A 54406-nucleotide genomic window follows, 5' to 3' on the forward strand; every position below is an offset into this window, starting at 1 on the left:
GAATTCTGTACTGGCGCCTCGTGCTTTGTGGTTTGAGGGAGGCCGCGGTCAGCCGCGGTCAGCGGCCCGCTCTGCCATGTCGATGACATTGGCCAGGAGCATGGCGCGGGTCATGGGGCCCACTCCCCCGGGGTTCGGTGAGTACCAGGAGGCCTTCGCCTGGGCTTCCTGCGAAACATCGCCGACGACCTTCGACTTGCCTGTCTCCGGGTCTTCTTCGCGGGACACACCGACGTCCACGAGAACGGCTCCGTCTTTCACAGCGTCACCGGCGACGATGTCTTTCACCCCGGCTGCCGCAACAATGACGTCAGCCTGCTGCAGCAGTTCGGGGAGGTTCTTCGTGCCGGTGTGAGTGAGCGTGACGGTGGCGTTGACATCGCGGCGAGTCAGCAGCAGACCAATGGGACGGCCCACTGTTACACCGCGGCCCAGAACAACCACGTGCTTGCCGTTCAAGTCCACGCCGTGACGCTCCAGAAGCTCAACGATGCCGCGCGGGGTGCACGGCAGCGGCGAAGTCACGTCTTCACGCACCCGCAAGACCAGGCGCCCCAGGTTCGTGGGGTGCAGACCATCAGCGTCCTTGTCCGGGTCGACCAGTTCGAGCACACGGTTGGTGTCGATGCCGTCCGGCAGGGGCAGCTGCACGATGAAACCCGTACATTCTGGGTTGTTGTTGAGCCTGGTGACCGCGTCTTCGATCTCCTGCTGAGTGGCGGTCGCTGGGAGATCTTCGCGGATCGACGCGATTCCAACCTCAGCGCAGTCGCGGTGCTTGCCGGCGACATACCACTGCGACCCTGGGTCTTCGCCGACGAGCAGTGTGCCCAGTCCCGGGGTGACGCCCCGGTCCTTCAGGGCCTGCGCCCGCACGGCGAGTTCCTGTTTGATTGCAGTGGCTGTCGCTTTGCCGTCAAGCTTCTGTGGCATCAGTACTGTTCCAGTCCTTCGTAGAGCGGGAAGTCCTTCGTGACCTTAGCAACACGCTCACGCAGCGCTGCAAGGTCCGCACCGGGCTTGAGCGTTTCGGCGATGATGTCGGCAACCTCGGTGAAGGCTGCAGCGTCAAGACCGCGGGTGGCAAGGGCGGGGGTGCCGATGCGCAGACCAGAGGTCACCATGGGCGGACGCGGGTCAAACGGAACAGCGTTGCGGTTGACGGTGATGCCCACCTGGTGCAGAAGGTCTTCACCCTGTTTGCCGTCGATTTCGCTGTTGCGCAGGTCAACGAGCACCAGGTGAACGTCAGTGCCGCCGGACAGGACCGAAACACCGGCTTCAGCAACATCGTCGCGAAGCAGACGCTCAGCGAGGATCTGTGCGCCTTCGATGGTGCGCTTCTGGCGGTCCTTGAATTCGTCTTCTGCTGCCAGCTTGAACGCGACAGCCTTGCCCGCGATCACGTGCATGAGCGGACCGCCCTGCTGACCGGGGAAAACAGCCGAGTTGATCTTCTTGTTGAGCTCTTCCGAGTTCGTCAGGATGAAGCCCGAACGGGGACCGCCGAGGGTCTTGTGGACCGTCGAAGACACAACGTCGGCGTACTCAACCGGGTTGGGGTGCAGACCAGCTGCGACAAGACCAGCAAAGTGCGCCATGTCGACCCACAGGTAAGCGCCGACTTCGTCAGCGATTTCGCGGAAGGCCTTGAAGTCCAGCTGACGCGGGTAGGCCGACCAGCCGGCCACGATGACCTTCGGCTTGTGCTCAAGAGCGCGTTCACGGACCTGATCCATGTCCACGCGGTTGGTTTCAGGGTCAACCTCGTAGGACGACACGTTGTACAGACGTCCCGAGAAGTTGATCTTCATGCCGTGCGTCAGGTGACCGCCGTGAGCCAAGTCGAGGCCCAGCAGACCGTCACCGGCACGCGCCAGTGCGTGCATGACGGCGGCATTGGCGGAAGCACCGGAGTGCGGCTGGACGTTTGCGTACTTCGCGCCGAAGAGCGACTTTGCTCGTTCGATCGCGAGGTTCTCTGCGACGTCAACGTATTCACAGCCGCCGTAGTAGCGGCGACCCGGGTAGCCTTCGGCGTACTTGTTCGTCAGCACCGAGCCCTGAGCCTGCAGCACAGCGCGGGGAACAAAGTTCTCCGACGCAATCATTTCCAGGTAGTCCTGCTGGCGGCCGAGCTCCTGGTCAAGCACCTTGGCGATTTCGGGATCAATGTCCGCGATGCTCTGCGACAGAGGCGTGTTCGACATCCACGTTCCTTTCCTTCAGACAGCCGTTGTGCGGTCTGAGCGGGCACAACGGCCTCATTGTCTCACGGGTCACACGTTCACACTTCCGCCGACACATAGCGGACGGGATGGATGCTGTGGGTGTAGGCGGGGCAGCGGAAGGTGGGGGTGCTGAGGAGGGGCGCTCCACCTCGTATGCCCTCCCCAGGTTCGTGCACGAGGTGCCGCTCCCCTTGGCGGCAGAACCCCACCTCGGGAGCCCCTCCACACACCCAGACTCCCGTTAGCCGGAATCTTCGCCTTAGCAGTGGCGGCTAAACCGCAGATTCCTTGCTGAAGCGTGCCTCCCTGCGGCTAAAGCGTGGATTTGTCGCTAAAGCGTGGACCCCGGCTAAGGGGTGGATTCGCTGCAAACGGGTGTGTGGGGCTGCGAAGGCAGAAACACGAAAGGCGCCGCAGAACCACGTTCTGCGGCGCCTTCGTTTCAGGCTTCAGAGAAGCTCAGATCAGGCTTCGTCCTTTTCAGCATCTGCTTCAGCATCTGCGTCATCGGCGGCTTCCTGGGCTTCGTCTTCCTGCGGGCCGGATTCGACATCCGGTGCAGCTTCGACTTCTTCAGCCGGAGCTTCGGCCTTTTCGTCAGCCGAGGCGGCGGCTGCGCCTTCTGCTTCCTTCACCACGGCCTGCTTGGGCGAGTAAGCCTCAAGAACCAGTTCGATGACAGCCATGGGGGCGTTGTCACCGGGGCGGGTGCCGATCTTGGTGATGCGGGTGTAACCACCCGGGCGTTCAGCAACAGCAGGTGCGATCGAGGTGAACAGCTCGTGCACAATGCCCTTGTCGCTGATCGAACGCAGGACGCGACGACGCGAAGCGAGGTCACCCTTCTTGGCGAAGGTGATCAGACGCTCGGCGTGCGGGCGCAGGCGCTTGGCCTTGGTTTCGGTGGTCTTCACCGACTTGTTTTCAAAGAGCTGGGCTGCAAGGTTGTTCAGCATTGCCCGCTCGTGCGCCGGGGAACCGCCGAGGCGGTTGCCCTTGGTAGGCGTAGGCATGGGTTTTCTCCTTGGAAATTCTTAGAACTGTTCGTCCTCGACGAACGAAAGGTCGTCAGCGGGCTCGGAAAGCGAGGCGGCGCTGTCCTTAAGGCTCAGGCCGAGCTCGTCGAGCTTCTGCTTGACTTCTTCGATCGACTTCGAGCCGAAGTTGCGGATGTCCATCAGGTCGGCTTCGCTGCGGCTGACGAGCTCGCCGACGGTGTGGATGCCTTCGCGCTTCAGGCAGTTGTAGGAACGAACCGTGAGGTCGAGGCTTTCAATGGCCAGTGCCAGGTCAGCAGCCATGGCTGCGTCAACCGGCGAAGGGCCGATCTCAATGCCTTCCGATTCCACGTTGAGTTCACGGGCCAGGCCGAAGAGCTCAACAAGCGTCGTACCGGCCGAAGCCAGTGCGTCGCGCGGAGAGATCGAAGGCTTGGTCTCGACGTCGACGACCAGGCGGTCGAAGTCGGTGCGCTGTTCAACACGAGTGGCTTCGACCTTGTAGGTCACGCGCAGAACGGGCGAGTAGATGGAGTCAACCGGGATACGGCCGATCTCAGCATCTGCGTTCTTGTTCTGAGCAGCCGACACGTAGCCGCGACCGCGTTCGATCGTCAGCTCCATGTCGAGCGAGCCTTCTTCGTTCAGCGTGGCGATGAAGAGGTCCGGGTTGTGGATCTCAACACCTGCCGGTGCGCTGATGTCAGCGGCCGTGACATCGCCGGGGCCCTGCTTGCGCAGGTAGGCGACGACGGGTTCGTCGAATTCCGAGGAGACGACAAGCGACTTCAGGTTGAGGATGAACTCGGTGACGTCTTCCTTGACTCCGGGAACCGTGGTGAACTCGTGCAGCACACCGTCAATGCGGATGCTGGTGACGGCGGCACCGGGGATGGAGGACAGAAGGGTACGACGCAGCGAGTTGCCGAGGGTGTAGCCGAAGCCAGGCTCCAGGGGCTCGATGACGAACCGGGAGCGCAGATCGGAGACAACCTCTTCAGTGAGCGTGGGACGCTGTGCAATGAGCACGTGGGCTTCCTTTCAGCGAACATCCGCTATATGACGTTCGCGCTTAAAGAGTTCTGGACTCGTTACGCTGTGCCGACTCAGCCGCGGCGGCGCTTGGGCGGACGGCAGCCGTTGTGCGGGTGCGGGGTGACGTCCTGAATGGTGCCCAGCTCAAGGCCGGTGGCCTGGAGCGAGCGGATAGCGGTTTCGCGACCGGAACCGGGGCCCTTGACGAAAACGTCAACCTTCTTCAGGCCGTGTTCCTGTGCGCGGCGCGCAGCGGATTCAGCAGCCATCTGAGCGGCGTACGGGGTCGACTTGCGCGAACCCTTGAATCCGACCTCACCAGAAGAAGCCCAGGAGACCACGGCGCCGGTGGGGTCCGTGATGGAAACGATGGTGTTGTTGAACGTCGACTTGATGTGAGCCTGGCCGTTGACCAGGTTCTTCCTATCGCGACGACGGGGCTTGCGAGCAGCAGCTCGTGACTTGGGTGGCATCTAAATCTCCTACTCGAACGCTTACTTCTTCTTGCCTGCAACGGTGCGCTTCGGACCCTTGCGCGTACGCGCGTTGGTCTTGGTGCGCTGACCGCGGACGGGCAGGCCGCGGCGGTGACGAACACCCTGGTAGCTGCCGATTTCAACCTTGCGGCGGATGTCGGCTGCAACCTCGCGGCGCAGATCGCCTTCAACCTTGAAGGTGCCTTCGATGTAGTCGCGCAGCTGCACGAGCTGATCGTCGGTCAGGTCCTTAACGCGGATGTCCGGGCTGATGCCGGTTTCCGTGAGGGTCTGGCTCGCACGAGTGCGGCCCACACCAAAAATGTATGTCAGGGCGACTTCCACGCGCTTTTCGCGCGGGAGGTCAACTCCGGCTAAACGTGCCATGTGTTTACTCCATGTAGATATTCGAAGGTTCTTGCTCAGGCATGTCCGGATGTCTTTTCGGACCCGGTCCCCGGCCCTCGAACCGGGGGTGTCGTCCTCGCCGTGCAGGAGTTCCTGCCAGCGAGGGGGCGATGCCTGCTTGGGTGTGGACTCGCCTGCCCTTTACGGGAAGCGAACCCATCGATCTGCGTTAGCTGATCAGCCCTGGCGCTGCTTGTGACGCGGGTTCGAGCAGATCACCATGACCACCGAGTTGCGGCGGATGACCTTGCAGCTGTCGCAGATCTTTTTGACGCTTGGCTTAACTTTCATCGCTATTCCTTCTTGTCACCACAAAGCCCCTCGGGGCCAGCCCAAGGGGTGGTCGCGGTGAGTGTCAAAAGATCCTTACTTGTAGCGGTAGACAATCCGTCCGCGAGAAAGGTCGTAGGGAGACAGCTCCACTACAACACGGTCTTCGGGAAGGATGCGGATGTAGTGCTGGCGCATCTTTCCGGAGATGTGCGCAAGCACAAGGTGGCCGTTGGTCAGCTCAACGCGGAACATCGCGTTGGGCAGAGCCTCGACGACCGTACCCTCGATCTCAATGACCCCTTCTTTTTTGGCCATATCGTTCGCTTACCCCTGCTCCCCGCGGAATCCCGCGGATTGAGTGTCTTATCCGTACAGCTCGTGGTTGCGAAAATTCGGTTTCCTGCACTCACTGCCGCCCGTCATCCACAGCGGGATTCTGCGCTAGAGTGAGCGCGTTATGGGAGCCGAAATGCCGACAGCCCACAAGCCAATTGTCTATCCTACAGCGAATATGCTTGACTTTCCAACTGATGTGACGCAGTGCGCAGATATTCGGCAAGGTCCGCTGGGCACCTGTTGGCTTATTGCGCCGCTCATTGCGGCCGAGGTGGCAGCTCCCGGATTCTGCGACCGCACGGTCGTGCACAGGACTGCAACTCGCGCTGTTGTCGACGCGGGAACAGCTCCCATCACCACAAACATTCCCGCACACGCGCGCGACCGCAGCGGTTCGCGTGCCGGGAAAGTCAACAGCACAACACTTGTCGAGGCTGCAGCGCAGACAGTTCTCGGCTCACGCCTTGAAGGTCACCTGCCGTTCAGGGGATTTCAGTTTCTTTTCGGTTCGCCGGGTATTGCGATACCCGCACTTCCCGGCCTGGCCGAGTTCGCACTTCGCGCCGCCGCCCGTGGACTTAAGAGCGGACGCCCCGTCGTCGCCGCAACCCTGCCTAAGCGCAGCAGCTTCGACCTGAGTGACACACGAGACGGCATACCCGTGCGGATCACACCGAACCACGTGTACGCGGTCGTCGGCCACACTTCCGGCGAGCGCAGCAACACCGACCACTCCCCCAGGCTGCTTCTGCGCAACCCCGTGCTGACCGGACGCACCGACATCGACACCGACGCCCTTCAACTGAGCGCACACCAGCTGACTGAAGCAACCATGACGGTCTTCATCGGCCCGAAGCTGCGACAGCCCGGGTTACCCACAAACCCAAACCGCGCTGACAGAACATGGTGAGCTCCACCTCGTCAGCCAACAAAAAGCGCTCGCGGGTCCCGAACAATCGGGGCCCGCGAGCGCTTTCAGACCAGCGTCAGCCGATCACATCTGCTCAGTGACGACCTTTGCGGCGGCCGTTGACAGCCATAGCCGAACCCGCGGCCAGCAAGAGAGCCGCAGCGGCGAGGATTCCCGCAACATCAGCACCCGTGCGCGGCAGAGGCTTGCTTTCGCCCTCTGCATTGTCGTTCGGGGTCTTACCGCCCTTGTCACCAGGCTTGTCATCGGGCTTGTCGCCGCCCGTGTCACCGGGCTTGTCTTTGCCCTCAGTTGAACCGCCCGCTTCCGGGCCGTCCTTCCGCGGCTTGTCCTTCGACAGGATCTCGAGCCCTGCGCTCCCCACTTTCTTGCCCTGAGCATCGACGATCGCAACTTCAACAGTCGAACCGGCCTTCAGGCCCTCGGGCACCGAGAACACGCCAGCGAAGTTGCCGCCGTTGTCAGTGGTGAACGCGTAGGTCTTGTCGCCGATCTTCAGGACATAGTCAGTTTCCGAATCAAGGTGCGTCACCTTGAAGCCGACTTCGCTGCCAACATGCGCTTTCGAGGTGGACAGGGTGAAGCCGTCGGTGCGGAACGTCTGCATCTTGCACTTGTTCGGCAGGTTCACCGTCTTGCCGTTGTGGTCCTTCGCGGTGTCCGGCTTGTCCAGCTTCTCGCCGAAGTCGCCGTCACGGGGAACCCGTCCCTTGCTGAGGAACGTGTTCACGGTGTCAGACACGCATCCGCCAGCAGCCTGGTAGGAGGTGTGGTCGTTGCCGGCCACGCTCAGCAGCGAACCGTCAATGAGCTCAGCCATCTTGACACCCGCTGCGTAGGGCGTTGCAGGGTCGTGCGAGGTGGACACCACGAGGATGTTCGGAACCTTCGTCAGCTGCTTGGACTTGGGCAGCGTGCCCTTGAACTTCCAGAAGTCACACGTGTCATAGCCGGCCGGCGAAACGCTCGCGCGCTGGAACGGCGCTGCCGCGTCGTAGGCTTCCGCGAATTTGCGGACCTGAGCGAGCTTGGCTTCGTCCTTCGGCTCATGTGCACTGTTGGAGTCGGTGCAGCGAATGTTCGTAAAAGCCGCACCGGACGGGTCGTAGTGGCCTGATTCGTCGCGGCCGTCGTACATGTCAGCGAGAATCAGAAGCTGACCTGCTGACTTACCCGCTTTGAGCTCATTCAGCGCGTAGTTCAGACGCGGCCACAGCGAAGTGCTGTAGAGGGCCTGGAATTCACCGAGGCGCCCAACTGAGAACGTGATGCGACGCTGATCGTCCGGGTTGCCGGTGGGCAGACCCTTGCCCCCGTCAGCCGTTTCAAGCGTCTGGAGCAGCTTCGCGTTGTTGTCGCTGAGAACCTTCGGGTCGTCGCTTTCACCGAGCGCACACGTGAACTTCTGGTCGGCAAGCGGGGTTTCGCCGAACGCATCCGGCCACAGTTCACCGTAGGTCTTGCCCTCGCGGCCCTTCGCGGCACAGTCCTTAGCGAACTGTTCGAAGGTGTCCTGGAAGCCAGCACCCTGGTTGACGGTGTCCTTCTGGTCCTCCGTCAGTCCATCAAGGTCGATCTTTTCGCTGGCCTTGGCTGTTTTGCCGGTACCCGCACCTGCCTTGTCACCTGCACCAGTGCTGTTTTCCTGGGCCACAGTGTCCCCAAGGTCTGCGAAGCGGTCCGAGCGGGCGTTGATGGCCTTCAGCGCTTTGACTGCTTCGGCGTCACCCGGGTCGACAACACCGTCGAGGACAAGCTTGCCCACGCTGTCGCCGTACTTCTGCGCGTAGCGGTAGCCCAGCGATGTTCCGTACGACCAGCCGACGTAGTTGAGCTTCTCATCGCCGACAACAGAGCGCAGGATGTCCATGTCACCGACCGCATCCCACGTGCCCAGGTGCTTGATCAGGTCCTTCCGACCCTCAGCATCAAGACCGAACAGCTTGCCCGTGTTCTCGAAGCACGCATCAGCGTACTTCTTGGTGTCGGTGTTGAAGACTTCTTCCGCTTTGTCCCGGCCGTCTTTCCACGGGTTGAGGTCACGGGATGCGTCCTGCTGCTGATCAGTTGCACATTCGGAAAACGGCATGGAGGCACCGACACCGCGCGGGTCGAAGCCGATCATGTCGAAGTCCTCAGCCAGTTCAGGCTGGTCCCATGCCTGCCAGGTGGCAAACATCATGCCCGAACCACCGGGACCGCCGGGGTTGTACAGAACGGAGCCTTTGGGCTTGCTGTTCGGAGTGAACTTGACCCCGCCGCCTTCGGCTTCTTCAAGCTTGCCGGCTTTGACGCGCTGCACCGCAATGGCGATATTGCCCTTTTCTGGGTTCTTCGCATCAATCGGGGCGATCATGTACCCGCATTCGGCTGGCCGACCGATCTCCTCGGAGTAGTCCGGCAGGCCCATCGCTGCACAGTTGTCTGCCGACCAGTCGATCTTCTGGCTGTAGTAGCTCTCAAGCCCTGCCGGCACTTTGCCCGCCGACTTGCCGCCCGCGGTCGGGGCCGGCACCTGGTAGTGCCCCTCCCCCTTTTTGAACAGCTTCTTTGCCAGTCCCGGGTAGTACTCGTCGGCCGGCTTTTCTTCGGCTTCGTCGCCTGCCTCGGGTTCGGCAGGGTTTTCGCCGTCGGCCGAGGTGCCGCTCGGGTTTCCGCCGTCGGCCGAGGTGTCGTCCGGGTCACCGCTGGGATCATCAGCAGGTTCTGCGTCCGCGGCGGTGCCAGTCTCTTCCGCCGGCTCTTCAGCTGGAGTGCTGCCAGGCTCAGCATTCTGCGATTCCTGCGTCGACTCTGACGCAGGTTCACTAGAAGTGCTTGCCGCTGCGGGAGCACCGATTCCGAGGGTCAGGGCTGTTGCTGCTGCCGCGGCGAAAACAGAGTTCGCGGGGCGCGTTCTCAAAGATTTCAAATGTGTCACAGAACACAAAATTATATGGACACAGGTGAGAGTCAAGGTTTATGGAGCAAAAAGTCAGAAAAATCACGAGGTGGGTGTTCAGAAATCTGAACACCCACCTCGTGAGTCAGCTTTGCTCAGTCCAGCGGAACCGGCTCGACGCCGTAGCGCGCCAGACGCTCCCTGCCGCCGTCCGGGGCGGTGAGCACCCAAATGCCCTTGGCGTGGCGGGCAACCGTGTGCTCCCAATGGGATGCTCGGGAACCATCAGCGGTGACGACAGTCCATTCGTCATCAAGCGTGCGGCTATCAGCGCCGCCGGTGGTGAGCATCGGCTCAATGCAGATGGCCATACCCGGCTTGATCTTCGGACCGCGCTTCTTCACCGCGTAGTTGAGCACTTCCGGTTCCATGTGCATCTGCGAACCGATGCCGTGACCCGTGAAGTCTTCGATCAGCCCGCCTTCGAGTTCAGGTGCGTTTTCCAACACCCAGCCCTCAATGGCCGCACCGATTTCGTCGATGTGCTTGGCACGCGAAAAAGCCGCGATACCCGCCCACATGGACTCTTCCGTCGCATCAGACACCCGAAGGTCCTGCTTGCGCGCAGCTTCGCGTCCGCCCACAAAAACAGTGATAGCGGAATCGCCGTGCCAGCCGTCAACGATCGCACCTCCGTCAATCGACACCATGTCGCCCTCTTTGAGGACGATGTCGTCAGACGGGATTCCGTGAACGATGACGTCATTGACCGAAACGCACAGCGTGGCTGGATAGCCCATGTAGCCCAAGAAGTTCGACGTTGCGCCGTGCTCCTCAATAACCCGGGCTCCAGCGGCATCGACGTCTTCCGTCGTAGCGCCGGGCACGCAGGCGGCCGCAGCTGCTTCCAAAGCAGCACGGGTGACCAGACCCGCACGACGCATTGTGCGTATCTGGTCGTCCGTCTTCAATTCGATCTTAGGACCGAACATCAGCCTTCAAGTGCTTTCATAATCCGCTCGGTGATGGCATCGATTTCCCCGAGGCCGTCCACCTGACGCAGCAGACCGCGGCGACGGTAGATGTCAGTCAACGGCTGAGTCTGCTCTTCGTACACATCCATACGGTGGCGGATGACATCTTCAGTGTCGTCCGAACGGCCCTCAGTCTGGGCGCGAGCCAGCAGGCGGCCGACAATCTCATCGGTGTCAGCGGTCAGTTCGACAACAGCATCCAGGCTGTGGCCAGCAGCTTCCAGCATCTTGTCGAGCTCATTCACCTGAGCCTCAGTGCGGGGGTAGCCGTCGAGGAGGAAGCCCTCCTTGGCATCGTCCTGCTGCAGACGGTCGGCAACCATCGAGTTGGTGACCTCGTCCGGTACGTATTCGCCAGCGTCCATGTAGCGCTTAGCCTTCTTGCCCAGTTCGGTTTCGCCCTTCACGTTCGCACGGAAGATATCTCCGGTCGAAATAGCGGGGATCGACAGCGTGGAGCTGAGCTTGGCGGCCTGCGTGCCCTTGCCGGCACCGGGAGGGCCGATGAGGATGATGCGCTTTGTCATGTGCGTCCTTCCGATTTGTTCCTAATCGAATGCTACCTAAGCGCACAGACCCGAACCCCAACCGGTCTGGTCAGGATTCGGGTCTGCGCACTGGTCAAAGGTGTAAGTGAGCTTTCCCGCTTATCAGCGCAGGAGGCCTTCGTAGTGGCGCTGCTGCATCTGCGAATCGATCTGCTTGACCGTTTCGAGACCGACACCCACCACAATGAGGATCGAAGTACCGCCGAACGGGAAGTCCTGGTTCGCATCGACAAGCACCAGGGCGATCAGCGGGATCATGGCCACAAACGCGAGGTACAGCGAACCGGGAGCCGTGATGCGGTTCAGAACGAAGCGCAGGTAGTCCTCGGTGGGCTTGCCGGCACGAATACCCGGAATGAATCCGCCGTACTTCTTCATGTTGTCGGCAACCTCTTCCGGGTTGAACGTAATCGCAACGTAGAAGAAAGCGAAGAAGATGGTCAGACCGGCATAAATGGCCATGTAAATCGGGTGGTCGCCGCGGGCCAAGTACGTGTTGATCCACTGCACCCAACCGGACTCGGGGTTGCCGAACTGGGAAATGAGCTGCGGCAGGTACAGAATCGAGCTGGCGAAGATCACCGGGATAACACCGGCCTGGTTGACCTTGATCGGAATGTAGGTGGAGGTTCCTCCGAACATACGGCGACCAACCATGCGCTTGGCGTACTGCACAGGGATGCGACGCTGCGACTGCTCAACGAAGACAACCAGAGCGACAACCAGCAGGCCGACCAGGCAGACGATCGCGAAGATATCCGGACCCTTGGACTTCAGAATCGAACCGAAAGCAGTCGGGAAGCCAGCAGCAACAGAAGTAAAGATCAGCAGCGACATGCCGTTGCCGACCCCGCGCTCTGTGATCTGCTCACCGAGCCACATGATGAGCGCGGTACCGGCGGTCAGGGTCAGAACGATGATCAGCTGAGCCCACCATTCGTCACGGACGATGATGTTCTCACAGCCTTCGACGTTGCCGAAAAGAGCACCCGTGCGAACAGTCGTGACAAGAGTCGTAGCGTTCAGGACCGCCAGACCGATAGTCATGTAGCGGGTGTACTGCGTCAGCTTGGCCTGACCGGAAGCGCCTTCCTTGTGCAGAGCCTCAAAACGCGGAATCACAACGCGCAGAAGCTGCGTGATAATCGACGCCGTGATGTAGGGCATGATGCCCAGCGCAAAGATCGACAGCTTCAGCAGCGCACCACCGGAGAACAGGTTGATCATTCCGAACGCACCCGAATTCAGCTGCGGATTCGACACACACTGCTGAACGTTCGCGTAGTCAATGCCCGGCGCAGGAATAAAGCTGCCCAAGCGGAAGAGCACGATGATGCCCAAAGTGAAGAGGAGTTTGTTCCTCAGATCCGGGGTCCGGAAGGCTCTACCGATAGCGCCGAACAAACGTCCTCCTGAGATAAGGAACCTCCGAGCCGGAAATTTCAGGCACGACGATTCCGCAGACAGATACCGCAGGTACTTTACTCGGGTCCACCAAGCCAAGCAAACCCGAGTCTGACATACCAGGCGACCGACACCTCGTCACCCCTGCCCCACACAAAAACAGACGAGGCGGAGGTCAAGTTGACCTCCGCCTCGTCAGCGAAATCAGACAGCCTCAGCTGTCGTCAATCAGGCTTCAGTAGCGGTACCGCCGGCAGCCTTGATCTTTTCGATCGCAGAACCGGAGAACTTCTGAGCCGTAATGTTGATCTTCACGGTAAGTTCGCCCTCACCAAGAACCTTGACGGGCTGCTTGGCGCGAACAGCGCCCTTCTCCACCAGATCGGCAACGGTGATGTCGCCGCCTTCCGGGAACAGAGTCTGCAGCTTGTCCAGGTTGACGACCGCGTAGGTCACCTTGTTCGGGTTCTTGAAACCGCGGAGCTTCGGCAGACGCATGTGCAGCGGCGTCTGGCCACCCTCAAAGCCGTGGGGAACCTGGTAACGGGCCTGCGTGCCCTTGGTTCCGCGGCCTGCGGTCTTACCGCCCTTACCTGCTTCACCGCGACCGTAGCGCTGCTTGGCGGTCTTTTCACCCTTAGCGGGGCGCAGGTGGTGAAGCTTGAGTGCGCGTTCTTCAGCCATGTCAGTCCACCTCTTCGCACTTGACCAGGTGGCGCACAGCGTTGACCATGCCGCGAACCTCAGGACGGTCTTCGCGAATCACCGAGTGGTGCAGACGCTTGAGACCCAGGGTGCGAATGGTTTCACGGTGCTGTGGCTTGCCACCGATTGTCGACTTGATCTGCGTAATCTTCAGCTTCTTAGCCATCAGGCGCTAGCCCCGCTTTCTGCTGCGCGCAGAAGAGCGTGCGGAGCAACTTCGTCAACAGGAAGTCCACGGCGAGCCGCGACTTCCTCCGGACGCTCCAGGCCCTTCAGCGCTGCGATGGTGGCGTGCACGATGTTGATGGCGTTAGCCGAACCCAGCGACTTCGAAAGAATGTCGTGGATGCCAGCGCAGTCGAGGACGGCGCGGACCGGACCACCGGCGATAACACCGGTACCAGCCGAAGCCGGACGCAGCAGGACAATGCCGGCAGCGTCTTCACCCTGCACCGGGTGCGGAATGGTCTTCTCGATGCGGGGAACGCGGAAGAAGTTCTTCTTCGCTTCCTCAACACCCTTGGCAATAGCCGCGGGAACTTCCTTGGCCTTGCCGTAGCCCATGCCGACCATGCCATCGCCATCGCCCACAACGACCAGGGCGGTGAAGGAGAAACGGCGTCCACCCTTCACAACCTTGGACACGCGGTTGATGGTGACAACGTGCTCAATGAACTGGTTCTTGTCTTCGCGCTCACCGCGTCCACCGCGGCGACCGCCCTGGCCGCGACCACGACCGCGACCGCGATCGGGGTTCTGCTGCTCAGTCTGGTTTGTCTTCTCTTCGTTGCTCACAGCGCCAGACCTCCTTCACGTGCGCCCTCTGCGATTGCGGCCACACGGCCGTGGTAGGCGTTGCCGCCGCGGTCAAAGACGACAGCCTCAACACCGACAGCCTTCGCGCGTTCGGCGATCAGTTCGCCGACCTTGCGGGCCTTTGCGGTCTTGTCGCCGTCGAACGAACGCAGCTCGGTTTCCATGGTGGAAGCCGAAGCAACGGTCTTGCCGGCTTCGTCGTCGATAACCTGGACGAACACGTGGCGCGACGAACGGGTCACCGAAAGACGGGGACGTTCGGGCGTACCGTTGATGTGCTTGCGCAGACGAGCGTGGCGACGGTTGCGTGCAGCAGTCTTGGACTTGCCGCGGCTCTTCTTCAATCCGAAGGCCATGGTTACTTACCAGCCTTTCCAACCTTGCGGCGAACCTGTTCGCCTGCGTAGCGGACACCCTTGCCCTTGTAGGGTTCGGGCTTGCGAAGCTTGCGGATGTTCGCAGCGACTTCGCCGACAAGCTGCTTGTCGATTCCGCTGACGGTGAGTTTGTTGTTGCCCTCAACCGTGAAGGTGATTCCCTTCGGAGCGGCAACCGGGATCGAGTGCGAGTAGCCCAGCGACATTTCGATGTCGCTGCCCTTCGCCTGAACGCGGTAACCGGTGCCGACGATCTCGAGCTTCTTCTCGTAGCCCTGGGTCACACCGATGATCATGTTGTCGACCATCGTGCGCGACAGACCGTGCAGGGCGCGGGATTCGCGCTCTTCGTTCGGACGCTCAAGGGTGATGACGCCGTCTTCCAGTGCAACCGTGATCGGTTCTGCAACGGTGTGGCTCAGTTCGCCCTTGGGGCCCTTCACGTTGACGGTCTGGCCGTCGATCTTGACCTCAACACCGCTGGGGACGGAGATGGGGCGCTTGCCGATACGTGACATTGTGCTCTCTCCTTCCCTTACCAGACGTAGGCGAGGACTTCCCCGCCCACACCCTTCTTAGCTGCCGTGCGGTCAGTCATGAGACCGGACGACGTGGACAGAATCGCGATGCCGAGACCGCCGAGAACCTTCGGCAGGTTCGTGCTCTTGGCGTAGACGCGAAGACCGGGCTTGGAGATGCGCTTGAGGCCGGCGATCGAACGTTCACGGTTCGGGCCGAACTTCAGGTCCATTTCCAGGGTCTTGCCAACACGAGCGTCTTCGACGCGGTAGTCGGCGATGTAGCCCTCGGCCTTGAGGATGTCGGCGATGTTTGCCTTCAGCTTGCTGTGCGGCATGCTGACATCCTCGTGGTACGCCGAGTTGGCGTTGCGCAGACGCGTAAGCATGTCTGCGACTGGGTCAGTCATAGTCATTGGGCTTTAGCCCTTCCTCGCTGCGGTTTCTGTGCCGGTCCCCTCAGGTCCCGGCACGGACCTTCAACGTAGTGGTTCAGTTTGTCTTAAAGGGGAAGCCCAGGTGCTTGATAAGCGCCCGGCCCTCTTCGTCGGTCTTGGCGGTCGTGACGATCGTGATGTCCATACCGCGAACACGGTCGATGCTGTCCTGGTTGATTTCGTGGAACATCGACTGTTCGGTCAGGCCGAAGGTGTAGTTTCCGTTGCCGTCGAACTGGCGGTCCGAGAGTCCGCGGAAGTCGCGGATACGCGGCAGAGCCAGCGAAATGGTGCGGTCAAGGAATTCCCACATGCGTGCACGGCGCAGAGTCACGTGAGCGCCGATGGGCTGACCTTCACGCAGCTTGAACTGTGCGATCGACTTGCGTGCGCGGGTGACAACCGGCTTCTGACCCGTGATGAGGGTCAGGTCGTTGATCGCGCCTTCGATGAGCTTCGAGTCACGCGCGGCGTCACCAACACCCATGTTCACGACGACCTTTTCGATCGTAGGAACCTGCATGGGGTTCGCGTAGTTGAACTCCTCCTGCATCTTCGCGACGATTTCGTTGCGGTAGAACTCGCGCAGTCGAGGTGCAGGACGGCTGGTTGCTGTTGCTTCAGTCATCAGATGTCCTCTCCGGTACGACGCGAGTAGCGGACGCGGACGGTCTTGGTACGGCCGTCGCGTTCAACCTTTTCCTCGCGGAAGCCCACGCGGGTCGGCTTGTTGTCCTTGGGGTCAACGAGCATGACGTTCGAAACGTGAATCGGAGCTTCGTGGATCTCGATGCCGCCGGCGGTGGCGCCGGCAGCGGTCTGAGTGGCGCGCTTGTGCTTGGTGATGCGGTTGACGCCTTCGACCAGAACACGCTGGCGTTCGGGGTACACGGCCAGGACCTTGCCCTGCTTGCCGCGGTCGCCGCCGCGCTCCTGCTTAGCACCGGCGATCACCTGAACGGTGTCGCCCTTCTTGATGTGCAGCTTAGGTGCCGTCATTCTTACAACACCTCCGGTGCGAGCGAGATGATCTTCATGAACTTCTTTTCGCGCAGTTCACGGCCCACGGGGCCGAAGATGCGGGTACCGCGCGGTTCACCGTCGGTCTTGAGGATGACGGCTGCGTTTTCGTCGAACGAAATGTACGAACCGTCGTTGCGACGCTGCGCCTTGCGGGTGCGCACAACAACAGCCTTGACGATGTCGCCCTTCTTAACGTTGCCGCCGGGGATTGCGTCCTTGACCGTGGCGACGATCGTGTCGCCGACGGACGCGTAGCGACGTCCTGAACCCCCGAGGATCCGGATGGCCAGGATTTCCTTGGCTCCGGTGTTGTCAGCGACTTTGAGTCGCGACTCCTGCTGGATCAATGTCTTCTCCTGTCGTCACGCTGGTTCTCGTTATGAGCCTTGCGGAACGGTTGTGTTTACAGTGCCCGTGTGCGGTTCCCCGGTAGCCGCCCCCAGGAGTGGGGGCGGGACCGGGGTGGACCGCAGCTGGTGGCCGCGAATTACTTGGCGCGCTCGATGATCTCTACGAGTCGCCAGCGCTTCGTTGCCGAGTACGGACGGGTCTCAGCAACACGCACGAGGTCGCCAACACCTGCGGTGTTGTCTTCGTCGTGGGCCTTGAACTTGGTGGTCGTGCGCATGATCTTGCCGTACAGACGGTGCTGCTTGCGGCGCTCGACCTCAACCACGATGGTCTTGTCCATTTTGTCAGACACAACGTAGCCGCGCGCGGTCTTACGGCTGCCGCGCTGGGTGGTTTCTGTCACTTCAGACATCACTTGCCCTCTTCCTTAGCGTCAGCCGGGTTGGTGCGGAGCAGAAGCTCGCGTTCGCGAAGCACGGTGTAGATGCGTGCAATGTCCTTCCGGACGGCCTTCACACGGCCGGGGTTTTCGAGCTGGCCGGTTGCGGCCTGGAAGCGCAGGTTGAACAGTTCAGCCTTTGCCTTCTTGAGCTCTTCGCCCAGACGTTCGTTGTTGTAGCCGTCGAGAACGTCCATGGTCAGATCCTTGGATCCTACTGCCACGTCATTCACCACCTTCACGAGAAACAATGCGGGCCTTCATCGGAAGCTTGTGGATTGCGAGGCGCAGTGCTTCGCGGGCCACCTCTTCCGAAACACCGCCGAGTTCGAACATGATGCGTCCGGGCTTGACGGGAGCAACCCACCATTCGGGCGAACCCTTACCGGAACCCATGCGGGTTTCAGCAGGCTTCTTGGTAATGGGGCGGTCCGGGAAGATGTTGATCCAGACCTTACCGCCGCGCTTGATGTGGCGCGTCATAGCAATACGAGCTGCTTCGATCTGACGGTTGGTCACGTATGCAGCGTCGAGTGCCTGAATGCCCCATTCACCGAATGCGAGTTCGGTTCCGCCCTTGGCGTAGCCGTCGAGGTTGGGGTGGTGCGGCTTACGGTACTTAACACGACGAGGGATCAGCACGTGTCAGCCCTCCGTTCCGGCTGCTGCTTCTTTCGAAGCCGCAGCATTGTCGTTCTTCTGCTGAGCTGCACCCTGACCGCCGCGTCCGCGACCACCGCGTCCGCGACCACGACCACCGCGTCCACCGCGCTGGTTGGTCTGTGCAGCTTCCTGAGCGGCAAGTTCCTTGTCGGTCATGTCGCCGCGGTAAACCCAGACCTTCACGCCGATGCGGCCGAAGGTGGTGTGAGCTTCGTAGAAGCCGTAGTCGATGTTCGCGCGCAGGGTGTGCAGCGGCACACGGCCTTCGCGGTAGAACTCCGAACGGCTCATTTCAGCACCGCCGAGGCGGCCCGAACACTGCACGCGGATGCCCTTGGCACCAGCGCGCTGTGCGGACTGGATTGCCTTGCGCATTGCGCGGCGGAACGCCACGCGGCTTGCGAGCTGCTCGGCAACACCCTGGGCGACCAGCTGAGCGTTGACCTCGGGGTTCTTGACTTCGAGGATGTTCAGCTGGATCTGCTTGCCGGTGAGCTTTTCGAGCTTCGAGCGCAGACGGTCGGCTTCCGCACCGCGGCGGCCGATGACGATGCCCGGGCGTGCCGTGTGGATGTCCACGCGGACACGGTCGCGGGTGCGCTCGATGTTGATCTTTGCGAGACCTGCGCGTTCGAGATCGGTTTCGAGCATCTTGCGAATGCGGATGTCTTCGCCGACGTAGTCCTTGTAGCGCTGACCCTTAACGGTCGAGTCCGAGAACCACTTCGAACGGTGATCGGTGGTGATGCCCATCCGGAACCCGGTGGGGTTGATCTTCTGACCCATCAGGCGTTCTCCTTCCCATCAGCGTCCGAGCCGTCCGTGAGGACCACGGTGATGTGGCTGGTGCGCTTGTCGATGCGGTGTGCACGACCCTGGGCGCGAGGACGGAACCGCTTCATGGTCGGTCCTTCGTCAACGTAGATCTCCGAGATCACGAGGTCGTCTTCATTGAATGCAACGCCGAGCTTGTCAGCTTCCTGACGGGCGTTGCTGATGCCCGATGCGACGAGTTTGTAAACAGGCTCAGATGCAGCCTGGGGAACAAACTTGAGCATCGCGAGTGCTTCGGTTGCCTGCTGACCACGAACGAGGTCAACGACACGCCGAGCCTTCATGGGCGTCACACGCAGAAAGCGTGCCTTCGCCTTGGCTTCCATCGTTTCCTTCTCTCCTTATAGGACCCGTAGGGGCGCGGCTCAGCCGCGGCGGCCCTTGCGGTCGTCCTTGTCGTGGCCGCGGAACGTCCGCGTCGGTGCGAATTCGCCGAGCTTGTGCCCGACCATTGATTCAGTGATGAACACTGGGACGTGCTTGCGTCCGTCGTGAACCGCGATGGTGTGTCCCAGGAAGTCCGGGATGATCATCGAGCGACGCGACCACGTCTTGATTACGTTGTTGGTGCCCTTTTCGTTCTGAGCGGCGACCTTCTGGAAAAGGTGCTCGTCTACGAAGGGGCCCTTCTTCAAGCTACGAGGCATTTTCTAGGCTCCCTATCAGCGCTTCTTGCCGGTGCGACGGCGGCGCACGATGTACTTGTCGCTTTCGCGGTTCGGACGGCGGGTGCGTCCTTCCGGCTGGCCCCAGGGGCTGACCGGGTGACGACCACCGGAGGTGCGGCCTTCACCACCACCGTGCGGGTGGTCGATCGGGTTCATTGCAACACCGCGGACAGTCGGGCGGATGCCCTTCCAGCGCATACGGCCGGCCTTGCCCCAACTGATGTTGGTCTGTTCGGCGTTGCCGACTTCACCGACGGTTGCGCGGCAGCGAGCATCAACGTTGCGGATTTCACCCGAAGGCATGCGCAGCTGTGCGTAGCGACCGAACTTGGCCACGAGCTGAGCCGAGGTGCCGGCGCTGCGGCCGATCTTGGCTCCGCCGCCGGGGCGAAGTTCGATTGCGTGGATCACGGTGCCGACGGGGATGTTCTGCAGCGGCAGAGCATTGCCCGGCTTGATGTCAGCCTGTGCTCCAGCTTCGACACGGTCGCCCTGCTTGAGCTTGTTCGGGGCGAGGATGTAGCGCTTCTCGCCGTCGACGTAGTGCAGCAGTGCGATGCGTGCGGTGCGGTTCGGGTCGTATTCGATGTGTGCGACCTTTGCCGGGACGCCGTCCTTGTCGTGACGACGGAAGTCGATCACGCGGTACTGGCGCTTGTGGCCACCGCCCTGGTGACGGGTGGTGATCCGGCCCTGGCTGTTTCGGCCGCCCTTCTTCGGCAGCGGACGCAGAAGCGACTTCTCCGGCGTAGACCGGGTCACTTCGACGAAGTCCGCGACCGACGAGCCACGGCGGCCCGGGGTCGTGGGCTTGTACTTACGGATTCCCATGAGTCTTCAATTCCTTCTGAACTGGATCGCTTAGAGCGATCCGCCGAAAATGTCGATCGATCCTTCGCGAAGGGCGACAACGGCGCGCTTGGTGTTCTTGCGCTTGCCGTAACCGGTGCGGGTGCGCGTGCGCTTGCCCTCGCGGTTGAAGGTGTTCACCTTGTCGACCTTGACGCCGAAGATGCTTTCGATGGCGTACTTGATTTCGGTTTTGTTCGACCGGGGATCAACGAGGAAGGTGTACTTGCCTTCGTCCATGAGCCCGTAGGTCTTTTCCGAAACGACCGGCGCGATGATGATGTCGCGCGGGTCCTTGATGGTTACGCTGCTCACTTGGCTGCCTCCTCGTTCTTGCCGAGGTATGCGTTGAGAGCTGCCTCGGTGAAGATGATGTCGTCGGCCATCAGCACGTCGTAGGTGTTCAGCTGTCCCCAGTGCAGGGTGTGCACGTTGGGCAGGTTGCGAACCGAAAGCTCGGTGACCTGGTCGTCATTCGTGACGACAACAAGCTGGTGCTTGTTGCTCGAGAGCTTTTCGATTGCTGCGCGAGCTGCCTTGGTTGAAGGCTTGTCGCCGTCGACGAGGGCGGTCACTGCGTGAACCTGGCCGAAGCGCGCGCGGTCCGAGAGTGCGCCGCGCAGAGCTGCTGCCTTCATCTTCTTGGGGGTGCGCTGCGAGTAGTCGCGCGGAACCGGACCGTGGACGATGCCACCGCCGGCGAACTGCGGAGCGCGGATCGAGCCCTGGCGTGCGTTGCCGGTGCCCTTCTGGCGCCACGGCTTGCGGCCACCACCGCGGACTTCAGCGCGGGTCTTGGTTTTGTGCGTTCCCTGGCGGGCAGCTGCGAGCTGCGCGGTCACGACCTGGTGAATGAGCGCGACGTTGGTCGGCACATCGAAGATCGCGGCGGGCAGTTCAGCGGTTCCGGCCTTCTTGCCGGCTGCGTCGAGAACGTCGATTGACTTGGTTTCAGCCATCGGAGTCATGCTCCCTTCACTGCAGAGCGAACGAGGACGACAGCACCCTTGGCTCCCGGAACAGCACCCTTGACCAGCAGGACATTGTTTTCAGTGTCGACTGCGTGGATCGTGAGGTTCTGGGTGGTCTGCTTGACGTTGCCCATACGGCCGGCCATGCGCTGACCCTTGAAGACGCGGCCGGGGGTGGCTGCGCCGCCGATGGAACCGGGCTTGCGGTGGTTGCGGTGCTGACCGTGCGAGGCGCCGACACCAGCAAAGCCGTGGCGCTTCATAACGCCTGCGTGGCCCTTGCCCTTGGTGTTGGCGGTCACGTCAACCTTGGTGCCGGCTTCGAACACGTCGACGCCGAATTCCTGGCCAAGCGAGTATTCGCCGGCGTCAGCCGTGCGGAGCTCAACCAGGTAGCGGCGGGGCGTAACGCCAGCCTTGTCGAAGTGACCGGCGGTCGGCTTGTTGACCTTGCGCGGGTCGATTTCGCCGGAGCCGATCTGGATTGCTGCGTAGCCGTCGGTTTCGACGTCGCGGATCTGGGTGACAACGTTGGTGTCAACTGCGACGGCGGTGACGGGAACGAGGTTGCCCTCTTCGTCCCACACCTGAGTCATGCCGAGCTTCTTGCCGAGCAGGCCCTTGAAGGTGCGGGTAGTGGGAAGGGCCTTGGAACGGGTGTTAGCCATTGAAAGTCCCTCCCTTAGAGCTTGATCTCGATGTTGACGTCGTCGGCGAGGTCAAGGCGCATGAGCGAATCAACAGCCTTGGGTGTCGGGTCGACGATGTCGATAAGCCGCTTGTGGGTGCGCATTTCGAAGTGCTCGCGGCTGTCCTTGTACTTGTGAGGCGACCGAATAACGCAGTAGACGTTCTTTTCAGTCGGCAACGGCACGGGGCCCACAACCGTAGCGCCAGCGCGTGTGACGGTCTCCACGATCTTGCGTGCAGCACTGTCGATCACAGCGTGGTCGTACGACTTGAGCCTGATGCGGATCTTCTGTCCGGCCATGGCGTCGTAACTCCATCCTTTGTTCTTCCTGGCCATCAACCACCTGTCCTTGCGGATCTGGCGGTTTGCACCAGCTGTTCTTCCGACCCCCGCGGTCGGGCGTGTCGCGAACTTCTTTTTAAAAAAGCTGCCTGGGCAGTGCGACTCGCTTGCAGAGTTGCCTCGGTGAACCGAACCCGTACTGGATTCACTTCCGATGTTTCCGGGCATCCGACTGATGCCGAGCAGGGGTCTGCGCCCGAAAACGCAACTTACCTATCTTGGCACACCTAGCACACAAGCTCAAATCCGGGTTCGATGTCGTACATCACGGCGTGCCGCCCCTCCCCTATTGACAGCAAAGAGCCCCGTGGTCGAAACCACGGGGCTCTTAGTCAGGCTGTCAGAAGATCAGGCGTGGATCTTGGTGACGCGGCCTGCGCCGACGGTGCGTCCACCTTCGCGGATTGCGAAGCGGAGGCCTTCTTCCATGGCGACCGGCTGAATGAGCTCGACCGACATTTCGGTGTCGTCGCCGGGCATGACCATCTCGGTGCCCTCAGGCAGCGTGATGACGCCGGTGACGTCCGTGGTGCGGAAGTAGAACTGCGGACGGTAGTTCGAGTAGAAGGGGTTGTGACGGCCGCCTTCTTCCTTCGACAGGATGTAGACCTGTGCGTCGAACTTGGTGTGCGGGGTGATGCTGCCGGGCTTCACGATGACCTGACCGCGCTCAACGTCTTCGCGCTTGGTACCGCGGAGAAGCAGACCAACGTTTTCACCTGCACGAGCATCCGGCAGGGTCTTGCGGAACATTTCGATTGCGGTGACGGTGGTCTTCGAGGACTGCGGCTTGATGCCGACGATCTCGATTTCTTCGTTGGGCAGCAGGATGCCGCGCTCAACACGACCGGTGACGACGGTACCGCGACCGGTAATGGTGAAGACGTCTTCCACAGGCATGAGGAAGTCCTTGTCGATGTCGCGCTCCGGTTCCGGAACGTTTTCGTCGACAGCTGCCATGAGGTCCTGAACCGACTTGACCCACTGCTCGTCGCCTTCGAGTGCCTTGAGGGCCGACACGCGGACAACCGGAGCGTCGTCGCCGGGGAATTCCTGGTCAGACAGGAGTTCGCGAACTTCCATTTCGACGAGGTCGAAGAGGTCTTCGTCGTCGATCATGTCGGACTTGTTCAGAGCCACGACAATGTAGGGAACGCCGACCTGGCGAGCGAGCAGAACGTGCTCGCGGGTCTGCGGCATCGGGCCGTCGGTTGCAGCGACGACCAGGATTGCGCCGTCCATCTGGGCGGCACCGGTGATCATGTTCTTCACGTAGTCAGCGTGACCGGGGGCGTCAACGTGTGCGTAGTGACGCTTTTCCGTCTGGTACTCGACGTGCGAGACGTTAATGGTAATACCACGTTCACGCTCTTCAGGAGCGTTGTCGACCTGGTCGAATGCCTGGGCTTCGTTGAGGTCGGGGTACTGGTCTGCAAGGACCTTCGTGATTGCCGCGGTCAGAGTCGTCTTACCGTGGTCAACGTGACCAATGGTACCGATGTTGACGTGCGGCTTAGTCCTTTCGAAGCTAGCCTTTGCCACTGGGTTCCTCCTAGTGATTGGTGCGGCGCAAGCTTGTGAGCGCCGCGCCTTTTTACTTGTTGCGCCCGGCGGGGCGACGTTCAGCCGCCCCGCTGAGCAACGGGGAGATTATTCTCCGCCGCGGGTCTTTTGGATGATTTCGTCCGAAACGTTCTGCGGAACTTCGGCGTACGAGTGGAACTGCATGCCGTAGACGGCACGTCCCTGCGTCTTGGAACGCAGGTCGCCAATGTAGCCGAACATTTCCGACAGAGGGACGAGTGCACGGACAACCTTAATACCGGTGGCGTCCTCCATGGACTGCACCTGTCCGCGACGCGAGTTCAAGTCGCCGATGACGTCGCCCATGTACTCCTCAGGGGTACGGACTTCGACATCCATGAGCGGCTCGAGCAGCACGGGGCGCGCCTTGGGAGCAGCCTCCTTGAATGCCATCGAACCTGCGAGCTTGAACGCCATTTCCGACGAGTCGACGTCGTGGTAAGCACCGTCGACCAGCGTGGCCTTGATGCCGACCATCGGATAGCCGGCGAGAACACCGACCTGCATGGCATCCTGGATGCCCGCATCGACCGACGGAATGTATTCGCGGGGCACACGGCCACCGGTGATCGCGTTATCGAATTCGTAGATCTTGTCGCCTTCGACCTCCATCGGTTCGATGGTGATCTGAACCTTGGCGAACTGACCCGAACCACCGGTCTGCTTCTTGTGCGTGTAGTCGTACTTTTCGACTGTCTTGCGAATGGTTTCGCGGTACGCAACCTGGGGCTTGCCGATGTTGGCTTCGACCTTGAATTCACGCTTCATGCGGTCGACGAAGACGTCGAGGTGAAGTTCACCCATACCGCCGATTTCGGTCTGGCCGGTTTCTTCGTTCAGGTTGACCGTGAACGTCGGGTCTTCCTTCACGAGCTTCTGAATAGCCGAGGACAGCTTCTCCTGGTCGCCCTTCGTCTTCGGTTCGATCGAAACGAAGATAACGGGCTCGGGGAATGCCATCGACTCCAGAACAACCGGGTTGGCCGGGTCGGACAGGGTGTCACCGGTGGTGGTGTCCTTCAGGCCGATGAACGCGTAGATGTGTCCTGCAAATGCTTCTTCAACAGGGTTTTCCTTGTTGGAGTGCATCTGGAAGAGCTTGCCGACGCGTTCGCGCTTGCCGGTGGTGGTGTTCAGCAGCGTGTCACCGGACTTCACGTGACCGGAGTACACGCGAATGTAGGTGAGCGAGCCGAAGAACGGGTGGGTGGCAACCTTGAACGCCAGAGCCGAGAACGGTTCGTCCTTCGAGGGCTTGCGCACGATCTCTTCGTCTTCCTTGCCGTAGACGAGGCCGCTGACCGGCGGAACGTCGAGCGGCGAGGGCAGGTAGTCGATGACAGCGTCGAGGACCTTCTGCACACCCTTGTTCTTGAAAGCAGAACCGCACATGACGGGGAAAGCTTCCGAAGCAATGGTGAGCTGGCGAATGCCGGCCTTGATTTCGTCGATGGAAAGTTCGCCCTCTTCGAGGTACTTCTCCATGAGCTCTTCGTTGGCTTCGGCTACGTCTTCGACGAGAGCTGCGCGGTATTCTTCCGCACGCTCCTGCAGGTCAGCAGGGATTTCAATTTCCTGCATGTCCTGGCCCTTCTTGGTTTCGTCCGGCCAGACGTAGGCCTTCATTTCGAGGAGGTCGACAACGCCCTCGAAGTCGCTTTCAGCGCCGATGGGCAGCTGGATGACCAGCGGCTTAGCGCCGAGGCGGTCCTTGATGGTGCCGACGGTGTAGTAGAAGTCAGCACCGAGCTTGTCCATCTTGTTGACGAAGCAGACGCGCGGAACGTCGTACTTGTCAGCCTGACGCCAAACGGTTTCGGACTGCGGCTCAACACCTTCCTTACCATCGAACACAGCAACTGCGCCGTCAAGAACGCGGAGCGAACGCTCCACTTCCACGGTGAAGTCGACGTGCCCGGGGGTGTCGATGATGTTGATCTGGTTGTCTTCCCAGTAGCAGGTCGTCGCGGCCGACGTAATCGTGATGCCGCGCTCCTGTTCCTGCTCCATCCAGTCCATCGTCGAAGCGCCGTCGTGGGTTTCGCCCAGCTTGTAGTTGACGCCGGTGTAGAACAGGATTCGTTCGGTGGTTGTTGTCTTACCAGCATCAATGTGAGCCATGATGCCGATGTTGCGGACCTTGTTAAGGTCAGTCAGCACTTCAAGTGCCACGGTGTCCCTCTCTCGTAAGAAGTACCTGGACAAGCAGTACCCGCCGAAACGGGCACCGTTTGATTATTACCAGCGGTAGTGAGCGAAGGCCTTGTTGGACTCAGCCATCTTGTGCATGTCCTCGCGGCGCTTCACAGCAGCACCAAGGCCGTTGGATGCGTCGAGGATTTCGTTCATCAGACGCTCGGTCATCGTCTTTTCACGACGCTGGCGAGCGAACTGAACCAGCCAGCGCAGAGCCAGCGTGGTGGAACGGGCGGGGCGGACGTCAACCGGCACCTGGTAGGTGGCACCGCCGACGCGGCGGGAGCGGACCTCCAGCGACGGGCGAATGTTGTCGAGCGCCTTCTTCAGAAGAGTCAGAGCCTCGACGTTGGCCTTCTCCGAAGCGCTTTCGAGTGCGCCGTAGACGATGCGCTCAGCGGTGGAGCGCTTACCGTCGAGAAGGACCTTGTTGATGAGCTGGGTGACCAGCGGTGAGTTGTAGACCGGGTCGATGGCGACCGGGCGCTTAGGTGCGGGACCCTTACGCGGCATTACTTCTTCTCCTTCTTCGCTCCGTAGCGGCTGCGAGCCTGCTGACGGCCCTTAACGGGCTGAGTGTCGAGTGCACCGCGAACAATCTTGTAGCGGACACCGGGGAGGTCCTTCACACGGCCTCCGCGAACGAGCACAATCGAGTGCTCCTGGAGGTTGTGGCCTTCACCCGGGATGTAGGCGGTCACTTCGATCTGCGAAGAGAGCTTGACACGTGCGACCTTGCGCAGTGCCGAGTTGGGCTTCTTCGGCGTGGTCGTGTACACACGGGTGCACACGCCGCGACGCTGCGGGCTGCCCTTAAGAGCAGGCGTAGCGTTCTTCGCCGGCTTGTCGTGTCGTCCCTTACGGACGAGCTGCTGAATTGTAGGCACTTATCAGGTTCTCCGATGCTTCTCGTTGTTCCTAATCTCCTGAGGGTTCAGGAGCATATCCTTCTGCGGCCGGGTGAAGCTGCGTGCCCGACTGCAGATGCAGTTCTTCGCCGCCGTCATCAGCGCAGCTGCACTGATTGTCGGTTTATGGCGAACAACCGCCGGTGCTGGTGATAACCGTGTGATGATGAAAACTCCACCGTCAACAGACAACAGCACCGTCTGCCGAAAAATCGCAGATACACCTAGAGTAACCCTCGGCGAGCCACTCGGTCAAAACACGGTCGTTCGGTGCTTGACCTGGAGGTTTCAGGCGTTCCAACTGTAACGCGCCTGGAGAGGTGTTTTGCACCGAATTTGCCTGAGATTCGCTCATTCTCCGCATTTATTCCATGTCGCGCATCCGGCTTGCGCATTATGGTTGAAGAATGACTGATCACCGGCCCGCCAACGACAACAGCCCAGACCGGAAGCTGATCCGCGCGTCAGACCACGACCGCGACGATGTCCTCCGCGTTCTCTCTGCTTCGCACGCCGCGGGCCGGCTCTCACCCGAAGAACTTGATGAACGCCAAAGCACCGTATTGGCCAGCATCTACCTTCACGAACTGCCGCCGATCATCGACGACCTTCCCGAAGGCCGCGAAGTCGAGTCCCGCATCCGCGAGGAAACAGACGTCCCCAAGCCGGGCGGCACCTCGTCAGCTGTGAAGCCGAAGAAGAACACTGTTCCCGCGCGGCCCGGAGACGGGCCGTCGGTTACAGACATCGCGGTTCTCGGCGGATCCACCAAGACGATCGCCGCGAACACCCCGGAGGTGACGTGCTTCGCGCTCATGGGCGGCAGCGACCTCTATCTGTCTGAGGTCTGCAGGCCGGGCGCAGAAATCACCATCATCAGCGTGAACACAATGGGCGGTGCAGACATCTACGTGCCCGCAGGCGTGCGCATCATCGACCACTCAGTGAATATTCTCGGCGGCAACGACATCAAGCCCAACGCCCTGGGCGACGGTTCAAACGGAACGCTGATCATCAAAGGCTTCAACCTCATGGGCGGAAACGACGTTCAGTTGGACCCGCGCAGCCGGCCCGACGGCAGGTAAACCTTCTTGAGAAGCAGACCAAGGTGAGCGGCGCTTCGTAAGAACAACCCTGGCAGACCAAACCCAGCCGCAGACCCCCGCGGCAACCCACCGCCCACCAGCCCCTCCGCACACACGGACGAAAGGACCACAGTGAAGATCGGAATTCTGACCTCCGGCGGCGACTGCCCCGGACTCAACGCAGTCATCCGAGGCGCCGTCCGCAAGGGCGTACGGCTCTTCGGTGACGAATTCGTGGGCATCCGGGACGGATGGCGTGGCCTGCTGGAGGGCGACCTGCACCCCCTGACCACGCACGATGTGCGCGGCATCAGCGGCCGAGGTGGAACTATTCTCGGCACGTCTCGCACCCACCCGTACTCCGGGGGTGGGCCGGATGCGATGCGCCAGGTCATGAAGGACAACGGGATCGACGGGGTGATTGCCATCGGCGGCGAGGGCACCCTCGCTGGTGCCGCGCGGCTCGCTGACGATGAGGGACTGCCCGTGGTTGGTGTTCCCAAAACCATTGACAACGACCTCGGCAGCACTGACTACACGTTCGGCTTCGACACAGCGGCGGCTATTGCCACGCGTTCCATCGATGCCCTGCGCACCACAGCAGAATCGCACCACCGGTGCATGGTCGTTGAGGTTATGGGCCGGCACGTCGGCTGGATTGCGCTGCACGCCGGTATGGCAGCCGGCGCACAGGCCATCCTGTTGCCCGAATTCCCCGTGACGATGGAACGGGTCGTCGAATGGGTTGAAAGCGCCCGCGATCGCGGCCGCGCGCCGATTGTCGTCGTCGCAGAAGGGTTCGTGCCGGTCGGCGTTGACGCAGAAGAAGGCGTGGCGGCGATCGCTGCTGATGGTAGGCCGAGGTTCGGCGGAATCGGCGACTACGTTGCAGCTGAGGTCGAACGCATGACGGGCATCGAAACCCGCGCGACAATCCTCGGCCACCTGCAGCGCGGCGGCGTTCCCACCGCCTACGACCGCGTACTCGCCACACGGCTGGGCCTTGCCGCAGTCGACCTCATCCACGACGCCAGCTGGGGCTACATGACCAGCCTCTCCGGCACCGACATCATCCGCGTACCCATGGCCGACGCCGTTGAATCATTGAAGGCCGTGCCGAAGGAACGCTGGGACGAACTCGAAGCGCTGCTGGGGTAGGTGCTCCTGGGGGTAGGGCGGTCTGGCGAGGTGGGGCAGGGTTGGGGGCTCGGCGGTACTGGAGCTCCGCCTCGGCGGTTCAGCCCTTACCACTTAGGCGGTTTGACCATAAAAACACCCGTTAGCCGGAATCTGCGCTTTAGCCGCAAGGAAACTCCCTTAAGCCGGAATCTGCGGCTTAGCAACAACTGCTAGCGGGAGTTTTTGTTGCTACCCGGTGGTAGCCGCCAAGAGGGGGCGAGCGCGGAAACCCCACCACCTCCCTGGCCAAAACACCCCCTTAGCCGTAAGCAGACTCCCCTTAGCCGGAATCTGCGGCTTAGCAACAACTGCTAGCGGGAGTTTTTGTTGCTAAAGCGTGGGCCGCTCCCCCAGTGCCACCATTAGCACGCCAACTGTCGCCCCGCCCCTTTACCTATAGTGGGCCCGCGTCGCTTCGGTACCTGAACTTGGCACCAGAGCTCAATGAGCGACCTCGTTGTGCTCAGAATCTGCCTTGTGCCTTGAGCTCGATCAGTTTTCTCAGATACGCGTTCTCAGCCTGCAACTTCTCGTATTCACGTCGAAGCTAATCCTGCTCAGTTCCTGAGTCTGACGCATTCCGCTCACGCACACGGCCACGCTTGCGCTGTTGGCGCGCCCATCGGAGAACCACGTCCGGGCCACCGAGTTCATACTCACGTGCTAGTTCCCTCGCAGTTTCACCTGCAATAAACCGGTCTACAACTTCGTGCTTAAGAGCAAACGGCAACTTGGACTTCTTCTGTTCCACACGACACAGCTTGCCACGAAGACATCGAATACGCACCGTTCTGCCCGGGCGTCCTTGTCAGCCGCGACCCTTTCAGCCGAGTGCGCCCACTGCCGCCAGGCGCGCCTTCAGCTGCAGAGGGTTCTGCAGGTCGCTCCACATGATCCGCACAACCGTATAGCCGAGCACGTGTAGTCGATGTTCGCGCTGTTTTTCGAGCATGAATTGATCACCGCGCTCATTGATTCCACCGGCGGCGGTGTCGCGATATTTTACGGACCCGTCGAACTCGATGATGATGCGCTTGTCTGGAATCAGGCCGTCAACCCGCGCAACGAATTCGCCGTTTTCATCGACAATGTCGGCCTGCTGCACAAGGCCTTTAATGCCGAGGTTGCGGATAACCACCATGCAGACGCTTTCGCCGAAGGATTCAGCGAGTCCTGTCGAATACTCCATGAGCTTGACCACCCGCATCGAAGCAGAGAACTTTGCATTCGCAGCGATGATCTCCCGAGCTGCATGCTTGCGGCCCTGAGCCTTAACCGGTTCCGAACGCAGAAGCGCGTCAAAAGCGGCGACCGCCTGTTCGAGCGAAATGTCAGTCGCGATATCCAGCACGGTGCGCACTGGGTCGGTGACTGGAATGCTGTTCCACAGGACTGTCTCTTCGGCCGGGCGCAACTGCCTTTGGCGCCGGGTGAATCTTTCCCCGGACCGCGATCGCGACGGGTTGATGAGCTGCACCTTATGCGGAATCGACAGCACGGGCAGACCATGAATCAGGGCCGCCGTCGTGTGGCTGAGAACATCGCCGTCGCTCAACCGCCGGCCGATGAATTCCGCTTTGCCTAGATGTTTCTTTTCCTGCAGGCCAAACCACGCACGGCCCTTTCCTGCCGAGGACGCCTCCCCCGTCAGCCGCAGAATCTCCGGTTCTGCGAAACGGTTGAACTGAGTGTGTTTGGTGCAGGTGCGATTGACGAAATAGCAAGCACGGTACAGCCGCTCGAGACAACACCCGACAGCTCGTTCGACCTCCCACTTTTCAGCGCCGAAAGCCTTTGCTTCTTGGAGCGAAAATACGTTGAACATATGCAACTGTCTTCCGTAAACGCATCGCTCCACAACCCCACTATCCATATCTGTGGATAACTCTGTGGACTTGTGGGCAATCAGGGTTTAAGTCACAGGGTCAGGAGGGAACAAGACTCCCCTTAGCCGGAATCCGCGGCTTAGCCGCAAGAAGACTCCCCTTAGCCGGGATCTGCGGCTTAGCAACAACTGCTAAGGGGAGTTTTTGTTGCTAAAGCGTGGGTGGCAGGGAGCGACCAGGTGAGGGCTGAGGGGCTTCCGCACTAGGCGGGGGCTCCCGAGGTGGAGGTCTGGTCCCTGCCTGAGCGGCAGCTGTGGGACGGGATTCCTAAGGTGGAGGGCCAAATAAGCATGAAAGCCAGGGTTGGCCAAGGACTCCCGAGGTGGAGGTCCAGTACCAGCCAAAGCGGCACCTCGTGAGCTCAACCCAACACGGGCCCGTACCTCACCAGCTTTTGTGTCCAGCCCAACCCAACACGGCCCCGTACAACGCAAACGGCCCGGAGGGAAATCCCTCCGGGCCGCCTGCCACGGGTGAGAACCAGCGGGCTCTCCCCCGCCTATTCGTGCGGCTGTTTCACCTTCGCGAGCGCTTAAACCCGCGGCTGAATCACACGCTCAAGCGAATCAGATGTCGCCGAAGCCTCCGAAGTCGTAGTCCTCGAGCGGAATGGTCGACCCTTCGCCGGCGAATGCCGGGTAGAAGTCACCATAGGTGTTCGAGAACATTTCCTGCTTGGCTTCGTCAGTCGGTTCGACAATCATGTTGCGGTAGCGGTGCATACCGGTGCCGGCCGGGATGAGCTTACCGAGGATGACGTTTTCCTTCAGGCCGAGCAGCGGGTCGGACTTGCCTTCCATAGCTGCTTCAGTCAGCACGCGCGTGGTCTCCTGGAACGATGCAGCCGACAGCCACGATTCGGTGGCCAGCGACGCCTTCGTAATACCCATGAGTTCGTCACGTGCGGAAGCCGGCTGGCCGCCTTCTGCAACGACACGCTTGTTTTCGTCCTGGTAGCGGCCGCGGTCAACGAGTTCACCCGGCAGCAGGTTGGTGTCGCCGGACTCGATGACCGTCACACGGCGCAGCATCTGACGCACAATGACTTCGATGTGCTTGTCGTGAATGCCGACACCCTGCGAACGGTAGACCTTCTGGACTTCGTCAACAAGGAACTTCTCGGCGTCGCGACGACCGCGGATGCGCAGCACCTGCTTGGGGTCGATCGCACCTTCAACCAGCTGGGTGCCGGCTTCGATGTTCTGGCCGTCTTCAACCAGAAGCTGTGCGCGACGACCGACTGCGTGCTCGATTTCGTCAGAACCGTCAGACGGGATCACGATGACGTAGCGCGTCTTACGGCTGTCGTCGATCTTGACCTTGCCGGCTGCTTCCGAAATCGGCGCGTAGCCCTTGGGCGTACGTGCTTCGAAGAGCTCGGTGACACGCGGCAGACCCTGCGTAATGTCACCGCCACCGCCGGCGGCAACACCACCGGTGTGGAACGTACGCATGGTCAGCTGCGTACCGGGTTCACCAATCGACTGTGCTGCCACGGTGCCGACTGCTTCGCCGATGTCAACGAGCTTGCCGGTTGCCATCGAGCGACCGTAGTGCTCAGCCGAGATCTGCGCGTCGGAGTCTGCGGTGAGAACCGACAGCACCTTGACTTCGCGAACGCCGGCGGCAACCAGCTGGTCGAGCACATCGACCGAAATGTCGGTCTTTGCAGGCACCACGACGTTGCCGTCGGCGTCGGTGACGTCGACTGCCGTGAGGCGGCCCAGAACCGAGGTTTCGGCCCATTCGTGCACAACGAGGTTGCCCTTTGCGTCTTCCTGAGCGACGGGCAGCGTGATGCCGCGCTTCGAATCGGTGGTTTCGGTGCGGATGATGACATCCTGCGAAACATCAACCAGACGACGCGTGAGGTAACCGGAGTCTGCGGTGCGCAGAGCGGTGTCTGCCAGACCCTTACGAGCACCGTGCGATGCGATGAAGTACTCGAGGACCGACAGGCCTTCGCGGTAGTTCGACTTAATCGGACGCGGGATGATTTCACCCTTCGGGTTCGTCACAAGACCGCGCATTGCGGCCAGCTGACGGACCTGCGTCCAGTTACCGGAAGCACCGGACTCGACAAGGCGCAGAATCGAGTTCTCCGAAGTGAAGTTCTTCTGCATTGCCTCGGCGATCTTGTCGGTGGTGTCCGACCAGATCTTGACGAGTTCGGTACGGCGCTCCTCATCGGTGAGCGCACCGAAGGCGTACTGTTCTTCGACCTTGTCGACGAGCTCTTCGGCTTCGTTGAGCGACTGTTCCTTGGATTCCGGAGACACGATGTCGCTCATTGCGACGGTCAGACCGGAGCGGGTTGCCTGGTAGAAGCCGGTTTCCTTGAAGTTGTCGAGTGCCTGTGCGACTTCCACACGCGGGTAGTTGTCTGCGAGGCGGTTGACGATCTTCGACAGCTGCTTCTTGCCGATGGTCTCGTTGACGTACGGGTAGTCCTCCGGCAGGGTCCTGTTGAACAGGGCACGGCCCAGGGTGGTCTCGAGGACGAGGGTGTCGCCCTGTTCCCAGCCTTCCGGCAGTTCCATCTTCCGATGCGGAACGATGTTGCTCAGGCGGATCTTCACCTTGGCACCGAGGTCGAGTTCGCCACGGTCGTAGGCCATGATGGCCTCCGAAACCGAACCGAAGTCGCGGCCGATGCCGGGCACGTCTTCGCGTTCGGAGGTCAGGTGGAAGATGCCGATGATCATGTCCTGCGTGGGCATGGTCACGGGCTTACCGTCCGAAGGCTTGAGGATGTTGTTCGCCGACAGCATCAGCAGGCGTGCTTCAGCCTGCGCTTCGGCGGACAGCGGCAGGTGGACTGCCATCTGGTCACCGTCGAAGTCAGCGTTGAAGGCGGTGCAGACCAGCGGGTGGATCTGAATTGCCTTGCCTTCAACCAGCTGCGGTTCGAAGGCCTGGATGCCCAGACGGTGCAGGGTGGGTGCACGGTTGAGCAGAACCGGGTGCTCCTGAATGACTTCTTCGAGCACGTCCCACACCTGCGGGTGCTGACGTTCGACCATGCGCTTAGCCGACTTGATGTTCTGGGCGTGGTTGAGGTCAACCAGGCGCTTCATCACGAACGGCTTGAACAGTTCGAGTGCCATGGTCTTGGGCAGACCGCATTCGTGCAGCTTCAGGGTCGGGCCGACCACGATGACCGAACGGCCGGAGTAGTCGACGCGCTTACCGAGCAGGTTCTGACGGAAGCGACCCTGCTTGCCCTTGAGCATGTCGGACAGCGATTTGAGCGGACGGTTGCCCGGTCCGGTGACGGGGCGACCGCGACGGCCGTTGTCGAACAGCGAGTCGACTGCTTCCTGGAGCATCCGCTTTTCGTTGTTGACGATGATTTCGGGTGCACCGAGGTCAAGCAGGCGCTTGAGGCGGTTGTTGCGGTTGATGACACGACGGTAGAGGTCGTTGAGGTCGCTGGTTGCGAAGCGGCCACCGTCGAGCTGCACCATGGGGCGCAGTTCCGGCGGGATGACCGGGATCGCGTCGAGCACCATGCCTTCGGGCTTGTTGTCCGTGGTCATGAATGCGTTGACGACCTTGAGCCGCTTGAGTGCGCGGGTCTTGCGCTGACCCTTGCCGGTGCGAATGAGTTCGCGCAGCATTTCGGCTTCGGATTCGAGGTCGAAGTCCTTGAGGCGCTGCTGGATGGCAGCGGCACCCATGGAGCCTTCGAAGTAGATGCCGAAGCGGGCGACCATGTCGCGGTACAGGCTTTCGTCACCTTCGAGGTCTGCGACCTTGAGGTTCTTGAAGCGGTCCCACACCTGTTCCAGACGGTCCAACTGGCGTTCGGAGTTGCGGCGGATGTTGCCGAGTTCCTTGTTTGCCTGCTTTTCGACCTTGCTCTTGGCCGCTGCGGTTGCACCGTCGGCTTCAAGTTCCTTGAGGTCGTCTTCCAGCTTCTTGGATCGACGGTCGAGGTCCGCGTTCATGCGGTCTTCGATCTGCTTCTTTTCGACGTCCACCTGGTTCTGCAGGGTGGGCATGTCGCGGTGGCGCGAATCTTCGTCGACCGACGTGATCATGTAGGCCGCGAAGTAGATGACCTTTTCGAGGTCCTTCGGAGCCAGGTCGAGCAGGTAGCCCAGGCGGCTGGGCACGCCCTTGAAGTACCAGATGTGGGTGACGGGAGCGGCGAGCTCGATGTGGCCCATGCGCTCACGGCGCACCTTGGCGCGGGTGACTTCAACACCGCAGCGCTCACAGATGATGCCCTTGAAGCGCACGCGCTTGTACTTGCCGCAGGCGCATTCCCAGTCGCGGGTGGGACCGAAGATGCGCTCACAGAACAGGCCGTCCTTCTCCGGCTTGAGCGTGCGGTAGTTGATGGTCTCGGGCTTCTTGACTTCGCCGTGCGACCACTGGCGAACCTCATCAGCCGTAGCCAGGCCGATGCGCAGTTCATCAAAGAAATTAACGTCAGGCACGTAAATCCTCTTCCTTGGTGACCTTCAGAAGGTCAGTAAAAATTCGGGCTGGCTGGCTGTCAGACTTCGTCGACTGTCTGGGCTTCGTCACGCGAAAGGTTGATGCCGAGCTCTTCAGCTGCTCGGTACATTTCGTCGTCTTCGCGCATTTCGACGGCGTGGCCGTCTGCCGACAGAACTTCGATGTCAAGGCACAGCGACTGCATTTCCTTGATGAGGACCTTGAACGACTCGGGGATGCCCGGGTCGGGAAGGTTCTCGCCCTTGACGATTGCTTCGTAGACCTTGACGCGGCCGGGAACATCGTCCGACTTGGTGGTCAGGAGTTCCTGCAGCGTGTAGGCCGCACCGTAGGCTTCGAGCGCCCACACTTCCATTTCGCCGAAGCGCTGGCCGCCGAACTGTGCCTTACCGCCCAGCGGCTGCTGGGTGATCATCGAGTACGGGCCGGTGGAACGAGCGTGGATCTTATCGTCGACCAGGTGGTGGAGCTTGAGCATGTACATGTAGCCCACCGAGACCGGGTACGGGAACGGTTCGCCGGAGCGGCCGTCGAACAGGCGGGCCTTTCCGGAGCCGTCGATCAGGCGCTCACCGTCGCGGTTGAGGCGGGTGTTGTCGAGCAGGCCGCGCAGTTCGGGTTCGTGCGCACCGTCGAACACCGGGGTTGCGACGTTGGTGCCGGGTTCGGCTTCGAGGTCGAAGCCGGCGTCCTTGAGGTCCTGTGCCCATTCGGGGTTGCCTTCGATCTTCCAGCCCTGCTTGGCTGCCCAGCCAAGGTGGGTTTCGAAGACCTGGCCGATGTTCATTCGGCGCGGAACACCGTGCGGGTTGAGGATGATGTCGACGGGGGTTCCGTCTTCCATGAACGGCATGTCTTCAACCGGCAGGATGGTCGAGATGACGCCCTTGTTTCCGTGGCGTCCGGCCATCTTGTCGCCGACGGTGATCTTACGGCGCTGGGCCACGTAGACGCGCACCAGCTGGTTGACACCGGGGGTGAGTTCGTCGTCTTCTTCGCGGTCGAAGACCTTGACGGCGATCACGGTTCCGGTTTCGCCGTGGGGCACCTTGAGCGAGGTGTCGCGGACTTCGCGCGACTTTTCGCCGAAGATGGCGCGCAGCAGGCGCTCTTCGGGGGTCAGTTCGGTTTCACCCTTGGGGGTCACCTTGCCGACCAGGATGTCGCCGTCGGTGACTTCGGCGCCGATGCGGATGATGCCGCGGTCGTCGAGGTCTGCCAGGGCTTCCTGCGCGATGTTCGGGATGTCGCGGGTGATCTCTTCGGCACCGAGCTTGGTGTCGCGAGCGTCGACTTCGTATTCCTCGATGTGGATCGAGGACAGGACGTCGTCCTGCACCATGCGCTGGGACAGGATGATGGCGTCTTCGAAGTTGTAGCCTTCCCACGACATGAAAGCCACGAGGAGGTTCTTGCCGAGGGCCATTTCACCGTTCTGGGTGGACGGACCGTCAGCCAGCACCGCACCGACTTCGACTCGGTCGCCTTCGGACACGATGATCTTCTGGTTGTACGAGGTGCCGTGGTTGGAGCGGCGGAACTTCTCGGCTCGGTAGGTGGTCTGGGTGTCGTCGTCGTTCATGACGGTGACGTAGTCAGCGGAGACTTCGGTGACCACACCGGCCTTGTCGGCGGTGATGACATCGCCGGCGTCGATGGCCGAGCGGTATTCCATGCCGGTGCCGACCAGCGGTGCTTCTGCGCGGACCAGCGGAACGGCCTGACGCTGCATGTTCGCACCCATGAGGGCGCGGTTGGCGTCGTCGTGTTCGAGGAACGGGATAAGGGCCGTGCCGACCGACACCATCTGACGTGCAGACACGTCCATGAAGTCGATGTCTTCCTTGGGCAGCAGTTCGGCTTCGCCGGAACCGCCCTTGGGGCGAGACAGGACGAAGTCTTCTGCGAAGCGCTGGTCGTCGGTCAGCGGTGCGTTTGCCTGTGCGATGTTGTACGGGAGTTCATCGTCAGCCGTGAGGTAGCGCGTCTTGTCGGTGACAACGCCGTTCTCAACGATGCGGTACGGGGTTTCGATGAAGCCGAACGGGTTGATGCGCGCATAGGAGGCGAGCGAACCGATCAGACCGATGTTGGGGCCTTCCGGCGTTTCGATGGGGCACATGCGTCCGTAGTGCGACGGGTGGACGTCGCGGACTTCCATGCCCGCACGGTCACGCGACAGACCGCCGGGACCCAGAGCCGACAGGCGGCGCTTGTGGGTAAGGCCGGCCAGCGGGTTGTTCTGGTCCATGAACTGCGACAGCTGCGAAGTTCCGAAGAACTCCTTGATGGCTGCCACGACGGGACGAATGTTGATGAGCGTCTGCGGGGTGATCGCTTCGACGTCCTGAGTGGTCATGCGCTCGCGGACCACGCGCTCCATGCGCGAAAGACCGGTGCGGACCTGACCTTCGATCAGTTCGCCGACCGCGCGGATGCGACGGTTGCCGAAGTGGTCGATGTCGTCCAGGGCGACCGGGATGTCGACGCTTTCGCCGTCGCGGACGCCCTTGAGAGTTTCGTGGCCGGCGTGCAGCGCAACGATGTAGTGGATGGCAGCGGCGATGTCGTCGGTGGTAAGCACACCCTGTGTGACGTCTTCATCGACCCCGAGCTTGCGGTTGACCTTGTAGCGGCCGACCTTGGCGAGGTCGTAGCGCTTGGGGTTGAAGTAGAGGTTCTGCAGAAGGTTTTCTGCAGCTTCAACAGTGGCCGGTTCGGACGGACGCAGCTTGCGGTAAATGTCGATGAGCGCTTCTTCGCGTGTTTCGACGGTGTCCTTGGCAAGGGTTTCGCGGATCGACTCGAATTCGCCGTAGCGTTCGAGGATTTCCGAGGAGGTCCAGCCAAGTGCTTTGAGCAGCACCGTGACCGACTGCTTGCGCTTGCGGTCGAGGCGAACGCCAACCTGGTCGCGCTTGTCGACTTCAAACTCCAGCCATGCACCGCGCGACGGGATGATCTTCGCGGTGAAGATGTCCTTGTCGGAGGTCTTGTCCGGGGTCGATTCGAAGTAGGCGCCGGGCGAGCGGACGAGCTGCGAAACGACGACGCGCTCGGTCCCGTTGATGATGAAGGTGCCCTTGGGGGTCATGAGCGGGAAGTCGCCCATGAACACCGTCTGGCTCTTGATCTCCATGGTGGAGGTGTTCATGAATTCAGCGGTCACGAACAGCGGCGCCGAATAGGTGATGTCGCGCTCCTTGCACTCGTCGATTGAGTACTTGGGCGGCTCAAAGCGGTGGTCGCGGAACGACAGCGACATGGATCCGGAGAAGTCTTCGATCGGGGAGATCTCTTCGAAGATGTCTTCGAGCCCCGAGGTTTCCGGAACGGAGGTGTCGCCGTTCTCGATTGCTTCCGCAACTCGCTCCTGCCAGGCTTCCGAGCCGATCAGCCAGTCGAAGCTGTCGGTCTGCAGTCCCAGGAGGTTGGGAACTTCGAGAGGTTCGTGGATCTTCGCGAAGGAAATGCGCTGAGGCGGGTTAGCGGTCCTGATGTTTTCGTTGGCGGCGGCCAATGGGTTCCTTCCACGTTGTGGTCATCACTCGTGCGCTGCAGCGTTGAATCACCCGAGGTCCGGCCGGGTCGCTTTGCGACACTCGCTTCCGCTGACGTCACGGCGGATCCGGTCAAGGTGTGCTAGTTTGATGCCCACCGCTATATGAAGGCACAGCAAACCCACTGCAACACAAACATTCAGAATAGCTGATTGAACCTGCTGTAGCAAGACCCCCTGTGGTAGGGTCGATTTTCTCCGCACTTTTTGCGCTCTGCACTGTCCGACGAAAGCCGTGACGAGCAGGGCGCTTTTTCGTTCCCAACTGCACTGCTGGGCAGCACGTCCTCCCACCCTGCTCCCACCTCGCCCACCAGCACTTGTGACCTATAGTCACCGTCCAAAATATTGGAATCGGGGGCAGTTTCGTTCGGCAGACGTGAGGGGCTTCACGTTAACCTGGGCCTATCTATTGGGAGGCCCGATGCACAACCTGCCGCTTATACCCGCATCACTCGGCTCGATGCCATTGCTGCTCTTGGCGGCGCTCGCCGCGCTCATATACAGCGCTGTTCAGTTGGTCCTGCCCTATCTGCACAGTCGGAGAATACCGGTCGGCGCCCAAGCCCGAGCCGCCGCTCCCCTGCCGCCAACCCGGCCCGGAGTTCCGACCCAGCCCCCAGTTCCACCTCGTCAGCCGAGCGCCCCACCCCAACCACAGCACCGGCCTGCACATCCGCACGCGCCAACACCGGCATCGCACCCACAGCACCCAGCGGCCAGGCCGCCCTACCCGGCTGCTGCACCTCAGGCACAGCCGAACAATGACGTTGCCCTCTACGCGAACCTGCTGCTGGGGGTTGCGGCTGCGTTCCTCGTGATCGCGGCGTTCATCTTCGTGGGCATCGCCCAGCATGCGCTGCTGCGGGCCATCACGGTCATCGGCGTTGCCGTCATCACCTACAGCGCAGGCCTTGGCATTGCCCTGCTGTCTTCGCGTCTGAAACCTGTTGGCATTGCTCTGACAGCGGTCGGCCTCGTCCTGCTTCCGATTTCAGGTGCCGCACTGGGCGGCCTCGACATCACGGGGGCAAAAACCGCGTGGCTTGTGGCTTCAGTGCTTGGGCTGATCAGCTGCGCACTTGCGGCAGCGCTGCTGCGGTCTGAGCTCGTCATGTGGTTTGGTCTGCTGTTCATCGGCTCGACCGTGCTGTCGGTGATCAACTTCGGCGGACCGTCGTTTGCCTACTACGGCGTCGGCCTGGTGATCGTGTCGATGGCGTTCATCATCATCGGCCGCGTTCTCGAGGGCCCGTATACGGGCCGCAGGACTGCTCACTCACGAGGTGCCGCCGGATTCCGCTCTTTCCTCTCGGCTGAGCGGGGTCAGAAGGTCCGCTGGGCGCGACCCTTTGTCCTGTTGGGACAGATCATCGCACCGGCATCGGGAATCTGCGCGCTCATCACCCTGCCTGACGATTCACCGTGGGCGAAGGGTGTTTTCTGGCTGGTGCTGACGGTGTTCTACATCGTGTTGGGCATCTGCCGCAGCTGGACTTACGCACTCGGTGCCGCACTGCTGACCAGCACGATCGGCATCACGACACTGACGGGATCACTGTGCCGTACCTCCGGCAGTCCAGCGTTCGGCGAAGGCGGCCGATACATGCCCGTGTGCGAGGTGGCAGTCTCGACCGCAGGAATCGCCGCTTCAGTCGTGCAGATCCTCGTCATAACCGCCGCCTTTGCGATGTTTGTGCGGCAGGGCCGGAAGCTCACCGTGCTCATCTCGCTGTACATCTCCGCGACGATCCTCACGGTGTCGACGCTGGCGGCCATGCGGAGGACCTTCTCCATCATCAGGTTCTATGAGGACACTGGTCGTCCTGATGATTTCGGCGCGGCAGTCGATGCTGTACAGCTGCCGCTGCTGCTGATCGCAGTCTTCTTGGTGCTGGCAGGGATTATCTGCGCGTGGGCGGCCTGGCGGGCAGACTCTGCCTTCCTGCAGGCAACATCCGCAGTGTCGCTTGCAGCCGCTCCCCTGCTGGGCACGGGCTTTTCGAGGCTTGGGCCCGATTGGACTTTCAGCGCAGTAATACTCACGCTGAACACCGTCATGGTGGTCGGCCACGGTGCGCTGACTTTTGCTGCGCGCACAAAAGCGGGCAGGCAGCGCCGTCAGCTTCGCTCAGTGTCCATGATCTCTGCCACCGTCGTCAGCATTGCCGGGGGCCTGCCCTTCACGCTTCTTGTGTGGTCGGACAGTTCGACTCCGATGATCTGGGCGCTGTTCGCGGCTTCCGTGGTGGCGACTGCGATCTTCATTGGGGCGGCGTTCTTCTTCCGCTCTGCTGTCATTTCATTTACAGCACTGTGCGCAGCCTTCGGTGGGACCGGTGCGCTGGGCTTCATCATCAGCCTCTCTGCCGGAGCCAACTACAGCGCGGCGCTGTTCATCCCGGTGGCCGGCATCGGATCGGCTGTCCTGTGGCTCGTGTCGCACCGCCTGTGGCTGCGGGGCCGGACCCGACGGTCGTGGATGGCATACGCCCTGTCGATCGTGTGGGCGGCCTCTGCCGCCTCCGGACTCCTTCGGCACACCTTCTTCAACGAAGACGGCCGGGTGTTCAGCGCCTCCGTCGTCATGATCACGGCGGGCATTGCAGCTGCCTGCGCCGCCGCGGGAGCACAGGCAGCCGTCGCCTACCTCCGCCGCACGTGCCCCGCGGTGCCCAACCGGCGCTATCTGCTCACGGTTCCGGTGCTGATCTTCACCGGCGCGCTCTGGGCCGTTCTCATCACCCGGTTCTTAGGTCTTCCGCTTGCAGTGGTTTCCATCGCCTTCGCCCTGACCGCACTTGCGATCGCCTGGATGAGTCTGAGCCTGTCCATTCAATGGCTGCAGCTGCCCGCGGGAGCGACGCTGTTTGTCAGTCTGCTCTTCGCATCCAGCGAACTGACAACCAGCTTTTCACTCACGGTGCTGCTTGCAGCCTGGGGCACATGGGCCGTTGCCTATGCCGGTCACTGGATTCTGGCCCTGTTGCACCGCAAAGTGTTGGCTTCTCTCATCACCGCCGCGCTTGCGCTTGTAATGGCACTGTTCTCACTGCCCTTGGTCACATTCAAGGAAACGTGGCTGCACGATCCCAAGCGCGCCGCAACGGGAGCGACGATCGCGATTCTTGCGCTCATGGTGTTTGGCGCCGCGCGTTTCTTCAAGAATCCAAGGCACCGGCTGGGATGCCAGGAAGGCGCCTCCTATCTTGGCGCTATCGCGCTCATGCTGGTGATCGACGGTTTTATCGACACGCGCTTTGTTGTCCTGTGGCACGTACCCGTCATCGTCGCCCTCACATGGGCTCTGTATCTGGCCCGCCGCGGCAGGCAACAACAGGCCCAGTTCCCTGCGACAGATGAGTTCTTCAACCTCTTCGACCTGCGGATCCTCCTTGCGTGGCTGGTCTTGACGGTGGCGGGAATAGCCGCGGCGACGACCGGCCCCGGTTGGCTGACTGTGCTGTTCCTGGCCGACCACGTTGCACTGTTGGTACTCGGCGCGCTCACATCCCGCCAATGGGCTCTGTGGTGGGGACTCGCTGCCTGCGCCGCAGCGGTGTTCTGGGGCCTGCGCAATCTGGTCTGGCTGGCTCTCGTGCTTCTGGCGCTCATGCTCATCGGCGTTGTCGTGTGGATGCTGCTGCGGCCGAAAAAGGAAAAACCCGCACCGGCCGCATTTGCTGGACCCCCTCAGCCGGGCGCGCCACCCCAGCCCCACCCGGGAGGCCAGGCACATCCCGGTTCTGCCCCACAGCGGACTCACAGGCCGGCACAGCAGCCTCAACCGCAGGGACAGGTTCAGCCACAGTGGCAGCAGGGCCACTCCGGGCCACCCATGCCGCAGCAAACGCCCCACCCGCAGGGACAGCAGCCCTCGACAGCACCCCCGCGAGGACCGATGCCGCCCTGGCAGCCGGCTCGTCAGCCCGGACAGCCGCCCCAGCAGCAGCCACCTCGTCAGCCCGGACAGCCACCCCAGCAGGGGCCTCGGCCTTCTCGTCGCGGCAAACCAGACACTGCTCCCCCACCGGGGCCGGGCTTCGGGCGCGAAGGCGGCCCTCGGGGCCCTGGTCAGTAGACTTCAAGGGCACACAGGAGGACCATGGCAGACAGTTCTGAAGAGCAGACCGGCATCTACGTCATAACAACCGACCCGGCCGCGCTGAACAGCTACCTTGCAGTCGGCACCAGCCGGGCACTGCTGGTCGACACCGGATCGGGGCCGCGGCAGGCAGCGCACATCCTCAAAGCCGCCCGTACGGTCACCAGCTTGCCGATTTCCGTGCTCAACACGCACGACCACTGGGACCATTTCTTCGGCAACGCCCGCATGCAGGGCGAAGGTGTGGACGAGTTCTTAGCCAGTGAGCGCTTCGCCCACGATCAAGCCGCAAGCGCATGGCTTCAGCTGGCAGAAGTGCCGGCGACAGACGAACCGGACCTCCCGGCCGATCCCACCGAACTCATCGTCGAGCCCACACGAATCGTTGCCCACGGCGACACAATCGACCTCGGCGGCACAGTGGTCACAGTGCGCGAATACTCCGGGCACACAGAAAGCGACATCGTCCTGCAGGTGGCAGATGTGCTCATCGTGGGAGACCTCATTGAAGAAGGCGCTCCTCCACAATTCGGCGATGACGCTCAGCCCAGCGCGTGGGCACAGACCCTTCGGGACCTTCTCGCGATCGACGGGATCAGCGTCTACTGCCCCGGCCACGGCGAACCTGTCGACAGAGCCTTCGTCCAAGCACAGGCCGACGACGTTGCGGCTGTCGCAGCACAGCTGGCTGACCCTGACGCTGGTGATGCAGAGGTGAGCCTCCGTCAAGCCCAGCCGTTCACGTACCTGCCCAGCATCGGCGAGGCAAAGCGGATCAGGTGAGCGGCGCCTCGTAAGAGGGAGTCCAGAAACAGCAAAACCCCCGGGAAAAATCCCGGGGGTTCGCTGTAGAACAGTCAGTGACCGATGATCACTTCAGCGAGACGGTTGCGCCTGCAGCTTCGAGCTGTTCCTTAGCCTTTTCAGCGTCTTCCTTCGAAGCGCCTTCGAGGATCGGCTTCGGAGCCGAGTCAACGAGGTCCTTGGCTTCCTTGAGGCCCAGCGAAGTCAGAGCGCGGACTTCCTTAATAACCGGAACCTTCTTGTCGCCAGCGGATTCGAGGACAACGTCGAATTCGCTCTTCTCTTCAGCGGCAGCACCGGCGTCGCCGCCGCCAGCAGCCGGAGCAGCTGCAGCAGCAACCGGAGCAGCTGCTTCAACTTCGAACTCTTCTTCGAACTTCTTGACGAAGTCGTTGAGTTCGATGAGGGTCAGTTCCTTGAAAGCTTCGATGAGCTCTTCGGGGGTGAGCTTAGCCATTGTGGCAAAGTCCTTCCATTAATGGGTCTACAGCTTTTGGGCTGTAGGAAAACCGGGTTGTGGTTATGAAGCTCAGGCGGCTTCCGATTCCTGCTTGGCGCGCAGAGCGTCCACGGTGCGAACTGCCTTGATGGCAGGTGCGGTGAACGTGTAGGCGGCCTTGTAGAGGCTGCCCTTCATAGCGCCGGCTGCCTTGGCAAGCAGCACCTCGCGGGATTCGAGTTCCGCCAGCTTCGAAACATCCTCAGCTGTAAGAGCAGCACCGTCGAAGTAACCGCCCTTGATGACCAGCTTGGGATTCGCCTTGGCAAAGTCCCGCAGGGCCTTCGCAGCGTCAACAGGTTCGCCTTCGATGAACGCGATGGCGGTCGGGCCGTTGAGCAGACCGTCGAACGCGTCAATTCCAGCTTCCTTAGCCGCGATGGCCGTCAGCGTGTTCTTTACCACGGCGTAGGTGGTGTTCTCACCCAGCGAACGACGCAGTTCCTGCATTTCGCCCACTGTGAGACCACGGTACTCGGTCAGCACTGCAGCGGAGGAGTTGTCAAAACGGTTTTTGATCTCCTTTACCGCGGCTGCCTTGTCAAGCCTCGCCATGGTATTCCTTTCAATACATCTGTTGGTTTGCCCAAAACAAAAAGCGCTCCGCATACAGGTGCGGAACGCTTGGCGTTCGACTGACAGCACAGGTTATGCGCTTTCAGCTTTGTTCTCACCTGCGTGGGTCACTCTTGTGAGTCTTCGCCGGATCCTGCTGCTTGCGCGGCATTTTCCGAGACCGACGGTCTTGGGCAGATTCAATAGTAGAGCAGGACGGTGCTTAGACGCAAATCCTGCCCCTTACGAGGCGGAGCTCGCCTTCCCGCTGGGAAGACGAGCTCCGCTCTTACTCACCTGGGCGCTGGATCAGCGCAGGGAGGCAACGTCCAGCGGGATGGCCGGACCGTTGGTCGTGGTGAGCGTCGCCTTGGTGACGTAGCGACCCTTGGAGGACGATGGCTTCAGACGTGCGATCTCTTCGACAGCGGCTGCGAAGTTGTCGCGCAGCTGGTCTTCCGAGAACGAAGCCTTTCCGATGATGAAGTGCAGGTTCGCGTGCTTGTCAACACGGAACTCAATCTTGCCGCCCTTGATGTCCTGGACGGCCTTTGCGACGTCCATGGTGACGGTGCCGGTCTTGGGGTTCGGCATGAGTCCGCGGGGACCCAGAACCTTACCCAGACGGCCGACCTTGCCCATCATGTCCGGGGTTGCAACAGCAGCGTCGAAGTCAGTGAAGCCTCCGGCCACCTTTTCCAGCAGGTCATCGGAGCCGACGTAGTCAGCACCTGCTTCACGGGCAGCTTCAGCACGGTCTCCGGCTGCGAACACCAGGACCGTAGCGGTCTTACCGGTGCCGTGCGGGAGGTTCACGGTGCCGCGCACCATCTGGTCGGCCTTGCGGGGGTCGACGCCCAGACGGAATGCAACTTCGACGGTCGAGTCGAACTTCGAAACGGCGGTTTCCTTGGCCAGGGCTACTGCCTGGTCCGGGGTGTAGTTAGTGTCAGCCGCGATTTTTTCGGCTGCGGCCCTGTAGGCCTTTGAGCGCTTTGCCATCTGCTATCTCCTTGCAGTTGTGGTGCGGGCCGCGCCGGCCCTACCACGTTTGGGTATGCCTGATCAGGCCTTGATGTCGGTGGTGATGCCCATGGAACGAGCGGTGCCGGCCACGATCTTGGAGGCCGCGTCGATGTCGTTCGCGTTGAGGTCAGGCATCTTGGTTTCAGCGATTTCGCGCACCTGGTCAGCGGTCAGGTGACCGACCTTGACGGTGTGCGGGGTTGCCGAACCCGACTTCAGTCCAGCTGCCTTCTTGATCAGCTGAGCAGCCGGCGGGGTCTTGGTGATGAAGTCGAACGAGCGGTCTTCGTAAACGGTGATTTCAACCGGAACGATGTTGCCGCGCATGGATTCTGTGGCCGCGTTGTAGGCCTTGCAGAATTCCATGATGTTCACGCCGTGCTGACCAAGGGCAGGACCGACCGGGGGTGCCGGGTTAGCAGCGCCCGCCTGGATCTGCAGCTTGATCAGACCGACAGCCTTTTTCTTGGGTGCCATGTTGGTCCTTAATCTGGTAGTTGTTCCCACGGTCAGAAGGGCCGTGGGCTTTGGACGCGGTTGTCCGCTCCGATGAGGGCGGACGGAGTCCAAACCACAACATTATTCCACGCTCGCCCGGTTTTGTTAAATGCGGGTGCCCTGCACCACATAGGCCTCAGCTGGGCAGCCATTTCCAACAGAAGCAAAAGCGGGTGCCCGGCGTTAAGCCGGGCACCCGCTTTCAGCGTAAGAACAAGATCAGATCTTGGAGACCTGGTTGAAGCCGAGCTCCACGGGAACGTCGCGTTCGAAAATCGACAGAAGAACCGTGAGCTTCTGCTGTTCGGGGCGGATTTCCTGAATGGTTGCAGGCTGGCCTTCGAAGGAGCCTTCCTTGACCATGACGGATTCGCCGATTTCGAATTCGGTTTCGATGGGCGTGCCGTCTGCTGCGGCCTGTTCGCCGGCGGCCTTCGCCGCTTCTGCCTGCTGTTCTTCGAAGATCGGGGCGAGCATGCCGGCGACCTCGTCGATGCTCAGTGGGATCGGGTCGTACGCGTTGCCCACGAAGCCGGTGACGCCGGGGGTGTGGCGGACGACGCCCCACGATTCGTCAGTGAGTTCCATGCGGACGAGCACGTAGCCGGGCACGCGCACGCGGCGAACGGTCTTGCGCTGACCGTTCTTGATTTCGACGACTTCTTCCATCGGCACCTGGATTTCGAAGATTTCGTCTTCTGCGTTGAGCGATACCGCACGGTTTTCCAGGTTGACCTTGACGCGGTTTTCGTAGCCCGCGTAGGAGTGGATGACGTACCAGTCGCCGTCCTTCATGCGAAGGTCGGATTTGAACTCTTCGAACGGGTCGACTTCCGGTGCAGACTGCTGGTCTGCAGCGTCCACGCCGTCGGCAATTTCGCCCGTTGCGGGGTCGAAGTTCTCTGCCTGTTCGGCTTCGACGTTTTCCGGAGTGTTTTCAGACACCGATTCTCCTTTGTTTTCGCGGTCGGCGGCGCGGGTCGTGTTCAGTGGTTCAGCTGTACTTGGGTGTTACCAGAGCGGCCACAGCGGCGAGCCCGCGAAGATGAATCCGGCAAGTTTGCCGAACACGAAGTCGAGGATGGTCACAAGCACCATCATGAGAGCCACGAAGCCCAGAACGACGAGCGTGTAGTTGAGCAGCTCCTTGCGGCTGGGAGTGACAACCTTTTTCAGCTGGTCGAAGACTTCGCGAATGAACTGAATGATGGCGCCGAAGAAGCCCTGCTTCTTCTGCGCTGTTTCGGAGTTTGCCTGAGATTCAGCCACTCGTCCTCATTCTTCCGTCTGCGTTCCCGACCTTCGGGCTTTCCCGGCCGCGCCGGGTAAGAGCAGGGGTGACAGGACTCGAACCTGCAACCTACGGTTTTGGAGACCGTTGCGCTACCAATTGCGCCACACCCCTAAGCGAGCACCGGTTCATCATAGCCGCATTGCTGCGACTGATGGAAACGGGGCGTCACCGACACAACATATTAGCCGTTCGGTGTGCTCGCGTCGAACTGAACCGGCTTTCGCCTACAGTTCCAGGCCCACGAGGTTCGGTTCGGGTACCAGTGTGATCCCGAATCGGCCCTGCACGCCATCGCGGATGTGCCGCGCCAGTTCGATGATTTCCTGTGCCTGGGCACCTCCCGTGTTGGTCAGCGCCAGGGTGTGCTTGCTCGACAGTGCAGCCTTGGAGCCGTCGAGTCGGAAGCCTTTGGCAAAACCCGCCTGCTCAATGAGCCACGCCGCCGAGGTTTTGACCACCGAGGGGTCGTCTTTGCCCGTGCTGGGGTCCACGACCGGATAGCGTGGGGCTCCTTCCGGCAGTGCCACCTGTTCGACGTCGAGGATCGGATTGGTGAAGAACGATCCAGCCGACCACGTGTCATGATCTTCGGCGTCCAGCACCATGCCCTTTGAGCTGCGCAGTTCAAGCACGGCTTCGCGCACCGCGGTGGGGCTCGCGGTGTCGTCGACTTCTACGCCGAGAGTGTTGGCCAGCTGGGCGTACTTGATGGGCACTCCCCCGGTTCCGCTGGCTTTCGGCAGGTTGAAGGTCACGGAGAGCACCACGTAGCGCGGCTGTCCGTGGTGGTGCGCTGTGCGCTTGAGGACCGACGTGCGGTAGCCGAATTCGAGCTCTGCTTTGCGCACAATCAGGGTGCGGCCGAACTCGCGGTCGAAAAGGTATACCGATTCGATCGTGGAAGACACCTCGGCGCCGTAGGCTCCTACGTTCTGCACGGGTGTCGCGCCCACGGACCCGGGTATCCCGGACAGCGGTTCCAGGCCGGTGAGGCCCTGTTCAATGGTCCAGGCGACGAAGCTGTCCCAGTCTTCACCGGCGTGGGCCGTTGCGCGCGCGGTGCCGCGGCCGCGTTCCAGTTGGACGCCTTCCGTGCGGATGATGCCCACGGGACCTGCAAAGCCGTCATCGGAGACCACGAGGTTGGAACCGCCGCCGACCAGCAGTGCGGGCCCGTCTTGCAGGCGGTAGTCGTCTGCGAATGCTACGAGTTCGTTTTCGGTGGTGAGGATTTCTGCATTGGCAGCGGGGCCGCCGATCCTCAGGGTGGTGTACTCGGCAAGGTTGATGGGTGTGCTCATGCCAGGCGCACCTTGACCTGGGTGCGACCGAGGACCGAGGTGTCTTCTGCTGTGACGTTGACGTCGAGCCGGACTGTGCCGTTGTCTTCGTCTACTGCGCCTACTGTCGCTGTGACTGCGAGCTCAACTGTGGGCTGTTCGGGTGATCCGTTTTCGGCGTCCGGCACAACGACGGGCTTGGTGAAGCGTGTGCGGTAGTCGATGACGGCACCCGGGTTGCCGGCCCACTGGGTGATCGGTCCGACGGCCAGGGCCATGGTGAGCATGCCGTGTGCGATTACGTTGGGCAGGCCGACTTCTTTTGCGAAGCGTTCGTTCCAGTGGATGGTGTTGTAGTCGCCGGAGGCTCCCGCGTAGCGGACCAGGTCTGCTCGTGAGATCGGGATGGTGCGGTTGAGCACTTCCTGGCCGACTTCGAGTTCTGTCAGGACCGGAGCTTTCGAGGTGTCAGTCATCGTCGCCTCCTCGTACAACAATGGTTGAGGTCACGGTGGCAACGTGGTCGCCCGCTGCGGTGAGCTCGGTTCGGGTGGTGATCATGGCGTGACCGCCGGCTTCGCGCAGGCCGTCGACGTGGGTGACGCATTCGAGTTCGTCGCCGGCGACGATCGGCCGGCTGTAGGTGAACTGCTCTCCGCCATGGACTACGCGGGAAAAGTCGATGCCGGAGTTTTCATCGAGGATGTAGCGCTGTTCTGAGCGCTGAGCTGGGATGACCGCGAAGGTCGGCGGGGCGACAAGGTCGGCGTATCCGGCTTCCCGAGCCGCGTCTATATCTGTGTGGGCCGGGTGTTCGGCGCCTGTGGCGCGGGCGAATTCGGCGATGGCTTCGCGTGAAACCACGTACGGCTGCGGAAGGCGGTATTCGGCACCCTGCAGCTCGGTGTTGACTGCCATAGTTTCCTCCTCGTTCAGGGATCAAGTCTAGGCGGTCTTGGTGACGCGGAAAGCAGACAGGCCATTCTGCGGCACACTCGTCTTCCCGCGTTCGGGCATAGAAAAAGGCTCCCAACAGAAATCTGCTGGAAGCCTTAGACAAGTAGCGGGAGCGGGGCTCGATCCCGCGACCTCACGATTATGAGTCGTGCGCTCTAACCACCTGAGCTACCCCGCCACAGTGCAGCGCGGTGACTACACCAGAGCCCCAAAAGGGAATCGAACCCTTGACCTTTTCCTTACCATGGAAACGCTCTGCCGACTGAGCTATTGGGGCAACGGGAACTAACTTTACACATCAGAATCGCGAATGCAAAATCCGCACAGAGGGATTAGACCGAGACCTTCGTCACAGGCGCTGACCCGGCGGCTCACACGTCAAACTTCGCGGTCAGATAGCCCTGCAGGCGTCCCAACTGGTTCGTGATGATCCCGCTGACACCAGCCGACAGAAGCGCATCCCAGCCTTCGGGAGCATCAACCGTATGCACATTGACGCACAGGTCAAGTTCGCGGATCTCCTCAACCAGTTCACGGCGCGATTTGAAGCCGCGGAACGACGGCGCGTAGCCGATCCCCTCAAGGCGCTGCACAAGCTCGACATCGCCCTCTTTCGGCACCACCCGCAGAAGAATCCGCGGAATGTGCCCGGCGATCGCCTGACAGTTGTGCAGGGTGTGCTGCGAAAAGCTCTGCAGAACCACGCGGTCTGCCATCCCGTGCTGGGTGATCAGGTCGACGACAGCGGCTACTCCCCCGGCCTCCCAGTCGCCCTTCAATTCCAGCAGCAGCCAGCCGCCTCGGAAAGACATGCTGTACAGAACAGCATCCAAATGCGGAATCCGCTGCCCGGCAAAACCCGGACCAAGCCACGATCCAGCATCGGCCAAAGAGATCTGCTCATCCGACAGGTTCGCAACAGCACCGGACGCATCAGTGGTGCGGTTCAGCGTGGGGTCGTGCAGCACCAGCGGGGTGCCGTCAGCACTCAAGTGCACATCGATCTCAATGAAGTCGGCCTCAAGAGCACGCGCAGCATCGATTGCGGCCATCGTGTTCTCGGGAACCGCCCCCGAATAGCCCCTGTGCGCAATCGCCCAGGGCTTACCGCCTCGGCCGGGCACCCTGTCAATGCCCCGGTCCTGCAGGAACTGCGTGAACATCACACCACCCCAAAAGCGAGCATCGCATCGGCAACCTTGCGGAAGCCGGCAATGTTCGCCCCCATCGCGTAGTTGCCGGGGTGGTTGTACTTGTCAGCCGTAGCCAAGCAGGTTTCGTGGATGTTCTTCATAATCTGCGTCAAACGCGCCTCCGTGTACTCAAACGTCCACGAGTCACGTTCAGCGTTCTGCTGCATTTCCAGCGCAGAAGTCGCAACACCACCGGCGTTGGCCGCCTTGCCCGGGCCGTACGGCACCCCGGCATCGGCGAAGATGGCAACCGCATCGTGCGTACACGGCATGTTCGCGCCTTCCGCAACAACGCGCAGACCGTTCTTCACCAGCTTCGCGGCCGACTTACCGTCGAGCTCGTTCTGCGTGGCACACGGCAGCGCGATGTCCATCGGGACTTCCCACACGCAGCCGTTCTTGACGTACTTCGCGTTCCCGCCGCGGCGCTGCGCGTATTCGCTGATGCGACCGCGCTCTTCCAGTTTGATCTGCTTGAGCAGGTCAAGGTCGATGCCGTCGGGGTCGTAGACATAGCCACCGGAGTCGCTGGCGGTAACAGCCAGACCGCCCAACTGGTGAACCTTCTCGATTGCGTAGATCGCCACGTTTCCAGACCCGGAAACACCGACCCGCGCACCGTCAAAAGACCCGCCGATGCTGGCAAGCATTTCGCCGGCGAAAATCGCACAGCCGTAGCCGGTGGCCTCGGTGCGGACCAGCGAACCGCCCCAGGACAGTCCCTTGCCGGTGAGCACACCGGATTCGTAGCGGTTGGTGATCCGCTTGTACTGGCCGAACAGATAGCCGATCTCACGGGACCCAACCCCAATGTCACCAGCCGGGACGTCGGTGTATTCACCCAGATAGCGGTACAGCTCAGTCATGAACGACTGACAGAAGCGCATGACTTCGTCATCGGACTTCCCGTGCGGATCGAAGTCAGCTCCACCCTTGCCGCCGCCAATAGGCAGGCCGGTCAGGGAGTTCTTGAAGATCTGCTCAAACCCCAAAAACTTGATGATGCCGAGGTTGACCGACGGGTGGAAGCGCAAGCCGCCCTTGTAGGGCCCGAGTGCTGAGTTGAACTCAACGCGGAAACCTCGGTTGACCTGCACCTGACCCTTGTCATCAACCCATGGGACGCGGAAGATCAGCTGGCGCTCTGGTTCGCACATCTGCGCAACGATTCGCGCATCAGCGTATTCCGGATGGCGGTTGCCCAGTGCGCGCAGCGAGCTGAGGACTTCGCGGACAGCCTGGTGGAACTCGGGTTCTGCCGGGTTGCGGGCAATGACCTTTTCCTGCAGGTCGTCAATCGTCTCCAATGGCACGCGGTATCTCCCCTCGCATCGGGCCCCGAATGGGCCGGACCGTGTGGCGGTCTCAACCGAATAATATTCCTCCGCCTGGATCCATGTGCATGCGACCATGATTTGGACCACTTCATTCGCGGATGTTGTGTTCACAGATGCAGAAAAGGCCCCGACCGCGTGGTCGGAGCCTTTTGGCTGTGGCAGATGAAGGATTCGAACCTTCGAAGGCAATGCCGTCTGATTTACAGTCAGATCCCTTTGGCCGCTCGGGCAATCTGCCGGGATTATGCTCTGCTTTCGGCTGAGCACTCGTAACACTATAGACGCTCGAAGGTGAAAAGCGAAATCCTGTCTCGGCCCAACACCACCGCTCGCCTCATCGCAGACCGAGCACTGCCTGTGCGTCTTCCGACTACACTTCGCGGTGTGTCCGTCGTTCCTGATCTTCTGACCGCTCTGCCCGCGGCAGTCGTTCTTCTTGCCCTGCTCACCGGGCTGCTGCTGGCTGCCCGCATCCGCGCTCCGTGGTCATCTGCCTACGCCGTTCTCCGCGGAACCGTGCAGCTGGCCGTGCTCGCGTTCGTGCTCACCGGTGCGCTCACATCCATCGGCTGGGTTGTCGTCTTCCTCTTCGTCATGTTCGCGGTCGCCTGGAGGGCCGCGTTTAAGCGCGCTCGCGCCCTTGGTGAGTCGGTCGGTCTTAGGCGCACTGCCGCGGTCATCGGAATCGGGATGTTCACAGGCACCGCTGTCACCCTGCTGACGGTGTTCGGTCTGCGCGGCCTCGAGTTCTCCCCGTCGTATCTGCTGGCACTCGGCGGAATCGTCATCGGCAACTGCATGACGTTCTCAACTCTCACGGTCCAGCGTCTGCGCTCTCTTCTCCATGACCGCTGGCCCGAGGTCGAGGCGTGGCTGGCTCTCGGCGCCACTCCCCGGCAGGCGACTGCTCAGCTGGGGCGTGAGGCCGTGTACTCGGCTCTTGTTCCGAACGTCGACAAGACCCGCACGACGGGGCTGGTCACGCTGCCGGGTGCTTTTGTCGGAGCGCTCTTCGGCGGGTCTCCTCCGTACGAGGCGGGGCTGTTCCAGATGTTCGTGCTCATCGGCATCATGACTGCCGGGACGGTCGTGTCGATCACGATCACCACAACGCTGGCGCCGCGCGCCAAGAAGCCCGTGTTCGACAGCGACTAACGCTTAGACTGTGGTCGATTCGTTGACGAACTAGGAGGCACTGATGGCTGATTCAAGCTTTGACATTGTCAGCAAGGTCGACAAGCAGGAAGCGGACAACGCTCTCAACCAGGCGGCGAAGGAAATCCACTCCCGCTACGACTTCAAGGGTGTGGACCCCTCAATCGAGTGGTCTGGCGAAAAGGTCCTCATGAAGGCCAATTCAGAAGAGCGCGTTTTGGCTGTTCTCGACGTCTTCCAGTCCAAACTGGTCCGCCGCGGCATTTCGCTGAAGTCGCTCGATGCCGGCGATCCCTTTGCGTCCGGCAAGGAGTACCGGATCGAAGCGGCCATCAAGGAGGGCATCGAACAGAAGACCGCGAAGGAGATCTCCAAGATCATCCGCGAGGAAGGCCCCAAGGGCGTCAAGCCGCAGATCCAGGGCGACGAACTGCGCGTCTCCTCAAAGAAGCGCGACGATCTTCAGGCTGTCATCGCTCTGCTCAAGGGCAAGGACCTCGACGTCGACCTGCAGTTCGTCAACTACCGCTGACGGTTCCAGGTGAGCGCAAGCCGCGCCACCGGCAGCCGGAACACAGAGGGCGAGGCGGAATTCCGCCT

The 54406-nt window shown here is 61.3% G+C and carries 57 protein-coding genes and 4 tRNA genes; 7 read left to right on the forward strand and 54 right to left on the reverse strand.

Features of this window, described 5'->3' with window-relative positions; all coding sequences use genetic code 11:
* Positions 1–48: 48 nt before the first annotated feature.
* The 8 genes from HMPREF3087_RS09385 to infA form a co-directional block, all read right to left on the reverse strand.
* Positions 49–933, reverse strand: coding sequence for a bifunctional methylenetetrahydrofolate dehydrogenase/methenyltetrahydrofolate cyclohydrolase (locus tag HMPREF3087_RS09385; RefSeq protein WP_062022186.1), 885 nt, complete (start codon positions 931–933; stop codon positions 49–51).
* The gene (glyA, locus tag HMPREF3087_RS09390) at positions 933–2210 is read right to left on the reverse strand and encodes a serine hydroxymethyltransferase (RefSeq protein WP_070428943.1); all 1278 of its coding nucleotides are present in this window, start codon (positions 2208–2210) and stop codon (positions 933–935) included. The genes HMPREF3087_RS09385 and glyA overlap by 1 nt, the downstream gene beginning before the upstream one ends.
* A 485-nt stretch (positions 2211–2695) precedes the next feature.
* Positions 2696–3244, reverse strand: a complete 549-nt coding sequence (gene rplQ, locus HMPREF3087_RS09395; RefSeq protein ID WP_070428944.1) for a 50S ribosomal protein L17 — start codon at positions 3242–3244, stop codon at positions 2696–2698.
* A gap of 21 nt (positions 3245–3265) precedes the next feature.
* A complete protein-coding gene (locus tag HMPREF3087_RS09400) occupies positions 3266–4258 on the reverse strand; it encodes a DNA-directed RNA polymerase subunit alpha (RefSeq protein WP_019174664.1) in 993 nt (330 codons plus the stop codon).
* A gap of 77 nt (positions 4259–4335) precedes the next feature.
* Positions 4336–4737 (reverse strand): 30S ribosomal protein S11, encoded by a 402-nt coding sequence (gene rpsK, locus HMPREF3087_RS09405; protein WP_061941388.1) that lies wholly within the window; start codon positions 4735–4737, stop codon positions 4336–4338.
* Positions 4738–4758: 21 nt separating this feature from the next.
* A complete protein-coding gene (rpsM, locus tag HMPREF3087_RS09410; protein WP_019174662.1) occupies positions 4759–5127 on the reverse strand; it encodes a 30S ribosomal protein S13 in 369 nt (122 codons plus the stop codon).
* 198 nt (positions 5128–5325) lie between these two features.
* Positions 5326–5439, reverse strand: a complete 114-nt coding sequence (gene rpmJ / locus HMPREF3087_RS09415; RefSeq protein WP_019174661.1) for a 50S ribosomal protein L36 — start codon at positions 5437–5439, stop codon at positions 5326–5328.
* Positions 5440–5514: 75 nt separating this feature from the next.
* A complete protein-coding gene (gene infA / locus HMPREF3087_RS09420) occupies positions 5515–5736 on the reverse strand; it encodes a translation initiation factor IF-1 (RefSeq protein WP_019174660.1) in 222 nt (73 codons plus the stop codon).
* Positions 5737–5932: 196 nt separating this feature from the next.
* Between infA and HMPREF3087_RS09425 the strand changes: the two genes are divergently transcribed.
* Complete coding sequence (locus tag HMPREF3087_RS09425) at positions 5933–6667, forward strand: hypothetical protein (RefSeq protein WP_141738925.1); 735 nt, start codon at positions 5933–5935, stop codon at positions 6665–6667.
* A 94-nt stretch (positions 6668–6761) separates the two neighbouring features.
* On the opposite strand, the gene HMPREF3087_RS09430 is transcribed toward HMPREF3087_RS09425, so the two are convergent.
* The 28 genes from HMPREF3087_RS09430 to rpsL all read right to left on the reverse strand — a co-directional run bounded on the left by HMPREF3087_RS09430 (position 6762) and on the right by rpsL (position 26906).
* On the reverse strand, positions 6762–9608 hold the full coding sequence (locus tag HMPREF3087_RS09430; RefSeq protein WP_070428946.1) for an alpha/beta fold hydrolase: 2847 nt from the start codon (positions 9606–9608) through the stop codon (positions 6762–6764).
* A 116-nt stretch (positions 9609–9724) separates the two neighbouring features.
* On the reverse strand, positions 9725–10561 hold the full coding sequence (map, locus tag HMPREF3087_RS09435) for a type I methionyl aminopeptidase (RefSeq protein ID WP_061941394.1): 837 nt from the start codon (positions 10559–10561) through the stop codon (positions 9725–9727).
* The gene (locus tag HMPREF3087_RS09440; RefSeq protein ID WP_061941396.1) at positions 10561–11130 is read right to left on the reverse strand and encodes an adenylate kinase; all 570 of its coding nucleotides are present in this window, start codon (positions 11128–11130) and stop codon (positions 10561–10563) included. The genes map and HMPREF3087_RS09440 overlap by 1 nt, the downstream gene beginning before the upstream one ends.
* 123 nt (positions 11131–11253) lie before the next feature.
* Positions 11254–12555, reverse strand: a complete 1302-nt coding sequence (gene secY / locus HMPREF3087_RS09445; RefSeq protein ID WP_070428947.1) for a preprotein translocase subunit SecY — start codon at positions 12553–12555, stop codon at positions 11254–11256.
* Positions 12556–12783: 228 nt separating this feature from the next.
* Entirely contained in the window at positions 12784–13239 is a 456-nt protein-coding gene (gene rplO, locus HMPREF3087_RS09450) for a 50S ribosomal protein L15 (RefSeq protein ID WP_061941400.1), read from the reverse strand.
* A 1-nt stretch (position 13240) separates the two neighbouring features.
* Positions 13241–13426 (reverse strand): 50S ribosomal protein L30, encoded by a 186-nt coding sequence (gene rpmD, locus HMPREF3087_RS09455; protein ID WP_019174653.1) that lies wholly within the window; start codon positions 13424–13426, stop codon positions 13241–13243.
* A complete protein-coding gene (rpsE, locus tag HMPREF3087_RS09460) occupies positions 13426–14055 on the reverse strand; it encodes a 30S ribosomal protein S5 (protein ID WP_070428948.1) in 630 nt (209 codons plus the stop codon). The genes rpmD and rpsE overlap by 1 nt, the downstream gene beginning before the upstream one ends.
* Positions 14052–14432, reverse strand: a complete 381-nt coding sequence (gene rplR, locus HMPREF3087_RS09465; protein WP_019174651.1) for a 50S ribosomal protein L18 — start codon at positions 14430–14432, stop codon at positions 14052–14054. Before rplR ends, rpsE begins: the two co-directional genes overlap by 4 nt.
* A 2-nt stretch (positions 14433–14434) precedes the next feature.
* A complete protein-coding gene (gene rplF / locus HMPREF3087_RS09470; RefSeq protein WP_019174650.1) occupies positions 14435–14971 on the reverse strand; it encodes a 50S ribosomal protein L6 in 537 nt (178 codons plus the stop codon).
* A 17-nt stretch (positions 14972–14988) separates the two neighbouring features.
* The gene (gene rpsH / locus HMPREF3087_RS09475) at positions 14989–15387 is read right to left on the reverse strand and encodes a 30S ribosomal protein S8 (protein WP_026022714.1); all 399 of its coding nucleotides are present in this window, start codon (positions 15385–15387) and stop codon (positions 14989–14991) included.
* A 76-nt stretch (positions 15388–15463) separates the two neighbouring features.
* Entirely contained in the window at positions 15464–16036 is a 573-nt protein-coding gene (gene rplE / locus HMPREF3087_RS09480; RefSeq protein WP_019174648.1) for a 50S ribosomal protein L5, read from the reverse strand.
* On the reverse strand, positions 16036–16407 hold the full coding sequence (gene rplX, locus HMPREF3087_RS09485; RefSeq protein WP_019174647.1) for a 50S ribosomal protein L24: 372 nt from the start codon (positions 16405–16407) through the stop codon (positions 16036–16038). The genes rplE and rplX overlap by 1 nt, the downstream gene beginning before the upstream one ends.
* A gap of 2 nt (positions 16408–16409) precedes the next feature.
* Positions 16410–16778, reverse strand: a complete 369-nt coding sequence (gene rplN / locus HMPREF3087_RS09490) for a 50S ribosomal protein L14 (protein ID WP_019174646.1) — start codon at positions 16776–16778, stop codon at positions 16410–16412.
* 140 nt (positions 16779–16918) lie between these two features.
* Positions 16919–17194: a 30S ribosomal protein S17 gene (rpsQ, locus tag HMPREF3087_RS09495; protein WP_026022713.1), complete on the reverse strand. Its 276-nt coding sequence runs from the start codon at positions 17192–17194 to the stop codon at positions 16919–16921.
* Entirely contained in the window at positions 17194–17445 is a 252-nt protein-coding gene (gene rpmC / locus HMPREF3087_RS09500) for a 50S ribosomal protein L29 (protein ID WP_026022712.1), read from the reverse strand. The genes rpsQ and rpmC overlap by 1 nt, the downstream gene beginning before the upstream one ends.
* Position 17446: 1 nt before the next feature.
* Positions 17447–17863: a 50S ribosomal protein L16 gene (gene rplP / locus HMPREF3087_RS09505; RefSeq protein WP_019174643.1), complete on the reverse strand. Its 417-nt coding sequence runs from the start codon at positions 17861–17863 to the stop codon at positions 17447–17449.
* 3 nt (positions 17864–17866) lie between these two features.
* Positions 17867–18670, reverse strand: a complete 804-nt coding sequence (rpsC, locus tag HMPREF3087_RS09510) for a 30S ribosomal protein S3 (protein WP_019174642.1) — start codon at positions 18668–18670, stop codon at positions 17867–17869.
* Positions 18670–19044 (reverse strand): 50S ribosomal protein L22, encoded by a 375-nt coding sequence (rplV, locus tag HMPREF3087_RS09515; protein WP_019174641.1) that lies wholly within the window; start codon positions 19042–19044, stop codon positions 18670–18672. The genes rpsC and rplV overlap by 1 nt, the downstream gene beginning before the upstream one ends.
* Positions 19045–19083: 39 nt before the next feature.
* The gene (gene rpsS, locus HMPREF3087_RS09520; RefSeq protein WP_026022711.1) at positions 19084–19365 is read right to left on the reverse strand and encodes a 30S ribosomal protein S19; all 282 of its coding nucleotides are present in this window, start codon (positions 19363–19365) and stop codon (positions 19084–19086) included.
* Positions 19366–19380: 15 nt separating this feature from the next.
* Complete coding sequence (gene rplB / locus HMPREF3087_RS09525) at positions 19381–20217, reverse strand: 50S ribosomal protein L2 (protein WP_070428949.1); 837 nt, start codon at positions 20215–20217, stop codon at positions 19381–19383.
* A gap of 30 nt (positions 20218–20247) precedes the next feature.
* Entirely contained in the window at positions 20248–20550 is a 303-nt protein-coding gene (gene rplW / locus HMPREF3087_RS09530) for a 50S ribosomal protein L23 (protein WP_019174638.1), read from the reverse strand.
* The gene (rplD, locus tag HMPREF3087_RS09535) at positions 20547–21194 is read right to left on the reverse strand and encodes a 50S ribosomal protein L4 (RefSeq protein ID WP_061941422.1); all 648 of its coding nucleotides are present in this window, start codon (positions 21192–21194) and stop codon (positions 20547–20549) included. The genes rplW and rplD overlap by 4 nt, the downstream gene beginning before the upstream one ends.
* A gap of 5 nt (positions 21195–21199) precedes the next feature.
* Complete coding sequence (rplC, locus tag HMPREF3087_RS09540) at positions 21200–21874, reverse strand: 50S ribosomal protein L3 (protein ID WP_019174636.1); 675 nt, start codon at positions 21872–21874, stop codon at positions 21200–21202.
* Between the two features lie 14 nt (positions 21875–21888).
* On the reverse strand, positions 21889–22197 hold the full coding sequence (gene rpsJ, locus HMPREF3087_RS09545) for a 30S ribosomal protein S10 (protein WP_019174635.1): 309 nt from the start codon (positions 22195–22197) through the stop codon (positions 21889–21891).
* A 390-nt stretch (positions 22198–22587) separates the two neighbouring features.
* Positions 22588–23781 (reverse strand): elongation factor Tu, encoded by a 1194-nt coding sequence (tuf, locus tag HMPREF3087_RS09550; RefSeq protein WP_070428950.1) that lies wholly within the window; start codon positions 23779–23781, stop codon positions 22588–22590.
* Between the two features lie 108 nt (positions 23782–23889).
* A complete protein-coding gene (fusA, locus tag HMPREF3087_RS09555; RefSeq protein WP_070428951.1) occupies positions 23890–25995 on the reverse strand; it encodes an elongation factor G in 2106 nt (701 codons plus the stop codon).
* 66 nt (positions 25996–26061) lie between these two features.
* Positions 26062–26532, reverse strand: coding sequence for a 30S ribosomal protein S7 (rpsG, locus tag HMPREF3087_RS09560; RefSeq protein ID WP_019174632.1), 471 nt, complete (start codon positions 26530–26532; stop codon positions 26062–26064).
* On the reverse strand, positions 26532–26906 hold the full coding sequence (rpsL, locus tag HMPREF3087_RS09565) for a 30S ribosomal protein S12 (RefSeq protein WP_019174631.1): 375 nt from the start codon (positions 26904–26906) through the stop codon (positions 26532–26534). The genes rpsG and rpsL overlap by 1 nt, the downstream gene beginning before the upstream one ends.
* Positions 26907–27334: 428 nt before the next feature.
* Between rpsL and HMPREF3087_RS09570 the strand changes: the two genes are divergently transcribed.
* Positions 27335–28012 (forward strand): DUF1707 SHOCT-like domain-containing protein, encoded by a 678-nt coding sequence (locus HMPREF3087_RS09570; RefSeq protein WP_070428952.1) that lies wholly within the window; start codon positions 27335–27337, stop codon positions 28010–28012.
* Positions 28013–28144: 132 nt separating this feature from the next.
* Positions 28145–29170 carry an ATP-dependent 6-phosphofructokinase gene (locus HMPREF3087_RS09575; protein WP_061941408.1) on the forward strand — a complete coding sequence of 342 codons (1026 nt, stop codon included), beginning with the start codon at positions 28145–28147 and terminating at the stop codon, positions 29168–29170.
* Between the two features lie 844 nt (positions 29171–30014).
* Here HMPREF3087_RS09575 and HMPREF3087_RS09580 read toward each other — a convergent pair.
* The 3 genes from HMPREF3087_RS09580 to rpoB all read right to left on the reverse strand — a co-directional run bounded on the left by HMPREF3087_RS09580 (position 30015) and on the right by rpoB (position 39064).
* A complete protein-coding gene (locus tag HMPREF3087_RS09580) occupies positions 30015–31016 on the reverse strand; it encodes a PDDEXK family nuclease (RefSeq protein WP_070428953.1) in 1002 nt (333 codons plus the stop codon).
* Between the two features lie 627 nt (positions 31017–31643).
* Positions 31644–35522: a DNA-directed RNA polymerase subunit beta' gene (locus HMPREF3087_RS09585; RefSeq protein WP_070423790.1), complete on the reverse strand. Its 3879-nt coding sequence runs from the start codon at positions 35520–35522 to the stop codon at positions 31644–31646.
* 59 nt (positions 35523–35581) lie between these two features.
* A complete protein-coding gene (gene rpoB / locus HMPREF3087_RS09590) occupies positions 35582–39064 on the reverse strand; it encodes a DNA-directed RNA polymerase subunit beta (protein ID WP_061940608.1) in 3483 nt (1160 codons plus the stop codon).
* Between the two features lie 502 nt (positions 39065–39566).
* Between rpoB and HMPREF3087_RS09595 the strand changes: the two genes are divergently transcribed.
* Both HMPREF3087_RS09595 and HMPREF3087_RS09600 read left to right on the forward strand, forming a co-directional pair.
* Positions 39567–43184, forward strand: coding sequence for a hypothetical protein (locus HMPREF3087_RS09595; RefSeq protein WP_141738926.1), 3618 nt, complete (start codon positions 39567–39569; stop codon positions 43182–43184).
* A 24-nt stretch (positions 43185–43208) separates the two neighbouring features.
* Positions 43209–43991: an MBL fold metallo-hydrolase gene (locus tag HMPREF3087_RS09600; RefSeq protein ID WP_070428955.1), complete on the forward strand. Its 783-nt coding sequence runs from the start codon at positions 43209–43211 to the stop codon at positions 43989–43991.
* Positions 43992–44079: 88 nt separating this feature from the next.
* On the opposite strand, the gene rplL is transcribed toward HMPREF3087_RS09600, so the two are convergent.
* The 15 genes from rplL to HMPREF3087_RS09675 all read right to left on the reverse strand — a co-directional run bounded on the left by rplL (position 44080) and on the right by HMPREF3087_RS09675 (position 52889).
* Entirely contained in the window at positions 44080–44469 is a 390-nt protein-coding gene (rplL, locus tag HMPREF3087_RS09605; protein ID WP_019174623.1) for a 50S ribosomal protein L7/L12, read from the reverse strand.
* A 72-nt stretch (positions 44470–44541) separates the two neighbouring features.
* Positions 44542–45066 carry a 50S ribosomal protein L10 gene (rplJ, locus tag HMPREF3087_RS09610; RefSeq protein WP_019174622.1) on the reverse strand — a complete coding sequence of 175 codons (525 nt, stop codon included), beginning with the start codon at positions 45064–45066 and terminating at the stop codon, positions 44542–44544.
* A gap of 309 nt (positions 45067–45375) precedes the next feature.
* Positions 45376–46068 carry a 50S ribosomal protein L1 gene (gene rplA, locus HMPREF3087_RS09615; protein WP_019174621.1) on the reverse strand — a complete coding sequence of 231 codons (693 nt, stop codon included), beginning with the start codon at positions 46066–46068 and terminating at the stop codon, positions 45376–45378.
* 63 nt (positions 46069–46131) lie between these two features.
* Entirely contained in the window at positions 46132–46569 is a 438-nt protein-coding gene (gene rplK, locus HMPREF3087_RS09620; RefSeq protein ID WP_019174620.1) for a 50S ribosomal protein L11, read from the reverse strand.
* 240 nt (positions 46570–46809) lie between these two features.
* On the reverse strand, positions 46810–47535 hold the full coding sequence (gene nusG, locus HMPREF3087_RS09625; RefSeq protein ID WP_019174619.1) for a transcription termination/antitermination protein NusG: 726 nt from the start codon (positions 47533–47535) through the stop codon (positions 46810–46812).
* A 66-nt stretch (positions 47536–47601) separates the two neighbouring features.
* Positions 47602–47859 carry a preprotein translocase subunit SecE gene (secE, locus tag HMPREF3087_RS09630; protein ID WP_019174618.1) on the reverse strand — a complete coding sequence of 86 codons (258 nt, stop codon included), beginning with the start codon at positions 47857–47859 and terminating at the stop codon, positions 47602–47604.
* A gap of 63 nt (positions 47860–47922) precedes the next feature.
* Positions 47923–47995 (reverse strand) — tRNA-Trp (locus tag HMPREF3087_RS09635).
* 113 nt (positions 47996–48108) lie between these two features.
* On the reverse strand, positions 48109–49185 hold the full coding sequence (locus HMPREF3087_RS09640) for a UDP-N-acetylmuramate dehydrogenase (RefSeq protein ID WP_070428956.1): 1077 nt from the start codon (positions 49183–49185) through the stop codon (positions 48109–48111).
* Positions 49182–49640: a MaoC family dehydratase gene (locus tag HMPREF3087_RS09645; RefSeq protein ID WP_061940624.1), complete on the reverse strand. Its 459-nt coding sequence runs from the start codon at positions 49638–49640 to the stop codon at positions 49182–49184. The genes HMPREF3087_RS09640 and HMPREF3087_RS09645 overlap by 4 nt, the downstream gene beginning before the upstream one ends.
* On the reverse strand, positions 49633–50082 hold the full coding sequence (locus HMPREF3087_RS09650) for an FAS1-like dehydratase domain-containing protein (protein ID WP_070428957.1): 450 nt from the start codon (positions 50080–50082) through the stop codon (positions 49633–49635). Before HMPREF3087_RS09650 ends, HMPREF3087_RS09645 begins: the two co-directional genes overlap by 8 nt.
* Before the next feature lie 143 nt (positions 50083–50225).
* Positions 50226–50299, reverse strand: a tRNA-Met gene (locus HMPREF3087_RS09655).
* A gap of 26 nt (positions 50300–50325) precedes the next feature.
* Positions 50326–50398, reverse strand: a tRNA-Thr gene (locus HMPREF3087_RS09660).
* Positions 50399–50492: 94 nt separating this feature from the next.
* Positions 50493–51284: a glycerophosphodiester phosphodiesterase gene (locus tag HMPREF3087_RS09665; RefSeq protein WP_083272139.1), complete on the reverse strand. Its 792-nt coding sequence runs from the start codon at positions 51282–51284 to the stop codon at positions 50493–50495.
* Positions 51284–52621, reverse strand: a complete 1338-nt coding sequence (gene gdhA / locus HMPREF3087_RS09670) for an NADP-specific glutamate dehydrogenase (RefSeq protein WP_082784612.1) — start codon at positions 52619–52621, stop codon at positions 51284–51286. The genes HMPREF3087_RS09665 and gdhA overlap by 1 nt, the downstream gene beginning before the upstream one ends.
* A gap of 186 nt (positions 52622–52807) precedes the next feature.
* Positions 52808–52889: transfer RNA gene (locus HMPREF3087_RS09675), tRNA-Tyr, on the reverse strand.
* A 146-nt stretch (positions 52890–53035) separates the two neighbouring features.
* Between HMPREF3087_RS09675 and HMPREF3087_RS09680 the strand changes: the two genes are divergently transcribed.
* Both HMPREF3087_RS09680 and HMPREF3087_RS09685 read left to right on the forward strand, forming a co-directional pair.
* A complete protein-coding gene (locus HMPREF3087_RS09680; protein WP_070428959.1) occupies positions 53036–53806 on the forward strand; it encodes an ABC transporter permease in 771 nt (256 codons plus the stop codon).
* Between the two features lie 43 nt (positions 53807–53849).
* On the forward strand, positions 53850–54338 hold the full coding sequence (locus HMPREF3087_RS09685; protein ID WP_019174611.1) for a YajQ family cyclic di-GMP-binding protein: 489 nt from the start codon (positions 53850–53852) through the stop codon (positions 54336–54338).
* Positions 54339–54406: the final 68 nt, after the last annotated feature.

Origin of the sequence: Brevibacterium sp. HMSC22B09 (genome assembly GCF_001806795.1) — a bacterium.
Taxonomy (GTDB): Bacteria; Actinomycetota; Actinomycetes; order Actinomycetales; family Brevibacteriaceae; genus Brevibacterium; species Brevibacterium ravenspurgense.

What these genes read in the sequence shown, in the direction of transcription:
- HMPREF3087_RS09385 (WP_062022186.1), bottom strand. Translation starts at nt 933, where the DNA reads ATGCCACAGAAGCTTGACGGCAAAGCGACAGCCACTGCAATCAAACAG.
- glyA (WP_070428943.1), bottom strand. Translation starts at nt 2,210, where the DNA reads ATGTCGAACACGCCTCTGTCGCAGAGCATCGCGGACATTGATCCCGAA.
- rplQ (WP_070428944.1), bottom strand. Translation starts at nt 3,244, where the DNA reads ATGCCTACGCCTACCAAGGGCAACCGCCTCGGCGGTTCCCCGGCGCAC.
- rpsK (WP_061941388.1), bottom strand. Translation starts at nt 4,737, where the DNA reads ATGCCACCCAAGTCACGAGCTGCTGCTCGCAAGCCCCGTCGTCGCGAT.
- rpsM (WP_019174662.1), bottom strand. Translation starts at nt 5,127, where the DNA reads ATGGCACGTTTAGCCGGAGTTGACCTCCCGCGCGAAAAGCGCGTGGAA.
- rpmJ (WP_019174661.1), bottom strand. Translation starts at nt 5,439, where the DNA reads ATGAAAGTTAAGCCAAGCGTCAAAAAGATCTGCGACAGCTGCAAGGTC.
- infA (WP_019174660.1), bottom strand. Translation starts at nt 5,736, where the DNA reads ATGGCCAAAAAAGAAGGGGTCATTGAGATCGAGGGTACGGTCGTCGAG.
- HMPREF3087_RS09425 (WP_141738925.1), top strand. Translation starts at nt 5,933, where the DNA reads ATGCTTGACTTTCCAACTGATGTGACGCAGTGCGCAGATATTCGGCAA.
- map (WP_061941394.1), bottom strand. Translation starts at nt 10,561, where the DNA reads ATGTTCGGTCCTAAGATCGAATTGAAGACGGACGACCAGATACGCACA.
- HMPREF3087_RS09440 (WP_061941396.1), bottom strand. Translation starts at nt 11,130, where the DNA reads ATGACAAAGCGCATCATCCTCATCGGCCCTCCCGGTGCCGGCAAGGGC.
- rplO (WP_061941400.1), bottom strand. Translation starts at nt 13,239, where the DNA reads ATGGCTGAAGAACGCGCACTCAAGCTTCACCACCTGCGCCCCGCTAAG.
- rpmD (WP_019174653.1), bottom strand. Translation starts at nt 13,426, where the DNA reads ATGGCTAAGAAGCTGAAGATTACGCAGATCAAGTCGACAATCGGTGGC.
- rplR (WP_019174651.1), bottom strand. Translation starts at nt 14,432, where the DNA reads ATGGCCTTCGGATTGAAGAAGAGCCGCGGCAAGTCCAAGACTGCTGCA.
- rplF (WP_019174650.1), bottom strand. Translation starts at nt 14,971, where the DNA reads ATGTCACGTATCGGCAAGCGCCCCATCTCCGTCCCCAGCGGTGTTGAG.
- rpsH (WP_026022714.1), bottom strand. Translation starts at nt 15,387, where the DNA reads ATGACTATGACTGACCCAGTCGCAGACATGCTTACGCGTCTGCGCAAC.
- rplE (WP_019174648.1), bottom strand. Translation starts at nt 16,036, where the DNA reads ATGACTGAAGCAACAGCAACCAGCCGTCCTGCACCTCGACTGCGCGAG.
- rplX (WP_019174647.1), bottom strand. Translation starts at nt 16,407, where the DNA reads ATGACGGCACCTAAGCTGCACATCAAGAAGGGCGACACCGTTCAGGTG.
- rpsQ (WP_026022713.1), bottom strand. Translation starts at nt 17,194, where the DNA reads ATGTCTGAAGTGACAGAAACCACCCAGCGCGGCAGCCGTAAGACCGCG.
- rpsC (WP_019174642.1), bottom strand. Translation starts at nt 18,670, where the DNA reads ATGGGTCAGAAGATCAACCCCACCGGGTTCCGGATGGGCATCACCACC.
- rplV (WP_019174641.1), bottom strand. Translation starts at nt 19,044, where the DNA reads ATGGAAGCCAAGGCGAAGGCACGCTTTCTGCGTGTGACGCCCATGAAG.
- rpsS (WP_026022711.1), bottom strand. Translation starts at nt 19,365, where the DNA reads ATGCCTCGTAGCTTGAAGAAGGGCCCCTTCGTAGACGAGCACCTTTTC.
- rplB (WP_070428949.1), bottom strand. Translation starts at nt 20,217, where the DNA reads ATGGGAATCCGTAAGTACAAGCCCACGACCCCGGGCCGCCGTGGCTCG.
- rplD (WP_061941422.1), bottom strand. Translation starts at nt 21,194, where the DNA reads ATGGCTGAAACCAAGTCAATCGACGTTCTCGACGCAGCCGGCAAGAAG.
- rplC (WP_019174636.1), bottom strand. Translation starts at nt 21,874, where the DNA reads ATGGCTAACACCCGTTCCAAGGCCCTTCCCACTACCCGCACCTTCAAG.
- rpsJ (WP_019174635.1), bottom strand. Translation starts at nt 22,197, where the DNA reads ATGGCCGGACAGAAGATCCGCATCAGGCTCAAGTCGTACGACCACGCT.
- rpsG (WP_019174632.1), bottom strand. Translation starts at nt 26,532, where the DNA reads ATGCCGCGTAAGGGTCCCGCACCTAAGCGCCCGGTCGCCATCGACCCG.
- HMPREF3087_RS09570 (WP_070428952.1), top strand. Translation starts at nt 27,335, where the DNA reads ATGACTGATCACCGGCCCGCCAACGACAACAGCCCAGACCGGAAGCTG.
- HMPREF3087_RS09580 (WP_070428953.1), bottom strand. Translation starts at nt 31,016, where the DNA reads ATGTTCAACGTATTTTCGCTCCAAGAAGCAAAGGCTTTCGGCGCTGAA.
- HMPREF3087_RS09595 (WP_141738926.1), top strand. Translation starts at nt 39,567, where the DNA reads ATGCCATTGCTGCTCTTGGCGGCGCTCGCCGCGCTCATATACAGCGCT.
- HMPREF3087_RS09600 (WP_070428955.1), top strand. Translation starts at nt 43,209, where the DNA reads ATGGCAGACAGTTCTGAAGAGCAGACCGGCATCTACGTCATAACAACC.
- rplL (WP_019174623.1), bottom strand. Translation starts at nt 44,469, where the DNA reads ATGGCTAAGCTCACCCCCGAAGAGCTCATCGAAGCTTTCAAGGAACTG.
- rplJ (WP_019174622.1), bottom strand. Translation starts at nt 45,066, where the DNA reads ATGGCGAGGCTTGACAAGGCAGCCGCGGTAAAGGAGATCAAAAACCGT.
- rplA (WP_019174621.1), bottom strand. Translation starts at nt 46,068, where the DNA reads ATGGCAAAGCGCTCAAAGGCCTACAGGGCCGCAGCCGAAAAAATCGCG.
- rplK (WP_019174620.1), bottom strand. Translation starts at nt 46,569, where the DNA reads ATGGCACCCAAGAAAAAGGCTGTCGGTCTGATCAAGCTGCAGATCCAG.
- HMPREF3087_RS09640 (WP_070428956.1), bottom strand. Translation starts at nt 49,185, where the DNA reads ATGAGCACACCCATCAACCTTGCCGAGTACACCACCCTGAGGATCGGC.
- HMPREF3087_RS09645 (WP_061940624.1), bottom strand. Translation starts at nt 49,640, where the DNA reads ATGACTGACACCTCGAAAGCTCCGGTCCTGACAGAACTCGAAGTCGGC.
- HMPREF3087_RS09650 (WP_070428957.1), bottom strand. Translation starts at nt 50,082, where the DNA reads ATGGCAGTCAACACCGAGCTGCAGGGTGCCGAATACCGCCTTCCGCAG.
- HMPREF3087_RS09665 (WP_083272139.1), bottom strand. Translation starts at nt 51,284, where the DNA reads ATGTTCACGCAGTTCCTGCAGGACCGGGGCATTGACAGGGTGCCCGGC.
- HMPREF3087_RS09685 (WP_019174611.1), top strand. Translation starts at nt 53,850, where the DNA reads ATGGCTGATTCAAGCTTTGACATTGTCAGCAAGGTCGACAAGCAGGAA.